Source organism: Nonomuraea zeae (assembly GCF_005889725.1).
Taxonomy (GTDB): Bacteria; Actinomycetota; Actinomycetes; order Streptosporangiales; family Streptosporangiaceae; genus Nonomuraea; species Nonomuraea zeae.
Genome location: NZ_VCKX01000003.1, coordinates 1 through 55,172, shown reverse-complemented (window position 1 = coordinate 55,172; position 55,172 = coordinate 1). Strand labels below are relative to the sequence as shown.

Here is a 55,172-nt window from a genome sequence, read left to right as displayed (position 1 = left end):
CTGCGGAATCGGCGCAGGCTGAGCCGACGGTTTTACAGCTCGTGACCGTTATGGCGGGCGCATGGTTTCCTACCTGGGGCGGAGCGATCCCGGCGCTCCCCCGCCTTCATGATCATTGCACGTATATTGCATGGCTCCCAGAGACCGCGCTGTGCGTACGCTGCCTTCGTGGATAGAGAGACGCTCGTTCAACTCCTCGACAGCTTAGGAGGGGAAGCAGGTCATGCGTGCCGTCGGGCGCTCGCGGCTGGAGCCTGCTTCGAGATAGGGCCGGACCCGGTCGAGGCGCTTCAACTGACCAGGACTTACCAGCGTCGCGCACGTCTTACCCGTCGGCTAGAGATCCCATCCCTCGGGCTCGAGGAGGCGGTCGCACAGCTCAGCTCCTGCGGCTTGCAGCACCTCATCCTGGGCATGGTCAAAAGCACAGAGCCCGCCTACCACTTTCAGCTCTTTCTAGCTCCCGACGCATCACGTGTGGTTTCGTGCATTGGCATCAGCCGGCGGGCCCGCAAGCCTCACCACCCCTGACCGAGATCACCCCAGAGCTGGAGGGCGCGCGCCAGCGACATAGTTGTACGGTGGCCGCCATGGACGCGTCATATGCCGCTGATGCTCGCAGGATCTGGCAGACCCATGTACCACGCCGAGGCCAGGCGGACACCGTCCAAGGCGAACTGTTGCGTGCAGTGGAGAAGCTTCGAGACGAGGCGCAGCGCAACGGCAACATCAACTGGGACGAGCACCATGAACGTCTCCTGGCCTACCTGCGCCAGACGCTCACCAGCTCAGGGCTGTTCACCGAGGAGACCTCGGCGGAATTGGCCATGGACCTGGATCGCCTGGCCGACTTCGAACACCCCCTCACCGATGACGCCCCTTTCGACCGCATCACGTACCGCGTCGTGGACTGGTGCCGCGCCCAGCCGGAGCCGGTTCGGCATGAGCACGATCTGCATCTGAAGCGATAAGCGTCGTCTTGCCTGATCGTCAGAGATCAGCCACGTTCTCCGGTGAGCCAGGGTGAGGAACGAACCCTGGATCGTCGATCGCCCCAAGCACGTATGGCGGCCAGCCATGCAGTGGCGATCGTAGTGCTGCATTTGTGTAAGGCGGCGCGGCAACCCTGGTCGGAGCGTTCGGTCCGTACGGCGGGGGGGCGCCCGGTGCCCGGCCCGGTGTCCCGCCGCCGTCCGGGACCGGCCCCCAGGCCGCACGCCCGGATGGCGGGCGGGCGGAGGGCCGGGGGTACGGCGGCGCGCCGCGCCGCCGCTTGATACCTACAAGAACAGTTCGGCAAAGCATCGCAGATTCTATGTGTCCAGGAAATCCCAATCGCTGCCGAGGGCCCACCGCAATGCGGAGAGCTTGCCGTGAACAAAGCCCCAACCCCAATCGTCCCACGGGCCAACGTTGTCGGCCCCGTAGCGCTCCTGCAATGCTCGCGTCGATGCTGCCAATCGTTTAGCAACATCTGGGGGTACGGACTCTCCCCGGGCAGCGGCTTCCCGTTCTGCAGAAATTATTTTTCTTTCGTGAGATATTACGTTGTAGAACTCATTTTCAGCCTCTAAGATTTCCGTGAGCGTCCGCGGATCCCGATGCAAGGACTCAGTCTCATCGGCCTCCTCGATAAACTCATCCCCGAAATATCCCTCCAAGGCCTCGTTGAGTCCATCAATTCCGTAGAAGTACGAAGATTTTCTCTGATCAAAGAGCTCGGCTAGATCTGGATGCGGCTCGCGTCGATCTCCGTTCGGCGTCGAGAAATCCTGATGATTACTGGTCACAAAGCAATACTCATTCTCAGGGTCGCCTTGACGGCGCGCAGTCGCATACATCTCGATGAGCAACGCGTCGGCGACGCTGTTTTTTTGTAGATGTAAGGGCGCCCGCTTGTCAAGCCCTCTCTTAACTACTCTTTCGTAGTCCAGACTGGTTGGTTCTAGCCTATATCCATTATCCAAGAGTTCGCCGATCTCATGGAAGTTCTGAAGAGTGAGGGCACTCAGCAGTGGAATGTGGTGAGTCATTTCCTCTAGCCAGACACGGTACCCATCGCCACCATATTCATGGAGATCGTGCCGGAGAAGCTGAAATCGTTCGCGAACCCTGGCGGTGACAGTAGCTTCAACTCTAGGTCTATTGCGATCGAACTCGTCGATCACCAATTGCGGCACCAGCAGGTTGAGCTTGCGTTGATGGCTAAAGCCCCGCATGGGGACTATCCATCGCTGCCCTCTTCGATCTTTGGCTAGATCTAGCCAGACCGACGTATCTATAAGCATATGGAGCACGGGCGCATTATCGCACATGCCCGATACTGTGCCCATTGCATTTTCGGACAAATGATCGACTGCCGCTACATCGTCGATTGCCGAGCCTCAGTGATGAGTTCCACGAGATCAGCCACCAGCTTGGGGCTAGCTGCGATGGTCGCGTGGGCGGTCATGCTGTGTTGGCTGCCATCGAGGTCAACGACTGTTGCTCCCGCTTCGCGGGCGATGATGACGCCTGCGGCAGTGTCCCAGGGATTGTTGCTGAGCATGATGTTGGCGTCGATCTTGCCGTCTGCCACCCATGCGAGGTCCATGGCGGCTGAGCCGAACATCCGTATGCGCTGGACCCGTGCGGCCAACTCTTGGGTCAGAGCGAGTCGTACCCTGTTTCGCTCCTGCGCGTTCTCGCCTACGGCGTAGTCGCCGATAGCGACGATAGCGGTTCCCAGATCGCGCGCGTCGCTCACCTGAATATGAGATCCGTTGGCTTGAGCGCCGGCGCCTTCCACCGCCGTGTAGCGGAGGTTGAAAAACGGCAAGTCAATGACTCCGAGCGTGGGCATGTCGCTGTCGATCAAGCCCAAGGAGACGCCGCACAAGGGGAGGCCGTGAAGGAAGTTGGCCGTACCGTCCACCGGGTCCAGCGTCCACATCAGGCCGTCACTCATCCGGCTGGCGCCTTCCTCCTCGCCGAGGAATCCGATCTCTGGCGTCTCGCGAGTCAGAAACTCTCGTACGGCGTGCTCTACTGCGTAGTCCACCTCGGTGGCCATGTCGCGGTCACCCTTGGCGGTGACGGCGCCGGGAGCCTTGGTTTTGATGATCTCGCTGGCGATGGAAACGGCGCGTTCGGCGATAGGGAGAAGCACGCGGGCATCGATGGTCATACAGGGTTGCTCCGCTCCCACATATCCCTGAACACCTGGTCGAAGATGGGGAACAGCCCCTCTGCGGCGGTGTTGTCTTTGATCACAAAGGTTGGTGAATCAACTCCGCGTGCCTGCGGCAGGTACGGCTGGACCACGCACAACGCGCGGTCCACGATGAGCAAGTTGAACCGGATCGTCTCGTCGTAGACGTGAAGTTCAAGGCGTTGGGCCGACGTGGTGTCGAGCCGATCACGCAACCTGGTCAGCATGCTGATGTTGAGCGCTGTGAGGGTTGTCAGGGTGCTGTCGGTGTAGCCCTCTTCTGCTTCGCGGGCGCGGATCGCCTGGCCCTTCGGGTCGAGGAAGAGGCAGCGGATGCGCGCGCCGGAGTCCAGCAGGCGCTTGAGCTGATGATCGGGATAGCTCTGGCAGAGGATGTTGAGCGACAGGCCTGCTGCGTTGATCTCCTTCGCGTCGTCGAACATCGACGAGGCCGGGTATGCGGAGGAGAAGGCCGAGCGGCTACTGAAGACAGCGGTCATGTCAGCCATCTGCGGCATGGGGCAGACTGCGGTGTCGGGGCCGACGCTTCTGGCTGGCTCCGGATCTGTTCTCCGGGCGGGGATCTCGACGGCGGCCGTGGTGAACAGCTCATGCGCCGACCTGTCCGGGAACATCGCTTCCAAGACGCGGCAGTGGCCTGAGTACGGCAAGCCCTTGAGCTCCCCGTTCAGCCATCGGTGGAGCTGTGCTCGACTCGGCCAACCACCCTGCAACGACGGATCCACCCTCTTGGCGGCTTTGTCGTACTCCTTACAGAACGTGCTGTAGGTCTGCCAGTGGCGTTGCGTCAGGAGAGTCTTCAACAGGATCGGCTGGTCAGTCATGATCCGCGCCTCGGGCTGGGGTGCCATATAAGCCCAGGTTAGCGACAGAGACGGGCTCGGACGAGACAAAGAGGAGACGAAAAGAGACGAGTCGATTACAGACGGTACTCGATAGCGATCGAGACGTGACAAGTCCTCGGGCAATCCTCGTTCCATGACTGCGCCGTGTAACTCCTGCTCAGGGCGAGGCTGGAAATACATCAGCCTCCGCCGGGCCGTGGTGGTGGCCGAGGACAACTCAGGCGATGCCGCTCTCCATGACCGACACCGCGATGACTGCTGGCGGTGCAGCGGGACCGGACGGGGTGCGCTGCTGTGAACATCTACGTCGGGTGTTTTGCGCCTCACGTTGGTCCGCCTCGGTCGAACCACATGCGCCTGGTCTGGCGGGAGGTGGTCCGCAAGCAGGGTCCGCCGCGCGTGATCGAGTACACCTGCGAGTGCGAGGACACCGTCTACGAACGGTGTCGCGAGGGTGGCCTTGCCTACATCCGTCGGACTACGCGTCTCGATGGAGCGGTACAGGAGGTTCACGAGACGTATCGCTGGCGGTCCAAAGAGGCGCAAGACGTCTGGATTGCCCTCCTCAATGGTGAGGCTCGATAGGCGGGCGCGGCGGTTGGCGAGTTCAGGGGTGCCATTTCCGTCGCGTCTTGGTGCTGGTGGTGGGCTGTCTGTTGCGCAGTCAGATGGTTCCTCCACCAGCTCGTACGCTTCCTGTAGCTGAGGGGGGAGACAGGCCGTCCAACTCGAACTAGGCTTAACGACAAGTCGAGTTGTTGGATGGTCGTCATGTCCTCTGAAGAGTTCGCGCCGCCGAAGTACGCCCAGATCGTGCAAACGATCAGGCAGAAGATCGCGGACGGGACCTATCCGCCCGGCTCTCTGCTGCCCTCCGAGACGCAGCTTGTCCGAGACTTCAAGGTGAGCCGTCCGACTGTCGTCCGCGCCCTCCAAGTTCTCCAACTCCGTGGAGTCATCGAGCGGGAACACGGCAAGGGATCCTTCGTGAAGGCTGCCCCGCCGGGCGCATCCAGCCAGAATCCCCGTCCGGGACGCGCTGTCCTGGACCGTGTGGAAGCCGACGAGAACAGCACGGTCATCGACGCAGGATCATTGGCGGCGAGTGCGGCAGTAGCGAAGCTGTTGGACGTGCCGGAGGGATCCACGGTCGTACGTCGTCGTGTTCTCTTCCGCGATGATGAGCGACCGACGGACCTGTTCACCGTGTGGTGTCCGGTGCATCAGGCCGAGGGAACGCAGCTCGGCGAGGCGCAGCCTCTCACCGCCGGCATCAGGGAACATCTCCGAGCGAGCAAGGGGCTCAATCTCCAACATGTCGTCGAACGACTGAGCGCCAGGCATCCTTCAACAGACGAAGCCAAGCTCATGGAGATTCGCAAGAGTGCGCCGGTTCTCGGAGTGCTGGCCAGCGTGTTCAACGGTGGAGGGCGGCCCGTGCTTGTTGTGGACCTAGTGCTGCCCGGAGACCTGCACGAGTTGGAAGACTCCTACTCGCTCTAGTTCGGAGCCTGTTCTACGGCGCAATCATTCACGGCAATCGCCCCGAGCCAGGGCATTCCTCGCTTTTGCGATTTTCTTGCCATGCCATAAAACGACCCTATTTGCCACATGGCTTATAGGTGGGTTCCTCCTAGCTCGCAAAAGATCTTGAAGAAATCCCGCTAACTCGTGTTGTCAAGTCCCTGACCTGCGGGTACCTTCATGACAACTCGACAAGACGAGTTAGCGACAAGACGACAAGCTAGGAGCAAGCCTTATGGCACTGCAAGGTCCCATCCCCGTCACGTTCGACATGGTCTTCCCGCACGGCTGCTACATCGTGGGCGAGGTCGAGCCCGTCAAGGACTTCGACGCCTCGACCAACGGGCGCTTCGTCCAGACCCGCGACAAGCAGAGCGCAGAGCTTGTCTGGCAGGTCAGCGTCATGGATGCCGACCCGACGCTCAAGGCGGCTCAGAAGACCGTCTCCGTCAAGATCCTCAGCCCGACCCAGCCGGTTCCTCCGGCTCCGATGGCCGGGCTGCCGTTCACGCCGGTCGAGTTCGACCACATGACCGCAACGCCGTACGTCAACCAGGCCGGAAGGCTGGCGTACTCGATCAAGGTTCGCGAGATGCGCGCGCCTCGCCCGGCAGGTAAGGCGACGTCCGCTGCTAAGGACGCGGCGTGATGGGGCGGCGGAAGGTCCGTCCGGTCAGCACGATCGCGCTCAAGGTCGGCCAGGGCGCTGATGTGCGGAACCATCCGTATCCGCAGCGGTCGCCGGTCCTGGGGCTCATCTTCGGCGGCACACAGGTGCTCGTCACCACGTCGGCCAACGATCACGTCACCCTCGACGACGTCGAGTTCGCTCGGAGTCTGGCGCGCGAGGCTGCCATGTTCGCCGGTGCGGTGGAGCGCATGTTCCACGGCCTGCCGAACGGGCTGAGGGTGGCGGGTCGATGACGCTCAGCCCGTACACCTACGTCACTGTCTCCATGCGTCCCGATCAACCGTCGCGGTTCAGCGTCGCCTTCTGCTCGGCGGAGTTGCGGGTGCACGCCTGGCTCGGGGAGAGCGGCAAGCCCTGCTTCGACCTAGGCACCTCGGACGCGTCAGTGACCGTCTCGACCGCAGGACCGGTGACCGACCAGGACCTCACCGTCGCTCGCGACATCTTCAACGCCGCCGCTCGGTATCTGGCCGACTGCGAGCGGCTGCACTCTGAGCAGTCCGCCCAGACCACCGCTGGCGAGGCGGCCTGATGTTCAGCGGGGCCGCAGGAAGCGGCAACTTCCGGCGGCCCCTCGGTCTTCCGCACACACGCGACATGCTTGGAAGGACTTCACCCTAATGTTCAAGAAGATGCCCGGCGATGAGCCGCACCGCATCGTCTCCACCACCCCTGACACGGCGGTGGTCTTCAAACCGGCCGTGGTGCAGACCCCGGCCATCATCACTCTGGTCATCTTCACCGCCCGGTTCGTAGCCGGCCTTTTCCGCCTCGTCTGGCGGCACCCCGTAGCGCTGGCCGCGATCACCGTTCCCGCTGGGCTCTGCCTCGTGTACGGCTGGCGCGTCGCGCTGCTGCTCGTCGTCCCGGCTCTCATGGCCATGGGCGCCTGGGCGATCCTCGACAGGCCGACGTTCGCGCGGTGGATCGGCTGGCGGCTGGTCGCCTTCGGTCGCTGGTTCTGGATCTATCGGCGGCACTGGCAACCGGTCATGACCGTCGCCGGGCTGGCTCGGCACATACGCGGACGGGAGTACATTCCGCGGCTGGTCAAGGTCAGCTCCGACTCTTGGGCCGATCGGCTCACCGTCCGCATGCTCGACGGCCAGGCGGTCAAGGACTGGTCCGACAGGATCGAGAACCTGTCCCATGGCTTCGGGTCGGAGACGTGCCGCGTCTCGGTGGTCAAGGCCGGGCAGCTCGTGCTGACCTTTCCGCGTCACGATCCGCTGGCCACGCCAATAGCGGCGCTTCCACTTCCAGACACACCGACCCTCGGACCGGTCGAGATCGGTAGGCGAGAAGACGGCTCGCCGTGGCTCCTCCGGCTGCATGGGACTCATGTCCTCGTCGCCGGGGCCACTGGAGCGGGCAAGGGCTCGATCATCTGGTCAGCGATTCGTGGGCTCATGCCTGCGATGCATGCGGGCCTGGCGGAGGTTTGGGCGCTCGATCCGAAGCTCATGGAGCTGTCGTACGGCAAGGCTCTCTTCGGCGGTCGGTACGCGGCCGATCCCGCTGACTGCGCTGACCTGCTCGACGAGGCCGTGAGCGTCATGCACAAGCGTGCGGCTCGTTTCGCCGGAGTGCAGCGATCGCACACGCCTACCCTTGACGACCCCTTCGTCCTGGTCGTGGTCGACGAGGTGGCGTTCCTTACCGCCTACCAGTCCGACAGGCAGCTCAGGCAGCGCATCTCGGCTGCTCTGGCCACGCTGACCACTCAGGGACGCGCGGTCGGCGTCGGCGTCCTGGCGGCTCTCCAGGACCCTCGCAAGGAGGTCATGAACATCCGCAACCTCTTCCCGGACAAGATCGCCCTGCGGCTCGACGAGTCGGAGCAGGTGGACATGGTGCTCGGTGACGGGGCAAGAGATCGCGGCGCACTGGCCGATCGCATCTCTCCTCGTCCGGAGCGGGGCGCGGGCGTCGGATACGTGCGGCTGGAGACCAGTCCAGATCCGATCCGCGTACGCGCCGCGTACGTCTCCGATGACGACATCCGCGCGATGGTCGGTGAGGTCCGATGACGCTGGCTCACTTCCTCGACGGCCTCCGCTGCGCTTCGTGCCGTGCGCTGAATGTCCTCTGGCTCGACACGGTGCGCGGCCTGGTCGAGTGCTCCGAGTGCGGACAGACCGCGCTCACGTTCCCCGAGATCGGAGAGGAGGTCCGTTGACCGACCGCAAGACTCCGCGCGCTGTCCGCATGGCTCAACCGCTCGCCCGCGACGTGGCCGAGGAGATCGCCAAGCTTCACGGCGTCTGCATCCGGCCCGTGGCGCTCAAGCGGCTCGACGTGACGACCGGCAAGTCAGAGGTCGTCGATGTCCCGTGCGGCTCGCCGTTGGAGAGCAAGTGTCCTCCGTGCGCCAAGCGCAATCGGCAGCTCCGGATGGCGCAGTGCCGCGAGGGCTGGCACCTCGACGAGGAGCCGATCATCACGCCCGACGAAACCACCGATGGGCAGCGCTGGCTCGTCGAGTTCCGGGCCGACATGCAGGCCAAGCGCGACGAGGAGGAAAAGGCCGGCGGCGACACCTCCGACTTGGACGCCGTCCTCACCGGACTTGATATCGAGATCAGCGAGGCCGGGATGCGCGGCAACGTGCTCGGTCGTATGGGGTCCAAGCGCGTCCGCTCCACCAAGCGCCGCCAGGACGCGCCCGACCTGCCCAAGCGAAAGATGGCCAACACGACTCTGGGGCGGACCTTCGAGGCGGCGGACGGCAGGACCTACCGGCCTTCGTTGTTCGTCACGCTCACCCTGCCGAGCTACGGCAAGGTCATGAACAGCGCTCCCATCGATCCAGACACGTACGACTACATTCGGGCAGCTCGTGACGCGCTGCACTTCTCCAAGCTCGTGGACCGGTTCGTGCAGAACCTTCGCCGGGTCGCTGGCTACGACGTGCAGTACTTCGCCACGGTGGAGCCTCAGAAGCGGCTCGCTCCGCATCTGCACATGGCTGTCCGGGGCACCTTGCCGCGTGCCGAGATGAAGCAGATCGCGGCGGCGACCTATCACCAGGTCTGGTGGCCTCAGGCGGATGAAGCCCGTTTCGAGGGTGACCACCTGCCTATCTGGAACGACGGCATCGGCTACGTGGACCCCGACACGGGCGAGGTCCTACCCACCTGGGACGAAGCCCTCGACCAGCTCGGCGACGAGCCCATGCACGTGATCCGCTTCGGCGATCAGGTGGACGTCAAGGGCGTGCTCGCCGGGTCACCGGACGCTGACCAGTGCATCCGATACCTGTCCAAGTACCTGACGAAGAGCCTCGGCGAGACCTTGGACGGTCAGGCCCAGCGGGAGCACTCGGCCCGTTTCGTCGATGCCCTTCGTTACGAGCCCTGCTCGCCGACCTGCCCGAACTGGCTGCGCTATGGCGTGCAGCCCAAGAACGCCAAGTCCGGGTTGGTCCCCGGCCGCTGCCGGTCCAAGGCCCACAAGCCCGAACACCTCGGCTACGCCGGTCGCCGGGTCCTCGTCTCCCGCAAGTGGAGCAACAAGACGTTCGCCGAACACAAGCAGGACCGCCGTACCTGGGTCCTGGAAGCCCTCGGCCAGGTCGACGAACCTACCGACCCGCACCGCTACGTCTGGCAACCGGTCAAGCCAGGCGATCCCGATGTTGCTCCGATCGGTGTCCGGCTCCTTCGATCCATCGCTGAACGCCAGCGATGGCGCGCCCACCTGAGACGACTCGAAGAACTTTCGGCAACTCCACAGGCCGCCTGAGAGGAGGAGATCTTGGACCAACTGTTCACCGTCCCGGAAGCGGCCGAACTGCTCAGCACCTCGGTTCGCTTCGTCCGCCGGCTGATCGCCGAACGCCGGATCGAGTTCGTGAAGGTCGGGCGGCACGTCCGCATCCGTGAGTCCGCACTGATCGCCTTCGTCGTTGCCGGGACCGTCGCGCCCATGACGACCTTCGACGCAACCAGGAGGGCCGCCTGATGGCGAACAAGGAGAACCACCGCCGTTTCGGCAGCATCCGCAAGCGGGAGTCCGGGCGGTACCAGATCCGCTATCCCGCACCCGACGGCCGGATGCGTACGGGCACCGACACCTACGAACGCAAGTCCGACGCGGAACGGGCGCTGTCGCTCATCGAGGCACAGATCATCAAGGGTGAATGGAACGATCCAGAACGCGGCAGGATCAAGCTGCGTGACTACGCCGAGACCTGGATCGCTCAACGCCCTGGTCTGCGTCCCCGGACGGTTGATCTCTATCGCTGGCTGCTCAAGAAGCACATCACGCCGCATCTCGGCAACGTCCAGATAGCCAAGATCAGTACTTCGACCGTTCGGCAGTGGCGGGCCGATCTGCTCGGCAACGGAGTATCGGTGAGCATGGCCGCCAAGGCGTATCGGCTGCTACGGGCCGTACTGATGACCGCCGCCGACGACCACGTCATCCCGCACAACCCGTGCCGGATCCGAGGGGCCGGCGACGAGCACGCGCAAGAGCGTCCGGTGCTCACCGTCTCCCAGGTGTTCGAGCTGGCCGACCGAGTCGGGCTACGTCCGATCGGCAATGTCCGCAAGATCAAGGACGGGGCATACCGGCTGCGCTTTCAACGGCACGGCGCGATGCGTACCCATCCGGAGATGTTCCTTGCACGAGCAGCGGCCGAGCGTGACCTGTGGAAGATGGCCGTGGAGGGAAAGGCCGACTCCACCCAGGACCGGCGGTTCCGTGCGATGGTGCTTTTGGCCACCTTCGCGAGCCTGCGATGGGGTGAGGTCAGTGCACTTCGCCGGATGGATGTCGATCTCAAGGCACGTGCGGTCCGCGTCCGAGTCGCCTTCGTCGAGCGCTCTGCGGGCGGGCTGGTGCTGGGACCGCCCAAGTCCAAGGCCGGTCGCCGGACGGTGGGCATTCCGCAGAGCATCGTCCCCATCCTCCAGGAGCACATGAACACCTACGTTCAGAGCGAGCCGGGCTCGCTGATGTTCCCAGCAGCCAAGGGCGGGCCGATACGCCGGAGCGGCTTCAACACGCGCACTCGGTGGGTGGATGTGGTCACGGAGATGGGCCTGCCGGGGCTTCATTTCCACGACCTGAGGCACACGGGCAACATGCTGGCCGCCGAGTCCGGCGCGGGCCTGAAGGACCTCATGGCTCGCATGGGACACGACAACGTACGGGCGGCCATGATCTACCAGCACGCGGTCAGAGGAGCCGACGAGGCGATCACCAACGCCATCGATCGGCAACTCGAAGCACGGGGCGATGACGACGACGAGGGCACGGCAGGCGCGCTGGTCCCGGCAGGGTGATCATGAGCTAATGGCCCGTTAATGGCCCGCGAAGATCGAACAAGTCCGGAAACAATCAAGGCCCGGGTCGGGATTCATATCCCCACCTGGGCCTTCACAGTGAGAGCGGGTGACGGGAATCGAACCCGCGCTGTCAGCTTGGGAAGCTGATGTTCTGCCATTGAACTACACCCGCGTGCGGCCCGAAGCCGCGTCCCCCACTGTAGCGGAAACTTGGCGCACTACAGCAATCCCAAGGCCCCAGAGTTTCCTGCCGGGCGGTAGGTTGCTCACCGTGTTGCTATCTGACCGTGACATCCTTGCTGAGATCGACTCCGGGCGGCTCACGCTCGACCCCTTCGACGAGGAGATGATCCAGCCCTCCAGCATCGACGTACGGCTTGACCGCTTTTTCCGGGTCTTCGAGAACCATCGGTACCCGCATATCGACCCATCCGTCGAGCAACCAGACCTGACGCGGATGGTCGAGCCGGATGGGGAGGATCCGTTCATCCTGCATCCGGGCGAGTTCGTGCTGGCCTCCACCTACGAGGTCATCACCCTGCCGGACGATCTCGCGTCCCGGCTGGAGGGGAAGAGCTCGCTCGGGCGGCTGGGGTTGCTGACGCATTCGACGGCGGGGTTCATCGATCCGGGGTTCAGCGGGCACGTCACGCTGGAGCTGTCGAACGTGGCCACGTTGCCGATCAAGCTCTGGCCCGGGATGAAGATCGGGCAGTTGTGCGTGTTCCGGCTCAGCTCGCCCGCCGAGCATCCATACGGGTCGGACAAGTACGGATCGCGTTATCAGGGACAGCGGGGGCCGACACCGTCCCGGTCGTTCAGGAACTTTCACCGGACCAAGATCTAGGGACCGCCCATTGGGCTCGCAGCTGTGAAAGCCAGATGAATTTCCGCCGATCAACCAGCCGATCGACCATCGGGTCACCATGAACAACTAGCCTCGCGACAACTCACAGTGAGGCTGGCCGGCGGGCACGAGCCCTGGCCGGTACGGGGTTGCCGCAAAAAGGCACTCAAACTACCCCGGTCCCGGTGTCGCGCAACATACGCAGGGTAGCCAGAAGGAGAAGGGGACATGAAGTTCGCATTTCGCCTGGTAACCCGTACTCTCTTCCACGGACCATCCCCGCACATCTGGAGAACGACGTGCGCCTGCGTCTCACGCCACGTGAGGACAGCTACTACGACCTGTTCGCCGACTCGGCGAACAACCTGGTCACGGCATCCCGCCTGCTGGTAGAGATCATCAGCGACGGATCGGACAGGGAGGCCCTGGCCGAGAAGATGCGCGCCTGCGAGCATGCCGGGGACGAACGCACCCATGCGATCATGAACCGGCTGAATGAGAGCTTCATCACTCCGTTCGACCGCGAGGACATCTACCGTCTCGCCTCGAACCTCGACGACGTGATGGACGCCATGGAGGCGGCTTCCGACCTCATCGTGCTTTACCAGATCGATCACCTGCCCAAGGACGTCGTCCGCCAGGTCGAAGTGCTGGAGCGGGCCGCCGAGCTGACCGCCGAGGCCATGCCCCGGCTGCGCTCGATGAAGAACCTCAACGAGTACTGGATCGAGGTCAATCGCCTGGAGAACCAAGGCGACCAGGTCTACCGGCGGCTGCTGGCCAAGCTGTTCAGCGGTGAGTACGACGCTCTCACGGTCATGAAGATGAAGGAGGTCGTCGACGCCCTCGAAGAGGCCGCCGACGCCTTCGAGCATGTGGCCAACACCGTCGAGTCGATCGCGGTCAAGGAAAGCTAGGCCCAGACGTGGACCTCACGCTCGCCCTCGTCATCGGCGTGGTCGTCATCGCACTGGCATTCGACTACACCAACGGATTCCACGACGCGGCGAACGCCATCGCAACCTCCGTCTCGACCCGGGCCCTCACCCCGAGGGCCGCGTTGTTCATGGCCGCGGCCATGAACTTCATCGGCGCGCACCTGGGCACCCAGGTCGCCCAGACGGTCGGCAAGGGCATCATCGACGCCCCGAACGGCTCGCACGGCCTGGTCATCGTGGCCTCCGCGCTCATCGGCGCGATCGCCTGGAACCTGATCACCTGGTATTTCGGCCTGCCGTCGTCCTCCAGTCACGCGCTCATCGGCGGCCTCGTGGGCTCCGCGCTGGCCTCCGCCAGCGTGGTGCACTGGGACGGCGTGGTCGAGAAGGTCGTCATCCCGATGATCTTGTCACCGCTGATCGGGTTCACGCTGGCCGCGGCGATCATGATCGCAATTTATTGGATCTTCCGCAACAGCCAGCCGGGCAAGACGAACCGGGGCTTCCGCTACGCGCAGACCGTCTCCGCCGCCGCCATGGCGCTGGGGCACGGGCTGCAGGACGCGCAGAAGACGATGGGGGTCATCTTCCTGTCCCTCACCGTCGGCGGCTATGCCAACCAGGGCGATCCCATCCCTCAGTGGGTCATCCTGGCCGCCGCGGGGGCGATCTCACTGGGCACGTACGCCGGCGGCTGGCGCATCATGCGCACGCTGGGCCGGCGGATCATCGCACTCGACCCCCCGCAGGGCTTCGCGGCGGAGTCGGCGGCGGCGACCGTGCTGTACGGGGCGGCCATCGGCTTCGGGGCGCCCATCTCCACCACGCACACGATCACCTCGGCGATCATGGGTGTGGGTGCCACCAAGCGGCTCAGCGCCGTGCGGTGGGGCGTCGCGGGGAACATCGTGACCGCCTGGATCCTGACCATCCCGGCCGCCGCCCTGGTGGCCTCCGTCTCCTACTTCATCCTGCACGCGATCGTCGAATAGGCCGCCAGGCCGTCACCTGGCCGCTCGCGTACATCACCCGTCAGGCCGTCACCGGCCGCTGGCGGACATGACCGTCAGGCCGTCACCGGCCGCTCGTGCACATCACCGTCAGGCCGTCACTGGCCGCTGGCGTACATCACGTCCACGTCCCACCGGTTGAAGCCGAGGGACTCGTACAGCCTGATCGCCGCCGTGTTGGCCTCGTCCACGTACAGCATCGCCTGGGCGAGGCCGCGCGAGCGCAAGTGGCCGAGACCGGCCAGCGTGAGCGCCTTCCCCAGGCCGGTGCCCTGCTGGGTGGGGTCGACGCCCACCACGTAGACCTCGCCCAGGGGCTCGTGGCCGTGGTCGGAAGAGCCGTGGATCTTCGTCCAGTGGAAGCCCACGAGCCGGTCGTCGCGGAAGGCCAGGAAGAATCCCTCCGGGTCGAACCAGGGCTCCTGCTCGCGCCGCAGCAGGTCGTCCATCGTCCAGGCGCCCTGCTCGGGGTGGTGGGCGAAGGCGGCGGCGTTGACCTTGAGCCAGGCCTCCTCGTCCTGGCCGGGCACGAACGTCCGCAGGGAGATGCCGGGCGGGACGGTGTAGGCCGCCAGCGGGGCGAAGAGGGAGCGGCGCATCTGCCACAGCGAGCGTACGCGCTCGAAACCGAACGAGACCGCCAGCGCCCCGGCGCCCGCGTGACCGCCGTGGGCCCACAGCCTGAGCCGGCCGCCGGTCAGCTCGATCACGGCCCTCAGCAGGCGCGCGCCGTTGCCCTTGCGGCGGTGGGCGGGGTGGATGACGAGCTCGACGCTGGGACCCTCGACCTCGTCGGTCGGATCGACGTGGGCGTAGCCCAGCAGCGTGCCGCCGGCCTGGAGCAGCAGCGAGCGGGCCTGCGGGTCGCCGCCGTAGCGCAGGTGGAGCATCACGTGCTCGTTGAGCGGGCGCACGCCGTCAGCCTCCGTCGCCGCGCCCACCAGGTCGAGCACTTCGGCGATCTCTTGGTCATCGAGTTGTTCTCTGATCTCCACGTGCGCGCTCACAGAACGAACTCTAGGCGCATGACTGGCAAATAACGCCATGTGCCGGCCCGGCATATCGTTACCTTTGCGACATTGGCTGCACAGATTACCGCCGTAACGTCTTGGGCCATGACGTCTCGTTCCTTCCTCCGGCTGGCGCTGGCCGGAGCCGTCGCCTCGGGTGCGGTCCTGCTCGCCACCCTCCCGGCGGACGCGAGCAGGGCCCCCAGGACGGTTCCTGTCCGGCTGCTCGCCCTCAATGACTTCCACGGCAACCTTGAGCCTCCGACCGGGTCCTCCGGCCGCATGGTGGACGAGAACGGCAACACCGTCGACGCCGGTGGCGCGGCGTACGTGGCCACCCATATGAAGGCCCTCGCCGACAAGAACACCATCGCCGTCGCCCAAGGCGACCTCATCGGGGCGACGCCGCTGATCTCGGCGGCCTACCACGATGAGCCGTCGGTCGAGTTCATGGGCAAGCTGGGGCTCAAGGTGGCCGCGGTGGGCAACCACGAGTTCGACGAGGGCTACACGGAGCTGCGCCGGATCATGAAGGGCGGCTGCCACCCGGTGGACGGCTGCTCGCCGGCGGGGCCCTGGAAGGGCGCGCAGTTCGACTACGTCGGGGCGAACGTCCTGTTCAAGAACCCGAACGAGAAGACCGACGCCCTCGCCGCGCTCGGCCAGCAGCCGCAGGTCCAGAAGCTGCTGTCCGACTGGGGAGTGCCCGCGCTGCCCCCGGTCAGCGTCAAGTGGATGAACGGCGTGCCGATCGGCTTCATCGGCCTGGTCACGCAGACCACGCCGAGCATCGTCACGAGCGAGGGGATCAAGGATCTCAAGTTCGTGGACGAGGTCAAGGCGGCGAACGTGGCCTCCAAGCTGCTCAAGTTGGTGGGGGTGAAGGCGCAGGTCGTGCTGGTGCACGAGGGTGACCAGGTGACCGCGGGCCAGTCACCCGACGCGTGCAGCGCGGTCCCCGGGGCGGGCAACCGCATCGCCACGCAGGTGGACTCCGAGGTCGACCTGATCCTCAGCGGCCACTCGCACCAGGCGTACCTGTGCAAGGTCAAGGACCCGGCGGGCAACGACCGCGTGTACTCGCAGGGCGGGTCGTTCGGGCGCGTCATCACGCAGGTCGATTTGAACGTGAACGTCAAGACCCGCGACATCGACCGGGCTTCGGTCGTGGCGGACAACCACGTCGTGACCCGCACGGTCACCGCCGATCCTGAAATTTCGGCGTTCGTGCAGACGTGGAAGGACCGCGTCGCCCCCGTCGCTAACAGGGCGGTCGGTACGATCACCGCCGACATCACGAACGTGGCCGCGCCCTCCGGCGAGTCCGCGCTCGGCAACCTCATCGCCGACGGCCAGCTCGCCGCGACGAGGACGGGCGGCAACGCGCAGATCGCGCTGATGAACCCGGGCGGGGTGCGGGCGTCGCTGACGTACGCGAGCTCGCCGGTCAACGAGGGCGACGGCGTCGTCACGTACGGCGAGGCGTTCACGGTGCAGCCGTTCAACAACCTCATGCAGGTCGTCACGCTGACCGGCGCGCAGCTCAAGACGGTGCTGGAGCAGCAGTTCACCGGCGGGCCGAACAACCAGGCGTTCACCAAGATCCTGCAGCCCTCCGCGAACTTCACCTACACCTACAACCGGGCCGCCGCCTGGGGCTCCAAGGTGTCCGAGATGAGGATCGACGGGGTGGCGGTGACGGACACGCAGTCCATCCGGGTCGCGGCGAACAACTTCCTGGTGGGCGGCGGGGACGCGTTCCTGGCCTTCCGCGACGGGACCGACCTGTGGAGCGGACCGCTGGACATCGACGCGTTCGTGGAGCAACTGGGCAGGAACAACCCGATCGCCCCGCCCGCCACCAACCGCATCACCGCAGTTGGCTGATCTCTCTTGACCCCCTTTCAGCCCTGTACGGCACCCGACCCGCCGTACAGGGCTGAGGGCCCCCGAAGCTGACCCCGGCCCGCGGGCTCAGGGGCGCTCAGGCCGCTCGTGGACGGGCAGGACGCAGACGAGGCGGGCCCCGGGCGAGTGCTCGACGACCACGAGGGTGCCGCGGTGGGCGATGGCGATCTCCCTGGACAGGGGCAGGCCGAGGCCGCTGCCGCCCTTGTCCTTCGCCCGGGCCTCCGGGAGGCGCATGAAGCGCTCGAAGACCCGCTCCCGGTCGTGCGGCGCGATGCCGTCCCCGTCGTCGGTCACCGTCACGACCACCCGGTCAGCCTCTCTCGCCACCGTCAGGTCGATCCTGGTGGCGGCGTGCCTGGTGGCGTTGTCCAGGAGGTTCGTCAGGAGGCGGTCGAGCTGCACCGGCGAGCCGAAGACGGGGGCCGTGCCGCACTGGTCCAGGTGGATGGGCACCCTGGCGCCCGCGCGGCGGAACACCTGGTCCTCGGCCAGGCGGCACATGTCCACCACGCGGCGTTCGGGGACCGCGCCCGCGTCGAGCTTGGCCAGCAGCAGCAGCTCGTCGATGATGCTGGTGAGGCGCTCGGCTGAGCTCAGCGCGCGCATGCACGTGGACGGCCAGTCCGCCTCTTCCGGGTAGGCGTTGGCCACCTCCAGCTGGGCCCGCAGGGCCGAGATGGGGCTGCGCAGCTCGTGCGAGGCGTCGGCGACGAAGCGGCGCTGGGTCTCGGCGGAGCGTTCGAGCCGGTCGAGGGTGTGGTTCGTGGTGGCGGCCAGGTAGGTGATCTCGTCGCCTGTGTCGGGCACGGACACGCGCCGGCTCAGGTCCTGACCGGTGATCTCGGCCATCTCCTTGCGGATGCGCTCGACCGGGCGCAGGGCGAACGCGACCACGGCCCACGTCGTGCCTGCCACGAGGGCCAGGATGAGCGGGGTCCCGAGGAAGACCAGGAGGAAGATCCACCTGAGGGCTCGGTCCACGTCGGTGAGCGACGACGCGCCGTAGACCGTGACCGGGCCGTTCGGCGTGTTCACCCGCATGCCCATGACGAGGTAGTGGACGCCGATCTCGGTCCCCTTGCGGCTCATGTTGAGCTCGGTGGTGTAGACCGTTTCGGGCTCGGGGACCGGGAACGGCTTCATCTGCGGCCCGTCCGTGAGGGCGGGGCTGGCCGCGACCAGCCTGCCGTCGTCCGAGATCACTTGGAGGAGCTGGACGCGCGGCGGGGTCTGGAGCACCTTGGGCAGCTCTCCCGTACGGGCCTCGCTGGCGACCCGCCGCACGGCGAGCTCCACCCGCGACTGCACGACCCCCTCCAGGTTGTCCGGCGCGGTGGCCAGCGTGAGGATGGACGTGGTGGACAGGACGATCGCCGCCACCAGCGTGGCGATCGTGGTCAGGCGTGCCCGGATGGAGCGGGGGAAGAGCCTTGTCAGCACCGCACCCCCTCCTCCGGCATCACTATCAGTGACATTTACCCGCAGGCGAGGTTCGCAACATGATGGCCTCTGATCTGCCCATACACGAGACGATTACTCATCGGCGATCACTGTGTGTACATGATCCCGCCGAATTTTGCCCGGAGCGGCGCCCACTGGGGGCGTGCGTCGTCCGCTGAGGGCTTGCGTGTCGTCCGCTGAGGCCGTGCGCGTCATCCGCTGAGGGCTCGTGTGTCTTCCGCTGAGGGCGATTCTGCTGAGGGCGTGCTCGTCTTCCGCTCACGGGTCGCGGCGGCCAGGCTGGGGTGCCATGAAGGTCTTGGTGCTGGGCGGGACGGAGTTCGTGGGGCGGGCGTTCGCCCTGGAGGCGCTGGCGCTGGGCTGGGAGGTGACGACGGTCAACCGGGGCCGGCACGAGCCGGTCGAGGGCGTGACGGCGCTGCGCGGCGACCGGTCGGCGCCCGGCGGGCTGGCGGCGCTGGAGCGGGGCGAGTGGGACGTCGTGGTCGACACCTGGTCGTGGGCTCCGTCCGCGGTCAGGGACGCCGCCGCGCTGCTGGCCGACCGGGCCGGCCATTACGTCTACGTGTCCAGCAGGTCGGTCTACGCCGGGCCGGTGCCGTTCGGGGCGGACGAGAGCGCGCCGGTCGTGGCGGCGTCGGCCGATGACGGCGACGGCGACTACGCCAGGAACAAGGCGGGGGCGGAGCTGGGCGCGGTGGCCGCCTTCGGGAAGCGGGCCCTGCTGGCCAGGGCCGGGTTGATTCTCGGGCCCTACGAGAACATCGGGCGGCTGCCCTGGTGGCTGACCAGGATCGCCCGCGGCGGCCCCGTCCTGGCTCCCGCGCCCGGGGAGCTCGGGTTGCAGTACATCGACGCGCGTGACCTGGCCGCGTGGTGCCTGCGCGCGGCCGAGCAGGGCCTCGGCGGGGCTTATGACGTGGTGAGCCCGCCCGGCTTCACCACGATGCGCGAGCTGCTCGAAGCGTGCGTACAGGCGACGGGGTCGGACGCCGAGCTGCGCTGGGTGGCGGCGGAGCCGATCCTGGCCGCGGGCGTGCGGCCGTGGATCGACCTGCCGATCTGGCTGACGGGCGACGACTACGACTTCCTGCATGGGGCCGACGTGTCCAAGGCGGTGGCGGCGGGGCTGCGGTGCCGCCCGGTCATGGAGACGGTGGCCGACACGTGGGCGTGGCTGCGCGCCATCGGCGGCCAGGCGCCCATGCGCCCCGACCGCCCCGCGGTCGGCCTGGACCCGGCAGTGGAGGCGGCGCTGCTGGGCCGCTGAACCGGCCTCCGCCTACCGGCTGAGACGGCGCCACCGGCCCTCTGAGCCGGCCTCCGCCTACTGGCTGGTGCCGGTGGTGCGGTAGGTGCGGATGAGGTCGTAGACGGCGGCGGCCAGGGCGATGCAGATGGAGCTCAGCACCACGAGCAGGCCATGGCGGAACGCCGTGGCCCAGCCCTCGCTCAGCGAGCCGAAGAAGATCGTGCCCGCCGCCGCGATCCCGATGGCCGACCCCAGCCGCTGCCCCGTCTGCAGCACGCCCGCGGCGCTGCCCCCGCCCTCCGGCGGCACCTCGGACAACGTGATGGCCTGGTTGGGCGAGATGACCAGGCCGCTGCCCATGCCCGCGATCAGCAGCGGCAGCGCGGTGGCCAGGCCCACCTTGTCGCCGGGCACCAGCGCGGTCGCCGCCATCGTGGCCAGGAGGCCCACGATCACCGTGGTCAGCCCGAACGCCACCAGCCGCCGCCCGGCGCGGGAGACGAGCCGGCCGCCGACCACCGAGGCCGACGCCGAGCCCAGCGCGAACGGGGTGATCGACAGCCCCGCCATCAGCGCGCTGTAGTTGTGCCCGCTCTGCAGGTACAGCGTGAAGATGAAGAAGATCCCGGTGAATCCGGCGAAGTAGAACAGCGCGATGATCGACCCGAGGCTGTACGACCGCTTGCGGAACAGCGCGAGGGTCACCAGCGGCTCGCGCCAGTAGAACCGCTCCCACGTCACGAACCCGGCCAGCACCACCAGCGCGGCGGGGATGAGCAGCCACTTGGTCTCCCCCTCCCACTGGTGCCGCTGGATGAAGGGCAGCAGCAGGCCCGCCACGCCCACGCCGAGCAGCAGCACGCCCACCGGGTCGAGGCTCTCCCGCCGCCGCTCCTCGGTGCGGTCCGTGTGCTGCGGCGCCGGCAGCAGCTTCCTGGCCAGGGGCAGGAGCACGATCCCGATCGGCACGTTCACCAGGAACACCCATCGCCACCCGTGGTCGGGACCGAACGCGGTGACCAGCGCGCCGCCGATCAGCGGCCCCGCCGCCGTGGAGACCCCGATGGTGGCGCCGAGCGCGCCGAACGCCCGGCCCCGCTCGTGGCCGCGGAACATCTGCTGGATCAGGCCCGAGACCTGCGGGTTCACCATCCCGGCCGCGAGGCCCTGCACGAGCCTGGAGATGATGAGCACGTTCATGCTCCAGGCGAACCCGCACGCCGCGCTCGACAGCGTGAAGAGCACCACGCCCCACATGAAGATCGTCCGTCGGCTCCGCGCGTCCCCCAGCCGCCCGGCCGGGACCAGCAGCAGGCCGAACGTGAGCGCGTAGCCGGACAGCGTCCACTGCAGCCCGTCCTCCGTGGCGTGCAGCCCGTCGCGAATCGACGGCAGCGCGACGTTGACGATGCTCACGTCCAGCCCGGACATGAACGCCGCCGTCAGGCACACGGCCAGCGCACGCTTTCGGGTGTCGATCCCGGACGCCCCCATCACGGCCACTTCTGCACCCCACGGCGGCAGAAGACGGTACCGGCTACCGCATGAGAGTCATGTTTCCCCACAGGTCACGAAATAGAGCCCAGGAAGGATTTCTTTGCCCGCGCCCGGCCCGCGCCCGGCACTGACCGAAGCGTCCCCGCGACATAGGGTTCGTTTCTTCGCAGAAGCCGGGTAACGTCCGATCATGGACACGATGGCCGTCGAGCAGAACGGCATCAACGCGGTCCCCGAAGCCGAGCGCCACGGCCGGCCGAGGGATCTCTTCTGGCCCTGGGCGAGCTCCAACCTGTCGCTGTTCGGCATCGCGTTCGGGGTCTACATCGTCGGCCTCCACCTGGGCGTCCTGCCCGCGATCATCACCGGCGCCATCGGGTACGCGCTGTCGTTCCTGCTGGTCGGCCTGGTCGCGATCGGCGGCACGCGGTCGGGCGTGCCCACGATGACGCTGGGCCGGGCGCCGTTCGGCTACCAGGGCAACAAGCTGCCCGCGGCCTTCTCCTACATCTCGAACGTCGGCTGGGAGATCGTGCTCGTCACGCTCTCCGCGCAGGGCGGCAAGGAGATCCTCGCGCGCCTCGCGCCCGGCATCCCGGCCACGACGGCCACCGCGCTCTGCTTCGCCGTCGCCGCCGTCGTGGTGATCGCCGTCGGCGTGTACGGCCACGCCATGATCATGGCGGTGCAGCGCTACCTGACGTACGTGTTCGTCGTCCTGACCGTCGTCTACCTGGTGCTGATGGCGCCGAAGCTCGGCGTGTCACTGGAGAGCACGGCAGGCCCCGGCGAATGGACGGGCGCGATCATCTTCGCCATGACCCTGCTCGGCCTCGGCTGGGTCAACTGCGGCGCCGACTACTCCCGCTACCTGCCGTCGAGCTCCAGCCCGCGGTCGGTGGCCCTGTGGACGACGCTCGGGGGCGCGCTGCCGCCCATGGTGCTGCTCGTGTTCGGGGTGCTGCTGGCGGGCGGTGACCCCAAGCTGGCCGCGGACGCGGGCTCCGATCCGGTGGCGGCGCTGGCGGGGGCACTGCCGACCTGGTTCCTGCTGCCGTACCTGCTGACCGCCATCGGCGGCTTCCTGGCCGGGGCGATCATGGACATCTACTCGTCGGGGCTGTCGATGCTGGCGCTCGGCGTGCCCGTCAGGCGGCACTACGCCGTGCTGATCGACGGGGTGCTCATGGTGCTCGGCGGCTACTACCTGCTGTTCGTCTCCACCAGCTTCCTGGGCACCTTCCAGTCGTTCCTGGCGATCATCGGGGTGGTGATGGCCGCCTGGGTGGCGATCTTCCTGGTGGACATGTGGCGGCTGCGGGCCGGCGGCGCCTCCTACGACGAGCGGCTGCTGCGGCCCGGGGCGCCCGCGCTCAACCTGGCCGGGGTGGTGTCGCTGGTCGTGGCCTCGGTCGTGGGGATCGGGCTGATCACCTCGGCCGACCAGAACATCGCCAAGGTCGTCGGCTTCCTGATGAGCGCCGAGCTGGAGGCGAGCACGTTCGGGGCGGCGAACATCGGGGTGGTCATCGCGCTCGTGCTGGCGGGCCTGCTCTACTTCGCGATCACGGCCGTGACCCGGCGCAGGGCCGCCTGACCGCCCGAGCGGCGCGGCCGGATGGGCCGGCTTTGGCGGGCCGGAACGGTTGTTTTGGACGGCACCGCAAATCTGTGGTTACTGTTGGTCAGTAATGATGAACATTCCGTTGCGACTGCTGCGCTGGGCGGTGCACGTCACCGCCGGCGGGCTGCTCGTGATCGCCGTGCTCACCGCTCTTCGCGATGGCAACACCATGCAGGCGGCCGGGGGCGCGCTGCTCGGCCTGCTCTACGCGGCGGGCGCGCCGATCGGGCGCTGGTGGCCCCAGGCGAGACCGGTCTGGCTCGGGCTGGTGACGGCGGGGTGGGCGGTGCTGGCCGTGGGGGCGGCGCCGTTCGTGTGGCTGGCCTTTCCGCTGCTGTTCGCGTACCTGGACGTGCTGCCGTTGTGGGGGGCGATGTTCGGGGTGGGGGCGCTGACCTCAGCGGCGATCCTGGTGGCGGCCTGGCACGCGGGCGAGCTGACGCTGCCGCTGGTGGTCGGGCCCGGCGTCGGGGCCGTGGTGGTGACGTTGCTGGCCCTCGCCTGCAAGGCGCTGCACGCCGAGATGCGGGAACGCCGCCCAGACTGAGGACCGGGCCGTACGCCTCCGCCCCGGCGTGACAGCGCGGCCGGTCAGGCGGTGACGATGGCGAAGTCGGGGACCGGGACCGGGCGGTCGAGGACGGCGACCAGGCGCTGCAGCACCGTCGTGTCGCCCTCCCGTTCGACCCCTTCGACCCCCTTGCCCGCCAGCAGCCCCACGAGCTGTGCCTTCGTCAGCCGCAGGGTGAGGTCGGCGAGCTCGTCCCGCGGGTCCGCCTGCTGGATCAGCGCGCCGTTGGACAGCGTCGTGCGGTGCCGCCGCCCCAGATCCGTGAGGTGCCAGTCGATGGACAGGCGCTCGTGCCAGGCGCGCGGCCCGTTCACCCGGATGGCGATCGAGTCGAAGATCTGCTCCACGGTCAGTGCCGCGAACAGGTCGGGCGCGACGGACTCCAAGGTCGCGGGCACGATGCCGTCGGCGAGCTCCAGCGCGCCCATGAGGTAGAAGTTGCGCCAGGTCGCGTTCTCGGCCCCGTGGCCGAGCCGGGTGTAGACCTCGGCGAGCAGGTCCCTGGCCTCCTTGTTGCCCTCGTCGGCGAAGACGGCGTGGTTGAGTAGCTGGGCGGCGAAGCGCAGGTCGTTCTCGTCGATGTAGCGCCTGGCGAACGCGACCACCGCCGAGCCGCCCCCCAGGCACTCGACGTAGCGGATCGCGCTCTCCCTCGGCGGGTGCTCCCACAGGTGCGCCGGGTTGCCGTCGAACCAGCCCAGGTAACGCTGGTAGATGGCCTTGACGTTGTGGCTGACCGAGCCGTGATAGCCGTGCGTGTGCCAGGACTGCTCCAGCTCGGGCGGCATGTGCACGGCCTCGGCGATCTCGGCCGCCGTCAGCCCCTTGTTGATCAGCCGAAGCGTCTGGTCGTGCAGGTAGGCGTACATGTCGCGCTGCTGCTCCAGGAAGCGCACGATCGACTCGCGGCCCCAGGTGGGCCAGTGGTGCGAGGCGAAGGCGACGTCGGCGCGGTCGGCGAACAGGGCCACGGCCTCGGTCAGGTAGCGCGCCCAGACGCGGGCGTCGCGGACCTCGGCTCCGCGCAGGCTGAGCAGGTTGTGCTGGTTGTGGGTGGCGTTCTCGGCCAGGCAGAGGGCGCGGTGGGCGGGAAAGAGGATGTTCATCTCGGCGGGCGCCTCGGTGCCCGGCGTGGGCTGGAAGACGATGCTGACGCCGTCGACGAGCTCCTCGTGGCCCGTACGGACGACCTCGACCGTGGGCGGGATGAGCGACATGCTCCCCGTCGAGACCGTCATGCCCAGCCCGCAGCCGATCTGGCCCTCGGGCGAGCGCGACAGGGCGGGGCCGTAGAGGTAGACGGCGCGGCGGGTCATCGCGGGGCCCGCGTAGACGCTCTCGGACACCGCGTGCTCCATGAACCCGGCGGGGGCCAGGATCGGCACGTCTCCGTCGGTGACGCCGCGTACGCCGCCGAAGTGGTCGGAGTGCGAGTGGGTGTAGATGACGCCGGTGACCGGGCGGTCCCCGCGGTGGGCGCGATAGAGCTTGAGCGCGGCGGCGGCGCACTCGGTGGAGATCAGCGGGTCGATCACGATGACGCCCGTGGTGCCTTCGACCAGGGTCATGTTCGACAGGTCCAGGCCGCGTACCTGGTAGATGCCGTCGGTGACCTCGTACAGACCTTGTCTGGCGCACAGCTGGCCCTGCCGCCAGAGGCTCGGATGGGCGGTCTCAGGACATTCTTCCTGGAGGAATTCGTAGGAGTCGCTGTCCCATATGACCCTGCCGTCCGTCGTTTTGATCACTGCGGGGCTGAGCTTCGCGAGGAACCCTCGGTCCGCGTCTTCGAAGTCGCCCTTGTCGTGAAATGGAAGGTCTGCCATGCCTAACCGCATGCCCCAGATCCGAACCAGATAGCTCAATAAACGCCCCTATTAGCATGAATCTCGGGCAATAGGGACAAGAGTCACAAGCAGCTTTCCGGGGCCCGCCACAGGACGGCCCGCCCCGATCCGGGCCGCCGGGTCGCTCTCGTGCGGGCCGGGCGGGGGTGGCTATGCTTACGGAATCGTGCGAGACATCACGGTATTCAGCGGCAGCGCCCATCCGGAGCTTGCTGAGGAGATCTGCTCCCATCTGGGCACACGCCTGCACCCCGTCCAGCTCAACCGCTTCGCCAATGACGTCATCGAAGTGCAGCTCCAGGCCAACTGCCGCGAGCGTGACGTGTTCCTGATCCAGCCTCTGGTGCCGCCCGTGCAGGAGCACCTGGTCGAGCTGTTGCTGATGCTCGACGCGGCGCGCGGCGCGTCCGCGGCGCGAACCACCGTCGTCCTGCCGCATTATGCCTACGCCCGTTCCGACAAGAAGGACGCGCCGCGCATCTCCATCGGCGCGCGCCTGGTCGCCGACCTGATGGTGGCCGCGGGCGCCAGCCGGGTGCTGGCGATGACGCTGCACTCACCGCAGGTGCACGGCTTCTTCAGCGTGCCCGTCGATCACTTGCACGCGCTGCGGGAGCTGGCCGCCTATTTCCGCCAGTACGACCTGTCGAACACGGTCGTCGTCTCGCCCGACCTCGGCAACGCCAAGGAGGCCGCCCACTTCGCCCGCCTGCTCGGCACCGGCGTCGCGATGGGCGCCAAGCAGCGCTTCAGCGACGACCGGGTCGTGATCAGCTCCGTGATCGGCGAGGTGACCGGCAAGGACGTGATCGTCCTGGACGACGAGATCGCCAAGGGCAGCACGGTCATCGAGCTGCTCGACCGGCTGCGCGAGCAGCGCGTGCGGACGGTGCGGGTGGCCTGCACGCACGGGCTGTTCTCGGGCGGGGCGATCGAGCGGCTCAGCTCGCTGCCCGAGGTGGAGGAGATCGTCTGCACCAACACCGTGCCGCCGCCCAAGCCCAGTGACAAGCTCACCGTGCTGTCGATCGCACCCGCCCTGGCGGAGGCCATGCGCCGCATCCACGACGGCGAGTCGGTGAGCGCCCTGTTCAGTACATCCTGACGATCTGCCCGGTGACGCGCCTGCCCTGGTGCGAGGCCAGGAACGTGATCACCTCGGCCACCTCCTCCGGCTGGGCCACGCCGAGGAACACGGAGCTGTCGGCGACCGACTTCTCCACCTCGTCGTTGATCCAGCCGGTGTCGGTCACGGGCGGGTGGACCATGTTGGCCGTGACGCCGTAGGCGCGCAGCTCGTGTGCGGCCGACATCGTGTAGTTCTCCTGGGCCGCCTTCGCCGCGCCGTAGGACACCTCGGTCGGGAAGCCGCCGGGGCCGCCGGAGGTGAGGCCGATGATGCGGCCCCAGGACGCGCCGCGCTCGACGTGCCGCCGGGCGAACTCGGCGATCAGCAGGGCGGGCGCGCGCACGTCCACCGCGAACTGCCGGTCGTGCGTCTCGGCGTCCACCGGCCTGAGCGCGCGGCCGAAGCCGTCGCGCGCGCTGGGCGAGAAGGTGTCGCTCAGCCAGCCGCTGGCGTTGTTGACCAGGATGTCCACCGGGCCGAGCGCCTTCTCGGCCTGGTCGAACAGGGCTTTCGGGGTCTCGGGATCGGCCAGGTCCGCCTCGGCGGACTCAGCGGTGCCGCCGGCCGCGCGGATGCGGCCGACCACCTCGCCGGCGTCACCGCCGCGGACCTGGTCGTAGACCGCAGGGTGGGCCGGATCGTGCAGCGGGGCCAGGCGCTTGTAGGTCACGAACACGGAGACGCCTTCCGCGGCGAGCGCGATGGCGGTGGCCGCGCCTATGCCCTGATTGGCACCCGTGACCAGCGCGACTTTCCCACTCAGCCGGGTATCGATCATAGTGGCCATCATGCACGCAGCGACTGACCACCTGCTACGTCTTTTTCTGGAACGTGTCGAACCGGTCGTGCCCCTGGTCGCCCTGTGGGCCCACGGCTCGCTGGCGGCGGGTGACTACCAGCCGGGCAGGAGCGACCTCGACCTGATCGCCGTCCTGGACGAGCCGGTGACGATGGAGCAGTGGCGGCGGATCAAGGCCGTGCACCGGGGGATCGACTCGCCCCTGGCGGCCAAGCTGCACTGCTCGTACATGGCCAGGCAGGAGCTGGCGGATCTGGGCGCCGAGCACGTGACGTGGGCGCACGAGCAGATCTTCCGCCGTCCGGTCACCGCGGTCACGCGGCGCGAGCTGCACCAGGGCGCGCGGGTGCTGTCGGGCCCGCCGCCCGCCGGGCTGCTGCCCGAGGTGTCCGACCAGGAACTGAGCGACTTCGTCCGGGCGGACCTGCGGGACTACTGGCTGGAGAAGACGCGGGGCCGGCGGCGGTGGCTGCGCGACATCTGGGTGGATCTGGGCATGGTCACGGTCGCCAGGGCCACGGTCACGCTGAGGGACGGGCGGCTGATCAGCAAGCGGGAGGCGCTCGACGTGCTGGCCGAGCTGGGCGCGCCGGAGGTCGTGGTGGCCGGCGTGCGGGCCCGCCGGTACGACACGCCCGCCCCGGTGCTGAGCCGGTTCAGGAGGGGCCGGCTCGCTCGCGCCTTCATCCGGTCCGCGATCCTCAAGGCCCTGAGCGAGACCCCCGCCTGAGGCCCGGCACCACCTAAGCGCGCGGCTTCACGAAAGCGCGCGGCGTCACGTCAGCGCCCGGCGTCACGTAAGCGCGCGCGGTCACCCGGCGGCGCGGCCCGGGTGCAGGGTGGCCGTCAGGGTGCTCAGGGCGTCGGTGATCTGCTCCGGGGTCAGGCCGAGGGTGTCGCGCTGGAAGCCGTACACCTCGGGGGCCAGCGGGGCGAGCAGGACGTCCACCAGGGCGTCCGGGTGCGGCGTCCCGGCCGCGACCAGGAGCGCGCGCACATGCGCCCGCCAGAACCCGTACGCGCCCGTCTCGAAGCGCGAGCGCCCCACCTCCGTGCCGAGCACCAGGTGGGAGTGGTCCTCCAGCAGGCGCACCATGGCCGCGTAGAAGGCGGCCAGCCGCTCGGCGGGCGGCGCTCCCGGGCCGAGCGGCGGATCGCCGCGGATCAGCCGCTCCTGCAGCGCCCGCTCGTGCTCGTCGAGCAGCGCCACCGCGATCGACGCCCGGTCGGGGTAACGGCGGTAGAGCGTCCCCCGGCCCACGCCGGCCTTGCGCGCGATGTCCTCCATCGTCACCTCCTGCGGGGGTTTCTCGGCGAACAGCAGGGCGGCGGCCTCAAGGATCCTGGCGCGGTTGCGCGCGGCGTCGGCTCTCTCCATGCACTCATTGTATGTGGACGATCCGTCCGGTTATAGTGAAGCGGACACGACGTCCACTTAAGGAGAGATCATGCTGCTGCACCTTGACGCCAGCGCGCGGCGCGCGGGCTCGTTCTCGCGCCGGCTGTCGGCCCGGTACGCCGAGACCTGGCGCGCCGCCCACCCCGGCCACGGATACGCCTACCGCGACCTGGCCGCGCAGCCGGTGCCGCACATCAGCGAGGCCTGGACCGAGCTGTGCGACTACGTCCTGGAACACGAGATCACCGACATCTCCCGCTACCGGGAGGCGGTGCGCACGCCCGCCCAGCGCGAGGCGTGGGACGTCCTGGCGCCGCTGCTCGACGAGGTCGTGGCGGCGGAGGTGATCCTGATCGGCACGCCGATGTACAACTACTCGATCCCGTCCGCGCTGAAGGCCTGGCTCGACCAGATCACCTTTCCCAGGATGTCGCTGGCCGGGCGCTCGTTCGTGGTGACGGGAGCGCGCGGAGGCGCGTACGGGCCGGGCACGCCCCGCGAGCCGTACGACCACGAGGAGCGCTTCCTCCGCGACTTCTTCAAGGGGCACTTCCGGGTCGAGGACGTGACGTTCGTGCACGCCGAGCTGGTCAACGCCCGGCTCGACCCGGCGCTGGCGCACCTGCGCGCCCAGCACGAGGAGTCACTGGCGGCGGCGCTCAAGGAGGTCTCACGATGAACTGGCTGATCCTGACGCTGGCCGGGCTCATCGAGGTGGCCTGGTCGCAGAGCATCAAGCCGACGCAGGGCTTCACCAGGCCGCTGCCCACGCTCATCTCCCTGGCCCTGATGGCCGCCGCGGTCTGGCTGCTGTCGCAGGCCATGAACACCCTGCCCGTCGGCACCGCGTACGCCGTCTTCACCGGGATCGGCGCGGTCGGCGCGATCACGCTCGGCATCCTGGTCAACGACGACCCCGTCTCACTGGGCAGGATGGCCGCGCTCGCGCTCATAGTCGGAGGGATAGTCTTGGCGCGAGTTACCACCTGAACCAGGGGAAGGGCGACAAATGGGGGAAATAAGGCAGTCCTATCTGGTGGCCGCGAGCTCGGCGGTGTCGCTCCTCCGCGACCCGGTCGTGAAGGCGGCATGGGACAAGCCGAGCGCGCTCACCGAGTTCACCGTCGCGGGGCTGGCCGGGCACCTGGCCCACCAGCTCGTCAGGGTCGGGGAGGTGCTGGCCCCGAACGACGAGGTCCAGGAGCCCATCGAGCTCATCGAGCACTACACGAGGTCGCCGTGGGTGCAGGCCGGCCTCGACCACGAGAGCAACGTCGGCATCCGGCGGGCCGGCGAGGCCTCGGCGGCGGCCGGACCCGACGCGCTGGTCGGCAACGCGCAGTCGCTGCTCGACCAGCAGCTCGCCGCCCTGCCCGTGGAGCCGGCCGGCCGGGTCGTCTTCGTGCGGTCGTCCGGCTGGTCGCTGCGGCTCGACGACTTCCTGCTCACCCGGCTGGTGGAGCTGGTCGTGCACTCCGACGACCTGGCGGCCAGCGTGGGCGTGGAGACGCCCGAGCTGCCATCGGCGGTCATCGGCCCCGTGGTCGAGCTGCTGGCCAGGCTGGCCGTACACCGCCACGGCGCGACGGCGGTCATCCGCGCCCTGAGCAGGGCCGAACGCGCCCCCGCGACGATAAGCGCCTTCTAGACCCCGCTCAGGAGGCGATCATGCGCAGGGCCGCGACCACCTCTCGGCCCGACAACGCGCTGCCGGGATCGAGCAGCCACTGTGACAGGAACCCCGTCAGCATGGCCTGATAGACGGTCCCGGTCAGGCGCGCCCGCTCCGGGTCGCTCCCCGGCTCGATGCCCTCGAACAGCTCGGCGAGCCCCAGCCTGGCCTCCTGGATGCCCTGTACGAGCTGCTCGCGCACCTCCGGCACGTGGTCGATCTGCCCGAGCAGCTCGAACTGCGTCACCCACAGCGGCCGCAGCCGCGCGAACGACTCCACCACCCGGTCCCAGGCCGCCTCGAACCGCTCCAGCGGCGTGGCCTCCGCCTTCACCTCGCCCGCCAGGGTCGCCGCCAGCTCGTCGCCCCACTCCTGCATGGCCGCGAACAGCGCCTCGTTCATCAGCGCTTCCTTCGACTTGAAGTGATAGCCGATGCCCGCCAGGCTCACGCCCGAAGCGTTGGCTATGTCACGCGCCGTCGTACGCGAGTAGCCCTTCTCGATCAGGCACCGCTTCGCCCCGGCCAGCAGATCTTCCCTGTTTCCCATAATCAGAGATTAGCACAATCGTCCTAGACAAGCGTCTGAGACAGATGTACCGTCATCGGCATGACGAACATTCTCATCTCCGGAGCGAGCATCGCCGGCACCACCACCGCCTACTGGCTGCGCCGCCACGGCTGCACCGTCACCGTGGTCGAGCGCGCCCCCGCGATCCGCGAAGGCGGCTACAAGGTGGACATCCGCGGCGCGGCGCTCACGGTGATCGAGCGTATGGGCCTCCTGGACGCGGTCCGCGCCAGGAGCACGGACATGCGGATCGCCACCCACTACGACGCCAGGGGCCGGCGCGTCGCGACACTGGACGCCGACCTGTTCGGCGGCCGCACGGGCGGCGACCTGGAGATCATGCGCGGCGACCTCAACGAGCTGCTGTACGACCTGACCCGCGACGACGTCGAGTACGTCTTCGACGACTCCATCACCGCCATCGCCGAGGACGGCACGGTCACGTTCGAGCGCTCGGAGCCGCGCAAGTTCGACCTCGTCGTCGGGGCCGACGGCGCCCACTCCAACACCCGGCGGATCGCCTTCGGCGAGGAGTCGGGCTTCGCCCGCGACCTCGGCTACTACATCTCCATCTGCTCGGTGCCCAACACGCTGGGCCTGGACCGCGAGGAGGCCGTGCACGCCGCCCCCGGCAGGACCGCGAACGTCTACAGCACCCGCCAGGACAGTGGCGCCAAGGCGCTGTTCATGTGGTCGTCGCCGCCGCTCGACTACGACCACCGCGACGTGACCGGCCAGAAGGAGCTGCTCACGCGGGCCATGGACGGGTCGGGCTGGCAGGTGCCGGCACTGCTCGAAGCCGTGCGCGACGCCAACGACTTCTACTTCGACTCGGTCACCCAGATCCACATGGACCGCTGGTCGAAGGGACGCGTCGTGCTCGTGGGCGACGCGGGCTACTGCGCCTCCCCCGCATCGGGGCAGGGCACGAGCCTGGCGCTCGTGGGGGCGTACGTGCTGGCGGGCGAGCTGGCCGCGGGCGGCGGGACGGACGGGTACGAGCGCGAGCTGCGCGCGTTCGTCGAGGCCAACCAGGCGCTCGGGCCGGCCAACGTCAAGGGCATGGTCATCGGGTCGCGCGCGGCCCTGTGGTTCCAGACGAGGATGATCAGGCTGCTCCCCCACCTGCCCGGCCGCGACCGCATGATCGAGCGGGTCGCCGGGCCCATCGCGCGGGCCGCGAACGCCATCACGCTCAAGCAATACAGGGAATGAAGCGTTCCGTTCTGCTACAATAAGAGCAGAACGTTCCGTTCCAAGCAAAGGGGTTCGCCATGACCATCCTCGTCACCGGTGCCACCGGAACCGTCGGCCGTCTCGTCGTCGAGGAGCTCCTCGCGGCCGGGCAGCAGGTGCGGGCCCTGACCAGGAACCCGGCCAAGGCCGGCCTGCCCGAGGGCGTCGAGGTCGTCGCCGGAGACCTCGCGGAGCCCGCCTCCGTGGCCGCCGCCTTCGAGGGCGTCACCGCAGTCCACTTCATCAACTTCGCGGGCGACGACTACGCGCCCCTTCCCGACGGCGCACGGCTCGTCGAGCTGGCCGTCAAGGAAGGCGTACGGCGCGCCACGGTGCTCGGCGGCCGCGAGGACGGCGCGCTCGAGCAGGCGCTGGCCGCCACCGACATCGAGTGGACGCTGCTGCACCCCGTCGAGTTCATGTCCAACACGCTGCGCTGGTGGGCGCACACGGTCCGGACCGAAGGCGTCATCAAGGAGCCGTTCGGCCGGCGGCTGAGCGCGCTGGTGCACGAGCGCGACATCGCCGCCGTGGCCGCGACGGTGCTGGTCGAAGGGGGCCACGGCGGCAGGACGTACACGCTGACCGGGCCCGAGGCGATCACGCTCAAGGAGAAGGTGGCGATCCTCGGGGCGTCGATCGGCCAGGACGTGGAGTTCGTGGAGCTGACGGTGGAGGAGGCCAGGGCCAAGTGGGCGGCCGACGGCATGGGTGAGGAGACCATCGAGTTCCTCGTCGGCGCGCTCGGCGACACCCCCGAGGTCGGCTACACGGTGGTCCCGACCGTGCGTGAGGTCACCGGCCGGGACGCGCGCAGCTTCGCTCAGTGGGCCGAGGAGAACGCCGACGCGTTCCGCGCCTGATCGGTGACCTCGGGGAAGTCCGCGACGGGAGTCCGCTTGCCCAGCAGGTGCCGGTCGAGGAACGCGGCCAGGTGCGCGCGGGTGATCCGCAGCGCCCGCCTGCCGTCGAGCTCCTGCGCGGGGATGCCGAGCGCGGGCCTGAGCACGGCGTAGTCCACGAACGCCGAGTGGTCGGTGCCCGCCACGGTGATCCAGCGCTTCCAGCCCGTCAGGTTGGCCCAGGACGGCGCCCACGACTCGTCGGAGCCGCCCGGCGTGTGGCTGGGCGACCCGATCATCAGGAACGGCCGGTCGAGCGGCGCCACGATCGGGTTGAACGTGCCGTCCAGGTTCACCCCCGCCTTCACCCGGCGGTCGGCGAGCATGGTCTGGGCGGCGCTGTTGCCGCCCATCGAGTGGCCGGCCATGGCGATCGCCGAGCGGTCGATCACCTTGCCCCACCGGCTCCTGGTCAGCTCGTCGAGCACGAACCGCACGTCCACCACCCGGCTCGCGGCCACCTTGGCGCCGTCCTGGCCCTTCACGCAGGCCAGGCAGGAGGTGGTGCGGCCGTCGGGGAACGTGGTGGCGACCGACTCGTAGGTGTGCTCCACCGCGGCGACCAGGTATCCCCTGCTGGCGAGGTCCTCGGCCAGCGAGGTGAGGGTGGCGCGGGGGAAGCTGAAGCCGGGCGACAGGACGACCAGCGGCAGGCCGCCCTTGGCGGTCCGCACGGGAGCGCCGAGCCGGGCGTGCGTCCTGGTCCTGGTGAGCGCGTCAGGCTCGACGCCCTCCAGGCCGGGGACCTGCTTCAGGATCGCGGCGGACTCCTGCGGGCTCACGTAAGGGGCGGGCTTCCCGGTGGCCCGCTTGGCCGGGTACCAGAGCGAGACCATGAGCTCGCGCTTGTCCGCCTCGGGGTTCCACGGGTCCCGGCGACCGGCGTCGACCAGGTACAGGCTCGTCGTGCCGACGGGCTTGGCGCCGGTCGGCGCGGGCAACGCGAGCTCGGGGGCGGCGGTCCGGGTCGCACCAGTCTGGGGTGCGGCGCCAGCCTGGGCGTGCGCCTGGATCGCGCCGGACAGGACGATCAATGACAGGGCTGAGACAGCCACGGTTCTACGCATGGGACCAGGCTGGCGGCCGGGCGGGCCCGACCGTCCGCCCCGATCGTCGACCGGCTTCTACTACTTTCGTCGTAAAGCCTTTTTGCGGCCGGCCCATACGCTGTGCCCATGCGGTTCGTTCTGCTCGGCGCCGGTGTGGGCGCGCTCTCCCTGCTCGTGGTGCACGGGCAGGCCGGGGTGCGGTCGAGCCTGCCGCTGCCCGTGCTGGTCGCGGTCGCCGCGTTGGCGGGCGTGGCCGCCTGGCGGGCGCAGCGGTCCTGGTGGCCGCTGGCCGCCGTGGGCGCCGCCGCCTACGTCTGGCTGGTGATGTGGCCGCCGCTGCTGGTCGCCTCCTTCTTCGCCGGTACGGCCCTGCGCAGGGCCCGCGACCTGGCCGCGTACGCCGGCGGCGCCGTGGTCGTGGTCGGGCTGTCCGCGCTGGTGGGCCTGGTCCAGGGCGGCGAGCACGAGGTGGCCACGGCCACGCTCGGCAACACGGTGCTGATGGCGCTGGCGATGATCGGGCTGCCGCTGGTGCTGGGGCTCTGGTACCGGGCCAGGCGCGAGGTCCTGGAGGCGGCCAGGGAGCGGGCCGAGCGGCTGGAGCGCGAGCAGGTCATGCGCGCCGAGCAGGCCAGGGCGCAGGAGCGGGCCCGGATCGCCAGGGAGATGCACGACGTGGTCGCGCACCGGGTCTCGCTGATCGTGCTGCACGCGGGGGCGCTGGAGGTGCGCGCGGGCGACGAGGAGACGGTACGCGCCGCGGCCCTGATCGGCGGCATCGGGCGCGAGGCGCTGACGAACCTGCGCGACGTGCTCGGCGTCCTCCGCGCGCCCCGGCCGGAGGACGCCTCCCCGGCGGAGGAAGGGGCGCTGCGACCGCCGCCCACGCTCGGGGACCTCGACCGGCTGCTCGACCAGTCCCGTGCTCTGGGCATCCCGGTGACCAGGCATGACGAGGGCGCGGCGCGGCCCGTCGAGGCGACCGTGGAGCGGACGGCGTACCGGGTGGTGCAGGAGGCGCTCACCAACGTGCACAAGCACGCCGGGAACGCCGGCACGGACGTCCGCATCCGCTACCGGGGCGACGAGCTGGAGGTCGAGGTGCGCAACGAGAGGCCGGCCGGGCCGCGCGAGGAGCTGCCGGGCGCGGGCTGGGGCCTGGTGGGGCTGCGCGAGCGGGTCGAGCTGCTCGGCGGCACGCTGCGGACCAGCGCGCAGGACGGCGGCGGCTTCCTGGTCCACGCGAGGATCCCGGCATGACCGCGGCGCCCGGCCACGGTCCGGACACCGCGCCCGCCCGGGGATCCGGCCTGATCCGGGTGCTCCTGGTGGACGACGAGGAGCTCGTCCGGTCGGGGCTGCGGCTGATCCTGGAGGCCTCGGGTGACATCGCGATCGCCGGTGAGGCCCGCGACGGCGCGGAGGCCGTCTCCGCCGTGCGGCGGCTGCGGCCCGACGTCGTGCTGATGGACGTGCGGATGCCCGGCCTCGACGGGCTGAGCTCCGCCGCCCGCATCCTGTCCGGCCAGGACCCGCCCAAACTGGTCATGCTCACCACGTTCGACCTGGACGAGTACGTGCACGAGGCGCTCCGCCTGGGCGCGGTCGGGTTCCTGCTCAAGGACACCCCGCCGCGCGAGCTGGCCGCCGCCGTCCGCACGGTGGCGGGCGGCCAGGCCATGCTCTCCCCCTCGGTCACCAAGCGCCTGCTCGACTCGTACGCGAACCGCGCCCCGTCACGGGCCGAGGCCGCCCGCAAGCAGCTCGCCGCGCTCACCGGGCGGGAGGAGGACGTGATCAGGGCGCTGGCCCGCGGCCTGTCCAACGCCGAGATCGGCCGCGAGCTGCGCCTCACGGAGGCCACGGTGAAGGCCCACGTCAGCCGCGTCCTGGCCAAGCTGGGCCTGGCCAACCGGGTCCAGGCGGCCATCCTGGTCCACGACGCGGACCTCGCCTGACGCTCAGCCCGTGAGCACGACTGGCGCTCAGCCCGTGAGCTCTGCGTAGTGGCAGGCCGCCTGGGGGCCGGGCACGGCCGGCAGGACGCTCAGCGGCTCCGACCTGCACTTGCCGTCCACCCCCGCCTCGGCCGCCCGCCCGGAGGCGAGCACCTGGCAGCGGGCGTGGAAGCGGCAGCCGCCGGGGATCCGGGTCGGGTCCGGCGGCTCGCCGGTCAGCACCACCCGCTCGGGAGACTCCGGCAGCACCGACATCAGCGCCTGCGTGTACGGGTGCCGCGGCGCGGTCAGCACCTGCTCCACGGGCCCGGACTCGACGATCCTGCCCAGGTACATCACGGCCACCCGGTCGGCGATGTTCCAGGCCAGCCCCAGGTCGTGCGTGACGACCAGCGCGGACAGCCCGAGATCCGCCCTGAGCTTGAGCATCAGGGCGAGGATCTCACCGCGTACGGAGGCGTCCAGCGAGGCCACCGGCTCGTCGGCGATCAGCACCTTCGGGTTCAGTGCCAGCGCCCCGGCGATCACCACGCGCTGCCGCTGCCCGCCGGACAGCTCGTGCGGGTAGCGCAGGAAGAACCGCTCAGGCGGCCGCAGCCCCGCCCTGGACAGGGCCTCGGCCACGACCTCCTGCTCGTCCGGCAGCCCGTGGATCCGCGGGCCCTCGGCGACGGCCTCGTACACCGTGTGCCGGGGGTTGAGCGAGCCCGTCGGGTCCTGGAGGACGAGCTGCACCTGCCGGCGATAGGCCTTGAGCGCCTTGGAGCGGTAGTCCAGCGCGGCGCCGCCGTAGCGGACCTCGCCGGAGGTGGGGCGTTCGAGGCCGAGCAGCGTGCGGGCCAGCGTGGTCTTGCCGCAGCCGGACTCGCCGACCAGGGCCACGATCTCGCCCGCGCCGATGCTCAGGTTCACGCCGTCCACGGCGCGGGCGCGGCGCCCGCGCGAGGAGAACTCCACGTGCAGGTCTCGCGCCTCCAGGAGGCTGGGCCGTGCGGTGGACACGGCCTCCTCCGTGGTCTGCGTCTCCGTCATGACGCCTCCTCCTTGGCCCGGACGTGCACGCAGGCGGCGGTGCGGTGCTCGCCCGCCGGCCACAGCTCGACGTCCAGGCTCGCGCATTCGTCCAGCGCCACCGGGCACCGCGGATGGAACGAGCACCCGCCGGGAAGCTGCATCGGATCGGGCGGGTCGCCGCCGAGCCCCTTGGGCGCGAGCCGCGACACCGGGTCGCCCACCGTCGGGAACGCCGCCGCCAGCGCCCTGCTGTAGGGGTGCTTGGCCTCGTGGAACACCTCGCCGGACGGGCCGAGCTCGACGACGCGGCCGGCGTACATGACCGCGAGCTGGTCGCACACGTCGGCGAGCACCGACAGGTCGTGCGAGATCATCAGCAGCGAGATGTCGTGCTCGGCCACCAGCTCCTTGATCAGCGTCAGGACCTGGGCCTGCACCATCACGTCGAGCGCGGTGGTCGGCTCGTCGGCGATGATCAGCCGGGGCGAGCAGGCCAGCGCCATCGCGATCATGACGCGCTGCCGCTGCCCGCCGGACAGCTCGTGCGGGAAGCTGCGGGCCCGCCAGGCGGGCATCCCGACCTGGTCGAGCAGCTCGGCCACCCGCTTGCGCGCGGCGTCCGGCCTGGCCAGGCCGTGCACCAGCAGCGGCTCGGCGATCTGGTCGCCGACCCGGCGCACCGGGTTGAGCCCGTGCTGGGCGCCCTGGAAGACGATCGAGGCCTCGGCCCACCGTACGGCGCGCATGCGGCCCCACTTCATGGTGAGCACGTCCTCGCCGTCGAGCAGGATCCGGCCGCCGACGCGCGCGTCCCGGGGCAGGAGCCGGAGCAGCGCCATGGCCAGGGTCGACTTGCCGGATCCTGACTCGCCGGCGACTCCGAGTGCCGCTCCGGAGTCGAGGGTCAGCGACACACCGCGTACGGCGGGCACCTCGCCCGAGGCGATGCGGTACGTCACGGACACGTCGTCAAGCTCGAGCAGACTCATGCGGCCCTCCGCAACCGGGGGTTGAGCACGGCCTCCAGAGCCCGGCCCACCAGGGTGAACGCCATGACGACGACGAGGATGGCGAGGCCGGGGATGATGATGTACCACCACGCGCCCTCTGTCGCCGCCCCGAAGTCGTAGGAGCCGCGCAGCATGGTCCCCCAGGAGGTCTTGTTCGCGCTGGCGCCGAGGAAGGCCAGCGTGGACTCGGTGACGATCGCGCTGGCCACCTCCAGCGTGGTGCTGGCCAGCAGCAGCGGCGCCACGTTGGGCAGGACGTGCCTGGTGGTGATGTGCCAGTGTCCGGCGCCGAGCGCCTTGGAGCGCTCGATGTACGGCCTGGCCTCGACGGCGAGCGTCTGGGCCCTGATCAGCCGGGCGGTCGACGGCCACGTCGTGACGCCGATCGCCATGATGATCGTGAACGTCGTACCGCCCAGGATGGCCGCCAGCACCAGCGCGGTGACCAGCGAGGGCAGCACCAGGAACCAGTCGGTGACGCGCATGAGCGCGCCGCCCAGCCAGCCGCGGAAGTGCCCGGCCGCGATGCCGACGACCATGCCGATCACGATGCTGAGCAGCGCGGCCAGGAAGCCGATGAGCAGCGACGTGCGCGAGCCCCACCAGATCATCAGCAGCAGGTTCCGGCCGGACTCGTCGGTGCCGAACGGGAAGGACAGGCTCGGCCCGTCGAACTCCTCGCCCGGCGCGTCCACGACGCTGGTCACGCCCTCGTCGATGAACAGCGGCGCGACCAGCGCCAGCACCACGGCGGCCACGAGGACGACCAGGCCGGCGACACCGGCGCGGTGGGTGCGGAAACCGGCCCAGAAGCGGGTCAGCGCGAGCCGCCTGCGGGTCGCGGCGACACTGGTCATGCCGACCTCACCCTCGGGTCGAGCATGTGGTAGACCACGTCGGCCAGCGTGTTCATCACGATCACCGCCACGGTGATCAGCATGAACGTGCCCTGCATGAGCGTGAAGTCCGGCACTCTGACCGCCTCGTAGAACAGCTGCCCCAGTCCGGGCCAGGTGTAGATCGTCTCCACGGTGACCGCGCCGCCGACCACGAAGCCGATGCGCATGAAGACCAGCGTCACCGTGGGCAGCAGGGCGTTGGGCACCGCGTGGCGGCGCCGTACCTCGTCATCGCGCAGGCCCTTGGCCCTGGCCACGGTGATGTAGTCCTGGCTGACCTCCTCCAGCAGCGAGGAGCGCATGACCAGGAGGTACTGGGCGTAGACCACGGCCACCAGCGTCAGGCACGGCAGGACCATGTGGGAGGCCACGTCCAGCACGTACGCGAAGCCGTCGGGCGCGTCCACGCTCTCGATGCCGCGGAAGGGGAAGATGCCCGGGATCGGCCCGATGCCGACGCCGAACACCATCATCAGCAGCAGTCCGAGCCAGAACGTGGGCACGGACCACAGCACCAGCGACGCGCCGGTGGAGAACCGGTCGAACCTGCTGCCGTGCCGCCAGCCCGCCCGCGTGCCCTGCCAGATGCCCAGGCTGACCGCGATGACCAGGCCCGTGCCGGCGAGCAGCAGCGTCGGGCCGAACCGCTCGCCGATGAGGTCGAGCACCGGCCGCTTGTACTCGTAGGAGACGCCGAGGTCGAGGCGGAGGGTCTTGCCGGCGAAGTCGAAGAACTGCTCGATCAGGGACTTGTCCAGGCCGAGGCGGTGGCGTTCGAGGTCGAGCTGGGCCGGGGTCATGTTGCGGCCCTGCGCCATGTTGCGGACCGGGTCGCCGGGCAGCAGCCGGAACAGGAAGAACGTGCCGACGATGACCATGGCGATGCTGAACAGCGCTCCACCGGCCTTCGACAGCGCGTAGCGCAGCGTGCCCCGGCCGGTGGAGTGCCCATCACCAGAGCCCGCCGCCTGGACGGCGGGCTCTGCTGCTTCTAGCGGTGTTGTCATTCGCGTTCGTCTGCGACGCTCTTGCGCCGCCTGGTCAGGAAGAAGACCACGAGTCCGATGACCACCACGCCACCGACGACGCCGGCGATGAGACCGGTGTTGGAGCCGCCCTCGCTGCTCGCACCGCTGGCGGCCGTGGCCTTGACGTCCACGGTGTAGAACGGCCAGTAGCCGCTGCCGCCGTACAGGAGGCCCTTGTCCTCGGGGATGGGCGTGATGCTGGTGATCCGGTCCTTGCGGTAGCCCTCAAGGTCGTTGGTGTAGTAGATCGCGATGATCGGAGCGTCGGTGTAGAGGCGCTCCTGCATCTGCTTGAGTATCTCCGCGCGCTTCGGCCGGTCGAGCTCCCCGAGCTGCTCCTTGTAGAGCTTCTCGAAGGTGTCGTCGCAGTAGAAGGACTCGGTGCCGCCGCCCTCGCCGCCGGGAGCCGGCCTGCGGCTGCACAGGTGCGTCGCCATGACCTCCTCGGGGTCGGGGTTGACCGACCAGCCGCTGATGGCGATGTCGAACAGGCCGGTGACGCCGGTCTCCTCGGTGAACTTGCTGGAGTCGAGCTTCTTGGTGGTCAGCGTGACGCCGATCTCCTTGAAGAAGCCCGTCAGGTATTCGGCGAGCTTGTCCTCGATCGGGGTGTCGGTGTGGATGCTGAAGCGGAACTCCAGCTTGCGCTTGCCGTCGGGCATCGTACGGACGCCGTCGGCGCCCTTCTTGTAGCCGGCGTCGTCGAGGAGCTTGTTGGCCTTGGCCGGATCGTAGGTGACCTTGGTGTCGCCGCTGGCCTCCCAGAAGAAGTCCTTGTACATCGGCGGCACGATCGAGCCGTCGGCCGGCTTGGCCAGGCCACTCTGGACCTCGGCGACCAGCTTCTGCTTGTCGATGGCGTAGTGCAGCGCCTGGCGGACCTTCACGTCCTTGAGCGCCGGGTGGCCGTCGCCGAGCGGCTTGTCGTCGTTGGTCGTCGCGCCGTGGTTGATCTGCAGGTAGGACGCGCGGCGGCCCTGGGTGTTCCACGCCTCGATGTTCGGGTCGTTCTGGATCGCCTGGAACTCCGGCGGGTTCAGCCGGCCGATCAGGTCGATGTCACCCTTCTTCAGCCCGGCGATCGCGGCCTGCGGGTTGTCGTAGAAGATGACCTGCAGCTCGTCGACCTTCGGCTTGCCCCGCCAGTAGTTGGGGTTGGCCTGCAGCTTGACGTACTGGTCCTTCTTGTGCTCGACCGCGATGTACGGGCCGCTGCTCACGGTCGGGTACTTCTCGGCGTCGTAGTTGGTCATGTCGGTGACCGACTCCCAGACATGCTTGGGCATGATCGGGACCGGGTTCTCCAGCATGGACGCCTGCGGGGACTTGAGCTTGATCGTCAGGTCCTGGCCGGCGGCCGTGACGCTCTCGAAGTTCTCCACCGCCGGACCGTTGGCCGTCTTGGCGGCCTCGTCCGTCATCATCTTGTTGAACGTCCAGGCGGCGTCGTCGGCCGTGACGGGCTTGCCGTCGGACCACTTCGCGGCGCGGATCTTGAACGTCCACGTGAGCCCGTCCGGCGACGTGGTCCACGACTCGGCCAGGTCCGGGCTGGGCTGCAGCGTCTTGGAGTCGGGCACTGTGAGGTAGCCGTACATCCAACGGTGGATCGACGTCGAGACCAGGCGGACCGCCAGGAACGGGTTCATGGAGTCCATCGACTGGGTCGCACCGACCCGCACGGTCTTCTTCCCCGCCGCAGGGTCCTGCGCAAGGGCAGCGCCAGTGCCCTGACCTGCTACTAATAGCGCGACGCCCAGCACAGCCAGGCGTGCGAACCATTTCCTCATCAAGTGCCTCACCTTCAGGCGGGGGGTTCCTGTGTAGAGAAAGGCACACCATACGGAGACCGCGTGTCAACGCGTGGCGGAAAATTGTTTCATTCTCGTTTCCTTTTGCGGTGTAAATTTTCAGTACCCTTGGCACTATCGTGATCAGATGTCCCGCCTGCCTGTCTTCTTGGCCGCGGCCCTGACCGTCGTCCTCGGGGTGGGGGTTCGGCTGCTCTGGGACGGGCCTGTGGCGAAATACGCAGGTGACGCCCTCTATACCGTATTGATCTACACCCTCGTCGTGCTCGTCCTGCCCGGGGTGCGACCGTGGGCGGCGGCTCTGACGGCGACCGGGCTGAGCTGGGCGATCGAGTTCGCCCAGCTCTGGGAGATCCCCGCGCTGCTGCGGCCGGTGCTCGGCAGCACGTTCAACCCGCCCGACCTGCTCTGGTACGCCGTCGGCGGCGCCGCCGCATGGGCCGCGCACGCCCGCCGGCTCAGGCGGCGACCGGCCGTCCCGGAGGGCTGAGCGCGCGTCAACCGCACATCAGTGGCAGCCGCCCGAGCCGCAGCACGAGCCGCCGGCCTGCGGGAGCAGCTCGACCTGGCCGGCCAGCTCGTAACCGGCCTCGACCACCGCCGCGTCGATCACCGTGCGGTCGAGGGGCTCCTGGCTGGTCACGGTCACGGCCCCGGACGCGAGGTCCACCTCCACGCCGCTCACCCCGGCCACCTTGCCGACCTCCTCGGTCACGGAGCTGACGCAGTGGCCGCAGGTCATGCCCTCAACCTGGTACGTCGTCACAGTCATGCCGCACTCCTCACTCTCGTTACTCCTGCCGCAGACTATACCCCCTGGGGGTAAAGGTGCATAGATCGGGTCTCGCCGGTTAGGGGGGTGAGAACACGCATCCCAAGGGGAGTTCACATGTTGAACGGCAAAACCATCGCATTCCTGGTCGCTCCCGAGGGAGTGGAGCAGGTCGAGCTCACGGAGCCCTGGAAGGCGGTCAAGCAGGCGGGCGGGACACCCAAGCTGGTCTCCACCAAGCCCGGCCAGATCCAGGGGTTCAACCACCTGGACAGAGCCGACAAGTTCGCCGTCGACGAGACGGTGGACGGCTCGGATCCGGCCTCCTTCGACGGGCTCGTCCTCCCCGGAGGCGTCGCCAACCCCGACTTCCTCCGTACGGTGCCGGCCGCCGTGCAGTTCACCCGGGCCTTCTTCGACTCGGGCAAGCCGGTGGCCGCCATCTGCCACGCGCCGTGGACCCTGATCGAGGCGGACGTCGTGCGCGGCCGCACCATCACGTCGTGGCCCAGCCTGCGGACGGACCTCGGCAACGCCGGGGCGACCTGGGTGGACAAGGAGGTCGTGATCTGCACCGCAGGGCCGAACATGCTGGTCAGCAGCCGCAAGCCGGACGATCTCAAGGCTTTCTGCCAGGCCGCCCTCGACGCGTTCTCGGCGTAACCGCTCGCGGCGGCCCGCACGTGCGGGCCGCCGGGCCGGGCGGCCCGCACGGGCCACCAGCACCCCTGACGAGATCGAAACTCGTCTGTAACGCCTTGTCCCCTGGAAAGAAATGGTCTAGACGTAGACCAAATGGAGCGTCCTCCGCGCCCCCCAGGGAGACCTCAATGACCACTGAAGAGGATTCCAGGCGACTCGCCGAGCTCGGCTACAAGCAGGAGCTGGCCCGCACCTGGAGCGGTTTCTCCAACTTCGCGATCTCCTTCTCCATCATCTCGATCCTCGCCGGCTGCTTCACCACATTCGGACAAGCCTGGAACAACGGTGGCCCCATCGCCATCTCCTGGGGCTGGCCGTTGATCTCCGTCTTCATCTTGATCATCGGTTTCTGCATGTCGGAGCTGGTCTCGGCATACCCGACGGCCGGCGGCATCTACTGGTGGGCCGCCAAGCTGGGCAAGCCGATCCACGGCTGGTTCACCGGCTGGCTCAACCTGGTCGGCCTCATCGCCGTCACCGCCTCCGTCGACTACGGCTGCGCGACCTTCCTCAACATCACACTCATGCGCCTGACCGGCGGCGGGTGGGAGGGCACGCTCACCCAGGCGTTCGTGCTGTTCGTGATCGTGCTCGCGCTGCACGCCCTGATCAACATCTTCAGCCACCGGCTGATCTCGCTCCTGCAGAACGTCTCGGTCTGGTGGCACGTCGCCGGCGCGGCGATCATCGTCGCCATCCTGATCTTCGCGCCGAGCGACCACCAGTCGCTCGGCTTCGTCTTCACCGGCACCAACAACGCCTCCGGCTTCGGCGACGGCTCCGACGGGCTGCCCTTCTGGCTGTACGTGCTGCCGCTCGGCTTCCTGCTCACCCAGTACACGATCACCGGCTTCGACGCCTGCGCGCACGTGTCGGAGGAGACGCAGGGCGCGGCCAAGAGCGCGGCGCGCGGCCTGTGGCAGTCGATCTTCTACTCGGCGATCGGCGGCTGGGTCCTGCTGCTGGCGTTCCTGTTCGCGGCGACGAACGTGGACGAGATTAACAAACAGCAGGGGTTCGTCGGCGCCATCTTCGAGACGGCCGTGTCGTCCCCGCTGGCCACGGCGATCTTCGCGATCTCCACCATCGGCCAGTTCTTCTGCGGGATGAGCTGCGTGACGTCGATGTCGCGGATGACGTACGCGTTCTCGCGTGACGGCGCGGTCCCCGGCTGGCGGCTGTGGTCGAGGGTCGACCGCAACCGCACGCCGGTCAACGCGATCATCGCGGGCTGCGTCGTGGCCGCCCTGATCACCCTGCCCGCGCTCTACGCCCCTCCCGGGTTCACCACGCCGGTCGCCTTCTACGCCGTCGTGTCGATCGCGGTCATCGGGCTCTACCTGGCGTTCCTGATCCCGATCTGGCTCCGGCTGCGCATGGGCGACAAGTTCCAGGCCGGCCCGTGGACGCTCGGCAGGAAGTACAAGGTCCTGTGCTGGATCGCCTGCGTCGAGATCGTGATCGTCTCGATCTACTTCATCATGCCGTTCTCGCCGGCCGGCGTGCCGGGCAACGCGGACTTCGCCTGGACTTCGGTCAACTACGCGCCGATCGCGGTGGGCGTCGTGATCATCGGCATCGCGCTGTGGTGGGCGCTGTCGGCAAGGCACTGGTTCACGGGGCCCCGCCGCACGATCGACGAGGTCCCCATCCCGTGAGAGCCATGGGTACGGCTCGCGCGAGCCGTACCCATGACCTCGTACTAGCCGGAGACGCCCCAGGACAGGGAGTCCGACGGCCAGGTCCGCGTCTGCGGCTGCCGCTTGAGCACGCTCTCCTCAGGGGTGCCCACGGCGCAGCGGGTGCCCTGCGGCGGCACCTTCAGCGAGATCAGGTACTCGTCGATGATGTCCGTCTGGCACTTGTCCTTGCCGTAGATGCGGTGTCCCCAGCCCTCGTACGTGACCAGCACGGCCTTGGCGCCGAGCTGCTCGGCCACGTTGGCCGACCAGCTGAGCGGCGTGGCGGGGTCGTGCATCGAGCTCCCCAGCAGGATCGGCGCGCTGCCGGTGTAGCGCAGGCGGTGCGGCGGGTTGGTGGGGGCGGAGTTGAGGCAGATCGGCAGGTCGTCGATCGGGTACGGGTGGTACTTCATGTCGGGCGCGAGCCGCGCCGAGCTGTACTTGAGCGCCGCGTACTCCCAGTAGCCGCGCACCCGGAGGTTGTAGTCCTGGCACAGGATGCGGGTGGGCAGCTGGGCGACCTCACCCTCCACCGGCTGCCGGCCCGGCAGCGGCGGCAGCCACTCCGGCGGCGTCCCGCCCGCCAGGGTGTTGATGACCTCGCTCAGCAGGTGCCAGTCCGGCCCCTCGTTGCCCAGCACGCCGTTGTAGATGACCTGCAGCTCGGTCATCGGGCGGTCCGTCACGCCCGGGTAGTACAGCTCGCCGCGCCGCGCCTTGGCCAGCAGGTCCTTCCAGATCGCCCGGATGTCCTTGCCGTGCAGGACGCAGCTGGTGTCGTTGTCGCACCAGGTGACGAACTCGTCGAACCCGTCCTCGGCGGCGACCGCCTCGGTGTCCAGGAAGCCCTTGACGCCGAGGCTGTGGTCCATGTTGCTGTCGAGCGCGAGTGCCCGGACCCGGTCGGGGAACAGCTCGGCGTACATCTGGCCGATCAGGGTGCCGTACGAGATGCCGTAGTAGGTGAGCTTGTCCTCGCCGAGCGCGGCGCGGAGCGCGTCCATGTCCCGTGCGACGTCGACCGAGTCGACGTGGTCGTACAGGGGGCCGGTACGGGCCCGGCAGTCCTTGTGCAGCTTCTTGGTGAAGAGGTTCCAGGCGTCGTAGTCGGCCTGGCTCGCCATGACGGTGTGCGGCATCTGGTTGTACACCGACGCCGAGCAGATCACCGGGTGGCTGCGGCCCACGCCCCGGGGATCGAAGCCGACGATGTCGAAGCGCCGCTGGAGCTCCTCGGTGTAGGAGCCGGGAGCGCCGTAGACGGCCTCCACGCCGGACCCGCCGGGGCCGCCCGGGTTGATCACCAGCGACCCGACGCGGGCGGCGGGGTCGGTGGCCTTGCGCCGCGCGATGGCCAGCTCGATGGAGGGGCCGTCCGGCTTGGCCCAGTCGATCGGCACGGCCAGCTTGCCGCACTCGGCGGAGGGCTCCTCCTCGCAGGGCGCCCAGGTGATGGCGGCGTCCTCGGCCTCCGCGGCGGCGGTCGGAACAGGTAAGAGCGTGGCCAGCGCCACGAATGCGGCAGCGAACAGAGACGTCCTTTTTCGCATTTTGCTCCAATCAGCGATCGGTGCACCCCCGTGGGCACGCGACCGTGCTTGATCATTCCTGCTCGGCGGCACGGATGGAGCAAAATTTGAAAATTTCTGTCATGTCGTTCGACGACAGCTGTGCGACTGCACGTGCGTCCGCGATGGTAGAGGCGCTGCGTTCACGCTCCGCACCTGCTCGATGTGGAGGTCCTTTCGACGCTGCGAGGATTGACGCTCAGGCGGCACGCGTGTGGGAGCTGCGCCATAACTACACGGCTTACGAGGCCGCCTGTCTCGCACTCGCCGAGGCGCTGGAAGCACCCCTCTACACCTGCGACGGCAAGCTCGTCGGCAACGGTCACGACGCCGACGATGCAGGTGTTTCCACGCGGCTAGGATCCAGCGATGCGGCACATCCACATCGCCTGGGGACGACCGATTTCCCGGCTCGTGCCGCGAAAGCAAAAGGCCGTCAGGACGCCTCGAACGCCTCCGCGACGGTCGCGCGCACCTCGCCCATGGATGCGGTTTCCAGCTCGCGCTTGACCGACGTCATGTCCACGTCCGGCATCCCGCAGGCGACGGCCCAGTCCCACGGCGTCAGGTCGCCGTCGACGTTGAGCGCGAACCCGTGGCTCGTGACGCCCCGGCTCTGCCGCATCCCGATCGAGACGATCTTGCGCCCGCTCTCGGAGGTCCAGACCCCGGTCAGCAGCTCGGACCCGGGCGGCGTGTCGCGGCGCTCGGCCGGCAGCCCGAGCTTGCCCAGCGCCTCGACCATGCGCAGCTCCACCTCGCGCACGTAGTCGACGATGCCCTCGTCCTCGGCCAGCTTGACGATGAGGTAGCCGACGAGCTGGCCCGGCCCGTGGTAGGTGAGCTGGCCGCCCCGGCCCGTCTCCAGGACGGGGATGCCCCGGGAGGGGTCGGGCAGGTGAGCGATCGGCGTGCGGCGCCCGATCGTGTAGACGGACGGATGGCTGAGCAGCCAGAGCGTGTCCGGCCGCTCGTCCCGTTGGCGCTGGCCGACGAGGTCGGTCATGCGCTCCATCGCCTGGTCGTAATCGACGAGCTCATCCTGGATCAGCGTCAGCGGCCTTGCCCTCATCCTTCGAGGATAAGTCGCCTCCATGACAGCGACGCACACGCACCCGGCGCCGGCCAGGCAGCCGGGCAAGCCGCTCAGCCTCGCCCGGCGGGAGAGAGCCCGAGCGAGGCGATCAGGTCGCTCATCTCGTCGCGGTAGAGCTCGTCGGCATCGTGGGTGAGCCCGCGCAGGTGGCCGTAGATCTCCAGGGCGACCAGTCCGTGCATGCGGCCCCACACGCGTAGTGTCAGCGCGACGGCGGCCGGCGGCAGGCCGGGGAACAGGCTCTGGATCGTCCCGGCCAGGCCCGCGTCGAAGTCGGACCACGCGTAGTCGCCGCCCGCCCGCTGCCCCGCGACCGGCCAGGCCGCCGCGACCAGGCCGGTGAGCCCGGTGCAGGCGCGATGCTCGGCCTCCTTGGCCGGCCCCTCCTCCGGCGCCTGGTAGCCGGCCACCGCATCACCGTAGATCAGCCGGAACCCTTCCGGATTGGCCAGCGCCCACTCTCGTACGGTCTGCGCCCAGGCCAGGATCCGCCCGCCCGCGTCCTCGGCCGGCACGGCGTCCCGCGCGGCCTCCGCCTCGTCCACGAGAGCTGTGTAGAGGTCGCCGATGAGCGTGGTGACCAGGTCGTCGCGGGTGGGGAAGTAGCTGTAGATCGCCCCCGCGGTCATGCCCATCTCGCGGGCGATGGCCCGCAGGGAGATGGCGTCGGGACCGCCCTCGGCCATGAGCTTGAGCGCGATCGCCTTGATCTCCGCCGTCGTTTGCATCCGCAGCCGGTCGCGCCTGCTCGTCGTCTGGTCTCCCACCCTTGACACTCTACAGCGTTAGGCTACTGTCTTCCATGCAAGTATTGAACACCGTGTAGAAACTAAGCAATGCATAGGAATCGTTCGTGACCTCTGCAATCTCCCGGGCCCCCAGCCGCAGGGACCGCCCGGGTCCAAAGCTGGCGCTGCTGGCATTCACGCAGCTCATCGTGGCTCTCGACTACAACATCGTGTACGTGGCACTGCCCGATATCGGCGCGGCACTGGGCTTCAGCGCACAGTCCGTGCAGTGGGTGGTCAGCGCCTACGCCATCGGACTGGGCGGGCTGCTGCTGCTCGGCGGCCGGATCGTGGACAAGCTCGGTCCCCGCGGGGTCTTCGTGACCGGTCTCGCGCTCTACGGCGTCGCCTCGCTGGCCGGGGGCCTGGCCACGCACGCCGGCCTGCTGATCGCCGCCCGCGCCGTCCAGGGCGCCGGCGGCGCCCTGCTCACCCCGGCCACGCTCGCGCTCATCTACCGCGGCTTCGCCGAAGGCCCGCTGCGCAACCGGGCGCTGGGCGCGTGGGGCATGGCGGGCAGCGCGGGCCTGGCGGCCGGGTCCCTGCTGGGCGGCGTGCTGACCAGCTACCTGGGCTGGGAGTGGGTCTTCTTCGTGAACGTCCCGCTGGCCGCCGGCGCCGCGCTGGCCGCGCTCCGGCTGCTGCCCGCCGACCCGCGCCGCTCGTCCCGTCTGGCCGGGTTCGACGTGCCAGGCGCGGTGCTGGCCACGGCCGGCGCCACGCTCCTGGTCCTCGGCCTGGCCGGCGGGCCCGAGGCGGGATGGGCGACCGTACGCGGGGCCGGGTCGCTGGTCGCCGGCGCGGCGCTGCTGGGCCTGCTCCTGCTGGTCGAGTCACGCAGCCGGGATCCGCTCATCCCCTTGCGGCTACTCCGGCAGCGCGGGCTCGCCACGACGATGGCCGTCATCGCCATCTTCCAGGCCACGCTCGGCGGCGGGTACTACGTGCTGACCTCCTACCTGCAGCCGGTTCTCGGCTACAGCGCTCTGCAGGCGGGGCTGACGTTCCTGCCCCTCACCCTGGTCTGCATGGCCGCCGCCATGAAGGCCGCCCCGGTGCTGCTAGGCCGCTGGGGGATCCGCACCACGCTCAGCGCAGGAATGTTCGGCACCGGCCTCGGCATCGCCGTACTGATCGCCGGCACCCCCATCGACGGCGGCTTCTGGACGCTCCTGCCCGGCAGCGTCATCTGGGGCTTCTTCGGCGGCGTCGCCTTCGTCGCCCTGTTCGCCGCGGCAGGAGCCGGGGTGGCGTCTCAGGAGCAGGGCGTCGCGTCGGGCCTGGCGAGCACGGCCAAGGAGGTCGGCGGCGCGATGGGCCTCGCGGTCTTCGTCGCCGTCGCCACCGCCGGCCTGACCGCCGCCCCGGCCTCTCCGCCGCAGGTGCTCAGCGGCCTGCAAGCGGCCGCGTGGGCGGCGGCGGCCGTCACCGCTCTCGGCGGCCTCATCGCCCTCCTCCTCAAGCCCTCCCAGGAAGGAACCTCCAGATGACCACCATCGACCAGCGAACCGAGCTAATCCTGAAATATCTGGACATCTGGAACGAGCGTGACGCGACCGCCCGGGAGTCCCTCATCAAGACCGTCTTCACCGAGGACGGGGTCTACTCCGACCCCGACCACGAGGCTCTGCGCGGCCCCGGCGAGCTCTCCGCAGCCATCTCCCGAGCCCAGGAGGGCTTCGGGGACATGGAGTTCAGCCTCGGCGCGCTGATCAACGCCCATCATGACACGGCGCTGTTCACCTGGCGGCTGGGCGCTCCCGGCTCCGGCACGGCGGTCGCCACCGGTTATGACGTCGTGGAGTTCAGCGGGCGGCAGATCCGGCGGGTGGTCGGCTTCTTCGTCTGACCGGCTCTCCCGAGCAGCTCGCCGACTGCTCGGGGACGACTGCGTGAGACTCAGTCGTCCTCTTCACCTGGTGACAGCTCGCGGGCCGGCTTCGGCGGTGGATCGTCCGCGGCGCCGCTTCGCTCCAGCGCCTCGAGCACCTTGCTCGGCTGGGTCATGTCGGCGCTGCGCTCCAGGTGAATGAGCTGGCGCTGGGTCAGCGTACGCACCGCCAGGCGGCCCGCGTCCTTGATGATGAGCACCGAGCCGACCAGCACCACTGCCTGCTCGGTGCCGTCGAGCGCCTGGATGAGGGTTGCCGCGGCCTGAGCCTGCACGCCGTCGTTCTGGGCCTGGACACCATGCAGGGCCCGTAGTTCGGCCGCTCGGCGAAGCTCCTCGGCGATCTCCTTGGCGTCCGCGGACATCGCGAGGTCCTTGGCCTTCAGGCGGAACCGGCGAAACCACGAGCCCTGCAGCGGCTCGGAATGCGGCGTCACCTCCCACCCGAACGCATCGCCGAGCTGCCGTAACGCCTCTTCCACCGCAGGCGCGCTGTCCGCATCTCCCAGGTAGGCGAAGCCTTCCTGGGTCCCTCTGGGCAGGAGCTCGTCCCGCAGGGCGGCCAGCACCTCCTCATCCGGCCCTTCCGACATCGCGGCCACGGCCGGATCCGGCTTCTCTGCCACCGGTCGGACATCGGCGAGCGCCTGCATGATCAGCGCCCGGGAGAACGCGTCCTTCAGCGGCTCGGCCGACGGCCGGTAGCCGAAGAAGGCAAGGAACGCTTTTTCGTACCCGTCGACGGGCCGCGCCTGCACCTTTGACGGGGGCCGTACTGATAAGAGCTCTGATATCCGGCGATCCGGCTCCAGAGCCGCGAGTGCCTGCTCCACGTCGGGCGAGGCGGGCAGCCCGATCTGGCGAGCTACGTAATGCGCGTGCGAGACCTCCGCCCCGCCGGCCATGGACACCCCTCCGCCGGCCGCACGCGCATCGAGCCACGCGCGCAGGATGAACCGCCAGCCACCCGGAGTGATGCGTTCCGCACCGGACAGGTCGAAGACAAGCCAGCGCCCGCTCTGCGCCAGGCGCGCGCCCAGCACCCGCGTGGCCTCCTCCGCCGCCCGATCGTCGACGACTCCGCGCAGCGCCACCACGATGACCCTCGGGCCGGCCATGGCTCCCTCCTTCGCGAGCGGCTTCATCCCGAAGATACGCTCCCCTATGCTGCGGGGCCCGGCGATCGGAAGACTCGGCGCCCATCAAGCGGCGTGGGGAACTGCGAGGTGTCATCGCGGCGGCTACACAACGGGCGGTGGCACACCGTATGAGGCGCACGCGGATGAGAGCCACGACCAGGCCGCGGCCGGGTGCCGGGCATCGGCTAGGAATGTCCCACCGATCGCGGGACGCCGGAGCGGCGTTCGGGGAGCGGGTCGGCGAGGTCCCAGCCCTTGGCCAGCAGCGCGTCGACGGCGGTGACAGCGGCCGTCAACCGCTGCTCGTGGGAGCCGCGGAGCCTGACGTAGGGACGTCCGGTGCGCTCCAGTTCGTCCAGGAAGCGTCCGGTCATCCATGGGCGGAGGTGTTCTCCGTCGCGCAGCCCGTCGTCCTCGAACGGGACGCCCTCATAGTCGGTCAGCAGCCACAGGTGCTGCCGCCCGCGGCTGGCGATCCGGGCCACTTCCGGATGGCTCCCGCCTACGTAGCGCTCGTGCCAGACGGTGGTGGCGAACGCGTCGGTGTCGCAGAACAGGACCGGGCTCCCCGACCGGGCAGCGGCGTCCTCGTCGCGCTCCTGACGCCGGGCGATGTGCGGGAAGTCATCGGAGGCGAGGGTGACGTCGGCCCACCGGGCGTCGGGCCGGGCGGCCCGCAGCGCCGCCAACCGCTCCGCGCTGAACGTTCGCCCGTACTCCGGCACCCACGTGGTGGCAGCCCACGGGCCGCCGCGGCGGCGGTAGTGCTCGGCGAGCGCGCGCGTCATGGTGGTGGTGCCGGAGGACTCCGCGCCCAGGACGACCACGCGGCGGGCGAGGCCCGCCCGGACCGCGGGCGCGAGGAAGTGCCAGGTGCCGGCCGGGTCGCGGCGCACCGCGGTGCTGGACACCGGCTGGGCGAGGCGCTCCGGGTCCACGCACACCGCCGTGGCGCCGAACCTCCTGCCGAGTTCCTCTCCGTAGTCCTCGGAAGTGAAGACCGCGTCGACCCGCTCGGGGACGGCCCGGCGGAAGACAGCCATGTGCGCGTCCCAGGCGGCCGGGTCGCCGGTGTCAACGGGGTGGTCGTCCACAGCGCCGACGACTCTGACCTCGGGATGGACGTCCCGCATCCAGGCGACCCGGTCGCCGAGCGGGATCGACTCGACGGTGGCCGCGCACACCAGTACGGTGAGCCGTTCACAGCGGGCCGCGGCGGTCGTCACGAGGTGGTGGTGGCCCGCGTGCGGCGGGTAGAACTTGCCGAGCACCAGGCCGTGGCCGAACCGCCGGGTCACTTGAGCGCCCCGGCCGGGGCGCTCGCCGCGAGCGCCATGTCACGCCGCCAGCCGCGCAGGCCGAGGACGCACAACGTCAGGAAGCCGACGTACAGGATCGCGGTCAGGTAGAGCTCCTTGTACGCATAAAGCGGTATGTAGACCAGGTCGGCGGCTATCCACAACCACCAGGACTCCAGCCGCTTGCGGCACTGGCCATAGGTGGCGGCCAGCGACAGGCACGTGGTGAGGGCGTCCCAGAAGGGCACGTTGGAGTCGGTCATCCGGGCCAGCAACACGGTCAGGACGGCGACGCCTGCGGCACCGGAGACGAGCAGCCAGATCCACTCGACGCGGCTGGTGCGGCGCACCGGGAGGACCCGGCCGGGGCCGCCCCCGCGCGCCCAGGTCCACCAGCCGTAGCAGGCCAGGGCGATGAAGACGACCTGCAGGCCGGCGTCGGCGTACAACTTGGCCTGGGTGAACAGGACGATGAAGAAGACGTTGTTGGCGATGCCGATGGGCCAGTTGGCGATGTGCTGGCTCGCCACGAGCCAGACGCACAGCGCCCCGGTGGCGAACCCGAGGATCTCGGTCCATGTGAGGCTCACACCCCACCCCCTTATGGTCAAAGTGACTCTAAGGGGTGTGGCGGGGTCGCGTCTCGGCGCTTTCCCGAAGTACGCGGCATCGGCGGGTTCGAGCACCCGCAGAGCTCCGCCGGCCAGTGGTGACCTGGGCATGTCAGCGACCACGTCAGTACGGCGACGGCCCGCTGTCAGCGCGGTCGGCGATGGTTAATGCCATGAGCGGTTCAGCACCTGGCCGCTCAACCGGATCTCGTAACTGTTCAGAGGAGCACACCACCATGTCGATCACCTTCACCGCCCAGGACCAGCTCACCCTGCGCACCGCCGCCTGGGGCGCCGTCTCGCTGATGTCCGCCGCCGGTGCCGCCGGCTCGGCGCACAAGGTCGCCACCGAGGGCTCCATCGCCCTGACCTCCGCGACCGGCCAGGTCGGACACGTGCTCAGCAAGGCCCCCAAGGGCGTGAAGTACGGCAAGACCGTGGCCGCGCTCGCCGACCAGGTACTGCCCGCTCTGACGGCGTCCATGACCCTGCTCAACCGGCAGGACCCGGCCGAGGCCGACAACTTCCGCCGCACGGTCAACGTCGCCATCGAGGCAGCCACCCGCCCCCAGCACCGCACGCCCAGCCCCACTCTGACCGAGATGGCCCGCAAGATCACCGAAGCGCTCGACGCCTCCTGATGAAACCCCGATCTTCCACCGCCCGTCGCGGGATCCTCCTCCGGATCCCGCGACGTCATGGCCAAAACCCACGAAATGGCAGATCGCCGACCGCTCAGTCAAATGAGTCCGGCCGCTGTCCGGCAGGATTTGGTAGATCTTTCTCCACAGTTCGCGTCCAATGAATTACCGACAGCGCCTCTCTGGCTTGGGCTTCACTCCGGGCAGAGCCGTCGATCACGCCTTCTGAGCCGCTTGACCTGCGGGAACATCCCGGTACGCTCGCCGTACCCACAGGCTTCCGGTTTAGCCTCATCAGTCCTTTATCGTCACTTTTGTCATGGTCTGCATGGGTAAATCCGGTCTCGTCCGGGAGGTCCCCGCTTTCCATGACGTCAGATATCCAGAAGTTCGTTGACGCGGCCTACATCTTGACCTCGTGGTACCAGACCACGGAGGCAGAGCCCGGCGCCGATCGGCCCCAAGACTCCAGCACCCACGTTGCTCAGGAACAGCCGGCCGACCGGCCCACCGGCACTCCGGACAACGCGGGCGGACCTAAGAGCGGGCCGCACACCGACACGGACGGCCGCCAGGACACTCAAGCGAAGCACCAGAGCTCGCATGGGAAAGGCTCGGACTCTCAAGATCTGGACCAGGGCTCTCCGGAGCAGCCGACCAACCCGTCGGCCACGGACCGAGACAGCACCAGCCAGAGCGGCCGGAACCAGAACGAATCCCATCAGACGGGCTCCCCCCACGAGGGTGCCGACCCGTCATCCGTGGCGACCCGTCCTGCACCAGAGCCGGCCCATGCCGCGGACACGCCGCCGAACGAGAGCGCACCCCCCTCCAGCACACCAACGGCCACGCCCACCTCAACGTCAGGCGGGCCGGCCGCCACGACTACTCCGCAACCCACTTCGGACACACCGACCCCGACGCCGTCACCCACCTCGACCCCCACGACGTCGAATTCGTTCTCCCCCACGCCC

General features: G+C 68.8%; 56 protein-coding genes and 1 tRNA gene. 32 read left to right on the top strand and 25 right to left on the bottom strand.

Features of this window, described 5'->3' with window-relative positions; genetic code table 11:
• The first annotated feature begins 581 nt into the window (after positions 1-581).
• A complete protein-coding gene (locus ETD85_RS01650) occupies positions 582-971 on the top strand; it encodes a hypothetical protein (protein ID WP_170246459.1) in 390 nt (129 codons plus the stop codon).
• Between the two features lie 342 nt (positions 972-1,313).
• Here the strand turns inward: ETD85_RS01650 and ETD85_RS01645 are convergent, their stop codons facing one another.
• The 3 genes from ETD85_RS01645 to ETD85_RS01635 form a co-directional block, all read right to left on the bottom strand.
• The gene (locus ETD85_RS01645) at positions 1,314-2,288 is read right to left on the bottom strand and encodes a PIN domain-containing protein (protein ID WP_240778791.1); all 975 of its coding nucleotides are present in this window, start codon (positions 2,286-2,288) and stop codon (positions 1,314-1,316) included.
• A 74-nt stretch (positions 2,289-2,362) separates the two neighbouring features.
• On the bottom strand, positions 2,363-3,166 hold the full coding sequence (locus tag ETD85_RS01640; RefSeq protein ID WP_138687765.1) for an inositol monophosphatase family protein: 804 nt from the start codon (positions 3,164-3,166) through the stop codon (positions 2,363-2,365).
• On the bottom strand, positions 3,163-4,062 hold the full coding sequence (locus tag ETD85_RS01635; RefSeq protein ID WP_206058020.1) for a DUF5919 domain-containing protein: 900 nt from the start codon (positions 4,060-4,062) through the stop codon (positions 3,163-3,165). The genes ETD85_RS01640 and ETD85_RS01635 overlap by 4 nt, the downstream gene beginning before the upstream one ends.
• A 765-nt stretch (positions 4,063-4,827) precedes the next feature.
• On the opposite strand from ETD85_RS01635, the gene ETD85_RS01630 reads away from it, so the two are divergent.
• From ETD85_RS01630 to ETD85_RS01595, 9 genes are all read left to right on the top strand, one after another.
• The gene (locus tag ETD85_RS01630) at positions 4,828-5,559 is read left to right on the top strand and encodes a GntR family transcriptional regulator (RefSeq protein WP_240778759.1); all 732 of its coding nucleotides are present in this window, start codon (positions 4,828-4,830) and stop codon (positions 5,557-5,559) included.
• 256 nt (positions 5,560-5,815) lie between these two features.
• Positions 5,816-6,229 (top strand): plasmid replication, integration and excision activator, encoded by a 414-nt coding sequence (locus ETD85_RS01625; RefSeq protein WP_138687763.1) that lies wholly within the window; start codon positions 5,816-5,818, stop codon positions 6,227-6,229.
• Positions 6,226-6,504: a hypothetical protein gene (locus ETD85_RS01620; protein ID WP_138687762.1), complete on the top strand. Its 279-nt coding sequence runs from the start codon at positions 6,226-6,228 to the stop codon at positions 6,502-6,504. The genes ETD85_RS01625 and ETD85_RS01620 overlap by 4 nt, the downstream gene beginning before the upstream one ends.
• Entirely contained in the window at positions 6,501-6,803 is a 303-nt protein-coding gene (locus ETD85_RS01615; RefSeq protein WP_138687761.1) for a hypothetical protein, read from the top strand. Before ETD85_RS01620 ends, ETD85_RS01615 begins: the two co-directional genes overlap by 4 nt.
• Positions 6,804-6,891: 88 nt before the next feature.
• Entirely contained in the window at positions 6,892-8,301 is a 1,410-nt protein-coding gene (locus tag ETD85_RS01610; protein WP_138687760.1) for an FtsK/SpoIIIE domain-containing protein, read from the top strand.
• Positions 8,298-8,450 (top strand): hypothetical protein, encoded by a 153-nt coding sequence (locus ETD85_RS62815; protein ID WP_170246457.1) that lies wholly within the window; start codon positions 8,298-8,300, stop codon positions 8,448-8,450. Before ETD85_RS01610 ends, ETD85_RS62815 begins: the two co-directional genes overlap by 4 nt.
• Positions 8,451-8,479: 29 nt before the next feature.
• Entirely contained in the window at positions 8,480-10,015 is a 1,536-nt protein-coding gene (locus ETD85_RS01605; protein ID WP_138687837.1) for a replication initiator, read from the top strand.
• Between the two features lie 12 nt (positions 10,016-10,027).
• Positions 10,028-10,234: a helix-turn-helix domain-containing protein gene (locus tag ETD85_RS01600; protein WP_240778757.1), complete on the top strand. Its 207-nt coding sequence runs from the start codon at positions 10,028-10,030 to the stop codon at positions 10,232-10,234.
• On the top strand, positions 10,234-11,562 hold the full coding sequence (locus ETD85_RS01595; protein ID WP_138687758.1) for a tyrosine-type recombinase/integrase: 1,329 nt from the start codon (positions 10,234-10,236) through the stop codon (positions 11,560-11,562). The genes ETD85_RS01600 and ETD85_RS01595 overlap by 1 nt, the downstream gene beginning before the upstream one ends.
• Before the next feature lie 104 nt (positions 11,563-11,666).
• On the opposite strand, the gene ETD85_RS01590 is transcribed toward ETD85_RS01595, so the two are convergent.
• Positions 11,667-11,737, bottom strand: a tRNA-Gly gene (locus ETD85_RS01590).
• Positions 11,738-11,836: 99 nt separating this feature from the next.
• Between ETD85_RS01590 and dcd the strand changes: the two genes are divergently transcribed.
• The 3 genes from dcd (at position 11,837) to ETD85_RS01575 (ending at position 14,342) form a co-directional block, all read left to right on the top strand.
• Complete coding sequence (gene dcd, locus ETD85_RS01585; protein ID WP_170246456.1) at positions 11,837-12,412, top strand: dCTP deaminase; 576 nt, start codon at positions 11,837-11,839, stop codon at positions 12,410-12,412.
• 299 nt (positions 12,413-12,711) lie between these two features.
• Positions 12,712-13,329 carry a DUF47 domain-containing protein gene (locus ETD85_RS01580; RefSeq protein WP_106243913.1) on the top strand — a complete coding sequence of 206 codons (618 nt, stop codon included), beginning with the start codon at positions 12,712-12,714 and terminating at the stop codon, positions 13,327-13,329.
• A gap of 8 nt (positions 13,330-13,337) precedes the next feature.
• Complete coding sequence (locus ETD85_RS01575) at positions 13,338-14,342, top strand: inorganic phosphate transporter (RefSeq protein ID WP_138687757.1); 1,005 nt, start codon at positions 13,338-13,340, stop codon at positions 14,340-14,342.
• A gap of 116 nt (positions 14,343-14,458) precedes the next feature.
• Here the strand turns inward: ETD85_RS01575 and mshD are convergent, their stop codons facing one another.
• A complete protein-coding gene (mshD, locus tag ETD85_RS01570) occupies positions 14,459-15,367 on the bottom strand; it encodes a mycothiol synthase (protein WP_240778755.1) in 909 nt (302 codons plus the stop codon).
• Between the two features lie 108 nt (positions 15,368-15,475).
• On the opposite strand from mshD, the gene ETD85_RS01565 reads away from it, so the two are divergent.
• Positions 15,476-17,257, top strand: coding sequence for a bifunctional metallophosphatase/5'-nucleotidase (locus ETD85_RS01565; protein WP_138687755.1), 1,782 nt, complete (start codon positions 15,476-15,478; stop codon positions 17,255-17,257).
• 87 nt (positions 17,258-17,344) lie between these two features.
• Here ETD85_RS01565 and ETD85_RS01560 read toward each other — a convergent pair whose 3' ends face one another.
• Positions 17,345-18,721, bottom strand: coding sequence for a sensor histidine kinase (locus ETD85_RS01560; RefSeq protein WP_138687754.1), 1,377 nt, complete (start codon positions 18,719-18,721; stop codon positions 17,345-17,347).
• Between the two features lie 310 nt (positions 18,722-19,031).
• Here ETD85_RS01560 and ETD85_RS01555 point away from each other — a divergent pair, with 310 nt between their 5' ends.
• On the top strand, positions 19,032-20,012 hold the full coding sequence (locus ETD85_RS01555) for an NAD-dependent epimerase/dehydratase family protein (RefSeq protein WP_138687753.1): 981 nt from the start codon (positions 19,032-19,034) through the stop codon (positions 20,010-20,012).
• Between the two features lie 57 nt (positions 20,013-20,069).
• Here the strand turns inward: ETD85_RS01555 and ETD85_RS01550 are convergent, their stop codons facing one another.
• Positions 20,070-21,488, bottom strand: coding sequence for an MFS transporter (locus ETD85_RS01550; protein ID WP_138687835.1), 1,419 nt, complete (start codon positions 21,486-21,488; stop codon positions 20,070-20,072).
• Between the two features lie 193 nt (positions 21,489-21,681).
• On the opposite strand from ETD85_RS01550, the gene ETD85_RS01545 reads away from it, so the two are divergent.
• Together ETD85_RS01545 and ETD85_RS01540 are read left to right on the top strand one after the other, a co-directional pair.
• Positions 21,682-23,088, top strand: coding sequence for a purine-cytosine permease family protein (locus ETD85_RS01545; RefSeq protein WP_138687752.1), 1,407 nt, complete (start codon positions 21,682-21,684; stop codon positions 23,086-23,088).
• Between the two features lie 94 nt (positions 23,089-23,182).
• Positions 23,183-23,662 (top strand): hypothetical protein, encoded by a 480-nt coding sequence (locus ETD85_RS01540; protein WP_138687751.1) that lies wholly within the window; start codon positions 23,183-23,185, stop codon positions 23,660-23,662.
• Between the two features lie 44 nt (positions 23,663-23,706).
• Here the strand turns inward: ETD85_RS01540 and ETD85_RS01535 are convergent, their stop codons facing one another.
• Positions 23,707-25,512 carry an alkyl/aryl-sulfatase gene (locus ETD85_RS01535; RefSeq protein ID WP_138687750.1) on the bottom strand — a complete coding sequence of 602 codons (1,806 nt, stop codon included), beginning with the start codon at positions 25,510-25,512 and terminating at the stop codon, positions 23,707-23,709.
• A gap of 187 nt (positions 25,513-25,699) precedes the next feature.
• On the opposite strand from ETD85_RS01535, the gene ETD85_RS01530 reads away from it, so the two are divergent.
• Positions 25,700-26,638, top strand: coding sequence for a ribose-phosphate diphosphokinase (locus ETD85_RS01530; protein WP_138687749.1), 939 nt, complete (start codon positions 25,700-25,702; stop codon positions 26,636-26,638).
• Here ETD85_RS01530 and ETD85_RS01525 read toward each other — a convergent pair.
• A complete protein-coding gene (locus ETD85_RS01525) occupies positions 26,625-27,440 on the bottom strand; it encodes an SDR family NAD(P)-dependent oxidoreductase (RefSeq protein ID WP_138687748.1) in 816 nt (271 codons plus the stop codon). The genes ETD85_RS01530 and ETD85_RS01525 overlap by 14 nt on opposite strands.
• A gap of 10 nt (positions 27,441-27,450) precedes the next feature.
• Between ETD85_RS01525 and ETD85_RS01520 the strand changes: the two genes are divergently transcribed.
• Entirely contained in the window at positions 27,451-28,191 is a 741-nt protein-coding gene (locus ETD85_RS01520; protein ID WP_138687747.1) for a nucleotidyltransferase domain-containing protein, read from the top strand.
• Positions 28,192-28,272: 81 nt separating this feature from the next.
• Here ETD85_RS01520 and ETD85_RS01515 read toward each other — a convergent pair whose 3' ends face one another.
• Positions 28,273-28,839, bottom strand: a complete 567-nt coding sequence (locus tag ETD85_RS01515) for a TetR/AcrR family transcriptional regulator (protein WP_138687746.1) — start codon at positions 28,837-28,839, stop codon at positions 28,273-28,275.
• 70 nt (positions 28,840-28,909) lie between these two features.
• Between ETD85_RS01515 and ETD85_RS01510 the strand changes: the two genes are divergently transcribed.
• Genes ETD85_RS01510 through ETD85_RS01500 form a run of 3 tightly spaced genes read left to right on the top strand, consistent with a single transcriptional unit; the run spans position 28,910 to position 30,508 of the window.
• Entirely contained in the window at positions 28,910-29,539 is a 630-nt protein-coding gene (locus tag ETD85_RS01510) for an FMN-dependent NADH-azoreductase (protein ID WP_138687745.1), read from the top strand.
• Positions 29,536-29,850 (top strand): DMT family transporter, encoded by a 315-nt coding sequence (locus ETD85_RS01505; protein WP_138687744.1) that lies wholly within the window; start codon positions 29,536-29,538, stop codon positions 29,848-29,850. Before ETD85_RS01510 ends, ETD85_RS01505 begins: the two co-directional genes overlap by 4 nt.
• A gap of 19 nt (positions 29,851-29,869) precedes the next feature.
• Positions 29,870-30,508, top strand: coding sequence for a maleylpyruvate isomerase N-terminal domain-containing protein (locus ETD85_RS01500; RefSeq protein ID WP_138687743.1), 639 nt, complete (start codon positions 29,870-29,872; stop codon positions 30,506-30,508).
• A gap of 7 nt (positions 30,509-30,515) precedes the next feature.
• Here ETD85_RS01500 and ETD85_RS01495 read toward each other — a convergent pair whose 3' ends face one another.
• On the bottom strand, positions 30,516-31,082 hold the full coding sequence (locus ETD85_RS01495) for a TetR/AcrR family transcriptional regulator (RefSeq protein WP_138687742.1): 567 nt from the start codon (positions 31,080-31,082) through the stop codon (positions 30,516-30,518).
• A gap of 60 nt (positions 31,083-31,142) precedes the next feature.
• On the opposite strand from ETD85_RS01495, the gene ETD85_RS01490 reads away from it, so the two are divergent.
• Together ETD85_RS01490 and ETD85_RS01485 are read left to right on the top strand one after the other, a co-directional pair.
• Positions 31,143-32,318 (top strand): FAD-dependent monooxygenase, encoded by a 1,176-nt coding sequence (locus ETD85_RS01490; protein ID WP_138687741.1) that lies wholly within the window; start codon positions 31,143-31,145, stop codon positions 32,316-32,318.
• A 59-nt stretch (positions 32,319-32,377) separates the two neighbouring features.
• Positions 32,378-33,202, top strand: coding sequence for an NAD(P)H-binding protein (locus ETD85_RS01485; protein ID WP_138687740.1), 825 nt, complete (start codon positions 32,378-32,380; stop codon positions 33,200-33,202).
• Here the strand turns inward: ETD85_RS01485 and ETD85_RS01480 are convergent.
• Positions 33,163-34,308, bottom strand: a complete 1,146-nt coding sequence (locus tag ETD85_RS01480; RefSeq protein ID WP_138687739.1) for an alpha/beta hydrolase family protein — start codon at positions 34,306-34,308, stop codon at positions 33,163-33,165. The two genes, ETD85_RS01485 and ETD85_RS01480, sit on opposite strands and share 40 nt — an antisense overlap.
• Before the next feature lie 108 nt (positions 34,309-34,416).
• Here ETD85_RS01480 and ETD85_RS01475 point away from each other — a divergent pair, with 108 nt between their 5' ends.
• Together ETD85_RS01475 and ETD85_RS01470 are read left to right on the top strand one after the other, a co-directional pair.
• Positions 34,417-35,550 carry a sensor histidine kinase gene (locus ETD85_RS01475; protein WP_138687738.1) on the top strand — a complete coding sequence of 378 codons (1,134 nt, stop codon included), beginning with the start codon at positions 34,417-34,419 and terminating at the stop codon, positions 35,548-35,550.
• A 50-nt stretch (positions 35,551-35,600) separates the two neighbouring features.
• Entirely contained in the window at positions 35,601-36,248 is a 648-nt protein-coding gene (locus ETD85_RS01470) for a response regulator (protein ID WP_138687834.1), read from the top strand.
• A gap of 27 nt (positions 36,249-36,275) precedes the next feature.
• Here the strand turns inward: ETD85_RS01470 and ETD85_RS01465 are convergent, their stop codons facing one another.
• Genes ETD85_RS01465 through ETD85_RS01445 form a run of 5 tightly spaced genes read right to left on the bottom strand, consistent with a single transcriptional unit; the run spans position 36,276 to position 41,881 of the window.
• Positions 36,276-37,280, bottom strand: a complete 1,005-nt coding sequence (locus ETD85_RS01465) for an ABC transporter ATP-binding protein (RefSeq protein WP_138687737.1) — start codon at positions 37,278-37,280, stop codon at positions 36,276-36,278.
• Positions 37,277-38,251 (bottom strand): ABC transporter ATP-binding protein, encoded by a 975-nt coding sequence (locus ETD85_RS01460; protein ID WP_138687736.1) that lies wholly within the window; start codon positions 38,249-38,251, stop codon positions 37,277-37,279. Before ETD85_RS01460 ends, ETD85_RS01465 begins: the two co-directional genes overlap by 4 nt.
• The gene (locus tag ETD85_RS01455) at positions 38,248-39,129 is read right to left on the bottom strand and encodes an ABC transporter permease (RefSeq protein ID WP_138687735.1); all 882 of its coding nucleotides are present in this window, start codon (positions 39,127-39,129) and stop codon (positions 38,248-38,250) included. The genes ETD85_RS01460 and ETD85_RS01455 overlap by 4 nt, the downstream gene beginning before the upstream one ends.
• Complete coding sequence (locus ETD85_RS01450) at positions 39,126-40,178, bottom strand: ABC transporter permease (RefSeq protein WP_138687734.1); 1,053 nt, start codon at positions 40,176-40,178, stop codon at positions 39,126-39,128. The genes ETD85_RS01455 and ETD85_RS01450 overlap by 4 nt, the downstream gene beginning before the upstream one ends.
• Positions 40,175-41,881 (bottom strand): ABC transporter substrate-binding protein, encoded by a 1,707-nt coding sequence (locus ETD85_RS01445; protein WP_240778753.1) that lies wholly within the window; start codon positions 41,879-41,881, stop codon positions 40,175-40,177. Before ETD85_RS01445 ends, ETD85_RS01450 begins: the two co-directional genes overlap by 4 nt.
• A gap of 256 nt (positions 41,882-42,137) precedes the next feature.
• Between ETD85_RS01445 and ETD85_RS01440 the strand changes: the two genes are divergently transcribed.
• Positions 42,138-42,500, top strand: a complete 363-nt coding sequence (locus ETD85_RS01440; RefSeq protein WP_138687732.1) for a ribosomal maturation YjgA family protein — start codon at positions 42,138-42,140, stop codon at positions 42,498-42,500.
• 18 nt (positions 42,501-42,518) lie between these two features.
• Here the strand turns inward: ETD85_RS01440 and ETD85_RS01435 are convergent, their stop codons facing one another.
• Positions 42,519-42,782: a heavy-metal-associated domain-containing protein gene (locus ETD85_RS01435; RefSeq protein ID WP_138687731.1), complete on the bottom strand. Its 264-nt coding sequence runs from the start codon at positions 42,780-42,782 to the stop codon at positions 42,519-42,521.
• A gap of 117 nt (positions 42,783-42,899) precedes the next feature.
• Between ETD85_RS01435 and ETD85_RS01430 the strand changes: the two genes are divergently transcribed.
• Both ETD85_RS01430 and ETD85_RS01425 read left to right on the top strand, forming a co-directional pair.
• On the top strand, positions 42,900-43,445 hold the full coding sequence (locus ETD85_RS01430; RefSeq protein ID WP_138687730.1) for a type 1 glutamine amidotransferase domain-containing protein: 546 nt from the start codon (positions 42,900-42,902) through the stop codon (positions 43,443-43,445).
• A gap of 167 nt (positions 43,446-43,612) precedes the next feature.
• Positions 43,613-45,142, top strand: a complete 1,530-nt coding sequence (locus ETD85_RS01425; protein WP_138687729.1) for an amino acid permease — start codon at positions 43,613-43,615, stop codon at positions 45,140-45,142.
• 44 nt (positions 45,143-45,186) lie between these two features.
• Here the strand turns inward: ETD85_RS01425 and ETD85_RS01420 are convergent, their stop codons facing one another.
• The 3 genes from ETD85_RS01420 to ETD85_RS01405 all read right to left on the bottom strand — a co-directional run bounded on the left by ETD85_RS01420 (position 45,187) and on the right by ETD85_RS01405 (position 48,597).
• The gene (locus ETD85_RS01420; RefSeq protein WP_138687728.1) at positions 45,187-46,716 is read right to left on the bottom strand and encodes an alpha/beta fold hydrolase; all 1,530 of its coding nucleotides are present in this window, start codon (positions 46,714-46,716) and stop codon (positions 45,187-45,189) included.
• 454 nt (positions 46,717-47,170) lie between these two features.
• Positions 47,171-47,806 carry a lipoyl(octanoyl) transferase LipB gene (lipB, locus tag ETD85_RS01410; protein ID WP_138687727.1) on the bottom strand — a complete coding sequence of 212 codons (636 nt, stop codon included), beginning with the start codon at positions 47,804-47,806 and terminating at the stop codon, positions 47,171-47,173.
• Between the two features lie 74 nt (positions 47,807-47,880).
• Positions 47,881-48,597 (bottom strand): TetR/AcrR family transcriptional regulator, encoded by a 717-nt coding sequence (locus tag ETD85_RS01405; protein WP_240778751.1) that lies wholly within the window; start codon positions 48,595-48,597, stop codon positions 47,881-47,883.
• Between the two features lie 86 nt (positions 48,598-48,683).
• Between ETD85_RS01405 and ETD85_RS01400 the strand changes: the two genes are divergently transcribed.
• Positions 48,684-50,108, top strand: a complete 1,425-nt coding sequence (locus ETD85_RS01400; protein WP_240778750.1) for an MFS transporter — start codon at positions 48,684-48,686, stop codon at positions 50,106-50,108.
• A complete protein-coding gene (locus ETD85_RS01395; RefSeq protein WP_138687726.1) occupies positions 50,105-50,467 on the top strand; it encodes a nuclear transport factor 2 family protein in 363 nt (120 codons plus the stop codon). The genes ETD85_RS01400 and ETD85_RS01395 overlap by 4 nt, the downstream gene beginning before the upstream one ends.
• 50 nt (positions 50,468-50,517) lie before the next feature.
• Here ETD85_RS01395 and ETD85_RS01390 read toward each other — a convergent pair whose 3' ends face one another.
• The 3 genes from ETD85_RS01390 to pnuC form a co-directional block, all read right to left on the bottom strand.
• Positions 50,518-51,654 carry an STAS domain-containing protein gene (locus tag ETD85_RS01390; protein WP_138687725.1) on the bottom strand — a complete coding sequence of 379 codons (1,137 nt, stop codon included), beginning with the start codon at positions 51,652-51,654 and terminating at the stop codon, positions 50,518-50,520.
• Positions 51,655-51,833: 179 nt separating this feature from the next.
• Complete coding sequence (locus ETD85_RS01385; protein WP_138687724.1) at positions 51,834-52,946, bottom strand: AAA family ATPase; 1,113 nt, start codon at positions 52,944-52,946, stop codon at positions 51,834-51,836.
• Positions 52,943-53,536, bottom strand: a complete 594-nt coding sequence (pnuC, locus tag ETD85_RS01380; protein ID WP_240778748.1) for a nicotinamide riboside transporter PnuC — start codon at positions 53,534-53,536, stop codon at positions 52,943-52,945. Before pnuC ends, ETD85_RS01385 begins: the two co-directional genes overlap by 4 nt.
• Positions 53,537-53,793: 257 nt before the next feature.
• Between pnuC and ETD85_RS01375 the strand changes: the two genes are divergently transcribed.
• Complete coding sequence (locus ETD85_RS01375) at positions 53,794-54,198, top strand: hypothetical protein (protein WP_138687722.1); 405 nt, start codon at positions 53,794-53,796, stop codon at positions 54,196-54,198.
• 721 nt (positions 54,199-54,919) lie between these two features.
• On the opposite strand, the gene ETD85_RS64390 is transcribed toward ETD85_RS01375, so the two are convergent.
• Positions 54,920-55,172: hypothetical protein (locus tag ETD85_RS64390; protein WP_206058017.1), on the bottom strand; the 253-nt coding region annotated here is incomplete at its 5' end.

Bases quoted from the DNA above. Each gene is read 5' to 3' on its own strand.
- ETD85_RS01435 (WP_138687731.1), bottom strand. From the start codon at position 42,782: ATGACTGTGACGACGTACCAGGTTGAGGGCATGACCTGCGGCCACTGC.
- ETD85_RS01475 (WP_138687738.1), top strand. From the start codon at position 34,417: ATGCGGTTCGTTCTGCTCGGCGCCGGTGTGGGCGCGCTCTCCCTGCTC.
- ETD85_RS01425 (WP_138687729.1), top strand. From the start codon at position 43,613: ATGACCACTGAAGAGGATTCCAGGCGACTCGCCGAGCTCGGCTACAAG.
- ETD85_RS01390 (WP_138687725.1), bottom strand. From the start codon at position 51,654: ATGAAGCCGCTCGCGAAGGAGGGAGCCATGGCCGGCCCGAGGGTCATC.
- ETD85_RS01640 (WP_138687765.1), bottom strand. From the start codon at position 3,166: ATGACCATCGATGCCCGCGTGCTTCTCCCTATCGCCGAACGCGCCGTT.
- ETD85_RS01430 (WP_138687730.1), top strand. From the start codon at position 42,900: ATGTTGAACGGCAAAACCATCGCATTCCTGGTCGCTCCCGAGGGAGTG.
- ETD85_RS62815 (WP_170246457.1), top strand. From the start codon at position 8,298: ATGACGCTGGCTCACTTCCTCGACGGCCTCCGCTGCGCTTCGTGCCGT.
- ETD85_RS01375 (WP_138687722.1), top strand. From the start codon at position 53,794: ATGTCGATCACCTTCACCGCCCAGGACCAGCTCACCCTGCGCACCGCC.
- ETD85_RS01465 (WP_138687737.1), bottom strand. From the start codon at position 37,280: ATGACGGAGACGCAGACCACGGAGGAGGCCGTGTCCACCGCACGGCCC.
- ETD85_RS01545 (WP_138687752.1), top strand. From the start codon at position 21,682: ATGGACACGATGGCCGTCGAGCAGAACGGCATCAACGCGGTCCCCGAA.
- ETD85_RS01535 (WP_138687750.1), bottom strand. From the start codon at position 25,512: ATGGCAGACCTTCCATTTCACGACAAGGGCGACTTCGAAGACGCGGAC.
- lipB (WP_138687727.1), bottom strand. From the start codon at position 47,806: ATGAGGGCAAGGCCGCTGACGCTGATCCAGGATGAGCTCGTCGATTAC.
- ETD85_RS01610 (WP_138687760.1), top strand. From the start codon at position 6,892: ATGTTCAAGAAGATGCCCGGCGATGAGCCGCACCGCATCGTCTCCACC.
- ETD85_RS01510 (WP_138687745.1), top strand. From the start codon at position 28,910: ATGCTGCTGCACCTTGACGCCAGCGCGCGGCGCGCGGGCTCGTTCTCG.
- ETD85_RS01455 (WP_138687735.1), bottom strand. From the start codon at position 39,129: ATGACCAGTGTCGCCGCGACCCGCAGGCGGCTCGCGCTGACCCGCTTC.
- ETD85_RS01555 (WP_138687753.1), top strand. From the start codon at position 19,032: ATGAAGGTCTTGGTGCTGGGCGGGACGGAGTTCGTGGGGCGGGCGTTC.
- ETD85_RS01525 (WP_138687748.1), bottom strand. From the start codon at position 27,440: ATGATCGATACCCGGCTGAGTGGGAAAGTCGCGCTGGTCACGGGTGCC.
- ETD85_RS01500 (WP_138687743.1), top strand. From the start codon at position 29,870: ATGGGGGAAATAAGGCAGTCCTATCTGGTGGCCGCGAGCTCGGCGGTG.
- ETD85_RS01505 (WP_138687744.1), top strand. From the start codon at position 29,536: ATGAACTGGCTGATCCTGACGCTGGCCGGGCTCATCGAGGTGGCCTGG.
- ETD85_RS01480 (WP_138687739.1), bottom strand. From the start codon at position 34,308: ATGCGTAGAACCGTGGCTGTCTCAGCCCTGTCATTGATCGTCCTGTCC.
- ETD85_RS01460 (WP_138687736.1), bottom strand. From the start codon at position 38,251: ATGAGTCTGCTCGAGCTTGACGACGTGTCCGTGACGTACCGCATCGCC.
- ETD85_RS01550 (WP_138687835.1), bottom strand. From the start codon at position 21,488: ATGGGGGCGTCCGGGATCGACACCCGAAAGCGTGCGCTGGCCGTGTGC.
- ETD85_RS01615 (WP_138687761.1), top strand. From the start codon at position 6,501: ATGACGCTCAGCCCGTACACCTACGTCACTGTCTCCATGCGTCCCGAT.
- ETD85_RS01420 (WP_138687728.1), bottom strand. From the start codon at position 46,716: ATGCGAAAAAGGACGTCTCTGTTCGCTGCCGCATTCGTGGCGCTGGCC.
- ETD85_RS01595 (WP_138687758.1), top strand. From the start codon at position 10,234: ATGGCGAACAAGGAGAACCACCGCCGTTTCGGCAGCATCCGCAAGCGG.
- ETD85_RS01520 (WP_138687747.1), top strand. From the start codon at position 27,451: ATGCACGCAGCGACTGACCACCTGCTACGTCTTTTTCTGGAACGTGTC.
- ETD85_RS01605 (WP_138687837.1), top strand. From the start codon at position 8,480: ATGGCTCAACCGCTCGCCCGCGACGTGGCCGAGGAGATCGCCAAGCTT.
- ETD85_RS01450 (WP_138687734.1), bottom strand. From the start codon at position 40,178: ATGACAACACCGCTAGAAGCAGCAGAGCCCGCCGTCCAGGCGGCGGGC.
- ETD85_RS01395 (WP_138687726.1), top strand. From the start codon at position 50,105: ATGACCACCATCGACCAGCGAACCGAGCTAATCCTGAAATATCTGGAC.
- ETD85_RS01515 (WP_138687746.1), bottom strand. From the start codon at position 28,839: ATGGAGAGAGCCGACGCCGCGCGCAACCGCGCCAGGATCCTTGAGGCC.
- ETD85_RS01565 (WP_138687755.1), top strand. From the start codon at position 15,476: ATGACGTCTCGTTCCTTCCTCCGGCTGGCGCTGGCCGGAGCCGTCGCC.
- ETD85_RS01540 (WP_138687751.1), top strand. From the start codon at position 23,183: ATGATGAACATTCCGTTGCGACTGCTGCGCTGGGCGGTGCACGTCACC.
- ETD85_RS01635 (WP_206058020.1), bottom strand. From the start codon at position 4,062: ATGGCACCCCAGCCCGAGGCGCGGATCATGACTGACCAGCCGATCCTG.
- ETD85_RS01645 (WP_240778791.1), bottom strand. From the start codon at position 2,288: ATGCTTATAGATACGTCGGTCTGGCTAGATCTAGCCAAAGATCGAAGA.
- ETD85_RS01490 (WP_138687741.1), top strand. From the start codon at position 31,143: ATGACGAACATTCTCATCTCCGGAGCGAGCATCGCCGGCACCACCACC.
- ETD85_RS01630 (WP_240778759.1), top strand. From the start codon at position 4,828: ATGTCCTCTGAAGAGTTCGCGCCGCCGAAGTACGCCCAGATCGTGCAA.
- ETD85_RS01495 (WP_138687742.1), bottom strand. From the start codon at position 31,082: ATGGGAAACAGGGAAGATCTGCTGGCCGGGGCGAAGCGGTGCCTGATC.
- ETD85_RS01625 (WP_138687763.1), top strand. From the start codon at position 5,816: ATGGCACTGCAAGGTCCCATCCCCGTCACGTTCGACATGGTCTTCCCG.
- ETD85_RS01485 (WP_138687740.1), top strand. From the start codon at position 32,378: ATGACCATCCTCGTCACCGGTGCCACCGGAACCGTCGGCCGTCTCGTC.
- ETD85_RS01440 (WP_138687732.1), top strand. From the start codon at position 42,138: ATGTCCCGCCTGCCTGTCTTCTTGGCCGCGGCCCTGACCGTCGTCCTC.